Below are 57,671 nucleotides of genomic sequence, written 5' to 3'. Positions count from 1 at the left end.
ACCAGTCAAACGGCGTTTACTTTTCAGGCGAATTATTTTACTAATTTGATTGACATTGGAAAATGGAAGCTGAGACAGTTCATCAAACCCCAACTGACCATTGGAATCAATCGCCAGAATTCTATTGGAGACCAATTGACCATCAACGAAGAGTATGGAATTCAAGGTTTCAAGAGTGCAATTTATGGCAATCAAAAAATGATGTTGACCTTTCAAACCCAAACGTATTCGCCTTGGAATGTTTTTGGTTTCCGATTAAATCCGTTTTTCAATTATACCATTGCCATGCTCGGAAACGAGACAACGGGATTGAATGAAAGCAAAGCTTATTCAAAAATTGGTCTCGGATTGCTTATTACCAATGATTATTTGGTATTTCGTACTTTCCAGATTTCGCTGGCTTATTATCCAACGATTCCGGGCAATGGCAACAATGTTTTAAAAACAAATGCATTCGATACTTCGGATTTTGGGTTCCAGGATTTTGGGTTGGACAAACCAAGAACCGTTATTTACAAATGAAAAAAAAACACCTAAAAAGACAATTTTTTGGGTAGTTTTATAGTTTGTTTTGAAACGTAAATTTGTTTTAGAAAGCAAAATCGGCATAATTTTTGAACTTTATTAATGCATAATTTTTTTAACTTAAAACCCAAATAAGATGAAAAACTTAAAATTAATTACTGCGGGAATGTTTCTTTTTGTATCAAGCTTGATGCATTCACAGGTTTCAGTTAATGTAAACATAGGAGTTCCTCCACCATGGGGTCCGGTTGGATATGCCAATGTAGGTTTCTATTATTTGCCTGATGTTCAGGCTTATTATGATATTCGAGCTACCCAATTTATTTATTTTAGCGGTGGAAAATGGGTGCGATCAAGATATTTACCTGGGCCATACAGAAATTATGATTTGTATGGTGGTTATAAGGTAGTTTTGCATGATTATCATGGTTCACATCCTTATTATTATTTCAATACCCATAAAGTAAAATATCATAAAGGATATAAAGGAAGTCCACAAAAAAACATTGGAAAAAATCCTAAGCATTATGATAATTATGATAACAACCAAGGAAACCAAGGTAATGGACACAAAGGAGGAAAAGAGCACCACGATAATGGAAAGCATAAAGGCAAACATTAATTCCTGAAATTTAGTTATGACAAAGAGAGAGTTTCAATTTGGGCTCTCTCTTTTTAATATCCGCTAAAGGGAATATTTTCATGATACAATTATTCATTTAACTTTTAGTTCAATAGTTTTGGTAAACTGTCATTGTGTATTTCATTCAACCCAATTTTATGGGAAAATTTTGAAATAACAAAGGTATAATTACTACATTTGGGCTAATTGCCAATTAAATTCCAGAAAAATGCAGAAAGTTTTGATTTCATCTCTTGTTATTTTCCTTCTTTCTTTCCAAACAATAAATGCCCAACAACCCCAAAAACCAAATTCGGTAGAAATTTACAATCAAATCCAAAAACTTAATTTTTTGGGTTCGGTGCTTTATATTGCGGCACATCCCGATGACGAAAACACCCGATTGATATCTTATTTATCGAATGAAACAAAGGCAAGAACGGGCTATTTATCACTAACTAGAGGTGATGGTGGACAAAACTTGATTGGTCCGCAACTCAGGGAATTACTTGGGGTTATCAGAACCCAAGAATTGATTGAAGCTCGAAAAATAGATGGTGGTGAACAGTTTTTCACGCGTGCCAATGATTTTGGTTTTTCCAAAAATCCTTCGGAAACACTGGATATTTGGGACAAAGAAAAAGTGCTTTCGGATATTATTTTTACAATTAGAAAGTTCCAACCCGATGTCATCATTAACCGTTTTGACCATAGAAGTTCGGGAAATACGCACGGTCATCATAGTGCCTCGGCCATGTTGAGCGTCGAAAGTTTTGCCAAAGCCAATGATCCAACCCTATTTCCAGAACAATTGAAGTTGGTTGAACCTTGGCAAACCAAACTGCAGTTTTTCAATCCATCGTGGTGGTTTTACGGAAGCAAGGAAAAATTTGCCGCTGCCGATAAATCTAATTTTGTCACTATGGAAACGGGGGTTTATTATCCATCTTTAGGGAAATCAAACCAGGAAATAGCAGCATTGAGTAGAAGTTGCCATCAATCGCAAGGCTTTGGCACAACTGCTGTTCGTTATAAAGAGACCGAATATTTGGAACAAATAAATGGCGATGTTTTAAAAGATAAAACTTCTATTTTTGAAGGAATCGACACTTCCTGGAATCGAGTAAAAGGAGGGAAGCCCATTGGCGAATTGATGACAAAAATAATTTCTGAATTTGATTTCAAGAATCCTCCGGCGAGTATTCCAGATTTGGTAAAAGCCTATTCGATGATGCAAGTTTTGGACGAAAATCATTGGAAACAAATCAAATCCGAAGAGATAAAAAACACTATTGCAGCTTGTGCCGGTTTATATCTTGAGGCTAGGGCCAATATTCAAGAAATTACTCCTGAAAGTCGATTGTTAATTAATGTTGAAGCCATAAACAGAAGCCCAATGACAATGCAATTGACGAGCCTGACCGTTTTGCCGAACCAAAAAGTAATACCACAAAATTTGGCATTAAAAAATAATGTTTTACAAAATATCCCGCTTGATTTGCAATTGCCGTCCACGATTGAGTACACGCAACCCTATTGGTTGAAAGACAAAGGAACGGAAGGAATCTATGCTGTTGCCGATCAAAAAAACATTGGAATTCCGGACATCATTCGAGAAGTGAAAGTGGTTTTCAACGTTCAAATCAATGGAGTTGAAATCCCTTTCGAACGAACCGTGATTTACAAATACAATGACAAGGTTAAAGGGGAAGTCTATAATTATTTAGACATTGTTCCCGAAGTGACCACCAGTATTTTAGACAAAGTGTCGCTTTTCAAGACGACTAAAAAGAAATACATTGCCGTAAAAATAAAGGCAGGAAAAGATGCAGTGAAAGGCGATTTACAACTCGAATTGCCCAAAAGTTGGATTGTTTTGCCAAAATCCATTCCTTTTAATTTGGACAGAAAAGGTATGGAGCAAACAGTTTATTTTGAAGTCACGCCACCCAAATTGCAAGAGGAAGCTGTCGCCAAAAGTATTGCCATTATTGACGGCAAACGCTATGACAAAGAACAAATCATCATCGATTTTAGCCATATTACAAAGCAACAGGTCTTGCAATCGGCCGAAGCCAAGTTTATTCGACTGGATTTGAAAACAGAGGAGAGAAAAATCGCTTATATTATGGGAGCCGGAGATGATGTTCCCAATAGTTTAAGACAAATGGGATATAAAGTCACCCTACTTGATCCAGAAGAAATATCTCCCGAAAAATTAGAAAGTTTTGATGTTGTGATGACTGGAATCCGAGCTTTCAACACGGTTGAAGCATTGGTCAACAAATTAAATATTCTTTATGATTTTGTAAAATCGGGAAAAACAATGATTGTACAATACAATACTCCCGATCTTGTTTTTAGTATAACCCCCTTTTCAATGAATATTTCCCAGGACAGAGTCACTGATGAAAATGCCGAAGTTCGGTTTCTGGCGCCCAATCATCCCGTTCTAAATTCGCCAAATACCATTACTGCCAAAGATTTTCAAGGATGGAAACAGGAGCAAGGTTTGTATTATCCCGATTCATTCGACAAAGATTTTACACCAATATTATCTTCCAACGACAAAGGCGAGTCTCCAAAAAAAGGAGCTTTATTAATCGCTCCTTACGGAAAAGGACACTATATTTATACCGGATTGAGTTTTTTCAGGGAATTGCCGGAAGGGGTTTCGGGAGCTTATAAATTATTGGCAAACATGATTTCTTTGCAGACACCCGTGACAATTCCATCTGAAAAAGGAAAACTTTAAAAATCAAATTATGGAAACCAACAAAGTCAAAACTTGGAAGAAAAGCTACACTTGGGTTCTTGTGATCAATGCTGCTTATATTTTGGTTTTTTATTTATTAATGGAATTATATTCTTGAAACTATGCAGTTATTCGATTGGATTGTCCTGGTTGTAACCTTGCTATTTATAGTGATTTATGGCGTATGGAAAACAAAGGGCAGCAAGAATGTGGAAGATTATATTCTGGGCAGCAACGAAACGCCATGGTACACCGTGGGGCTTTCGGTTATGGCGACACAAGCCAGTGCCATTACTTTTCTTTCGACTCCTGGACAAGCCTATCATGACGGAATGGGTTTTTTGCAATTCTACTTTGGATTGCCTATTGCCATGGTGGTCATTTGTTTAACTTTCATTCCTTTATATCATAAATACAAGGTTTTTACGGCTTATGAATACCTCGAAAAAAGATTTGATTTAAGAACTCGTTCACTTGCCGCTATTTTATTTTTGGTGCAAAGAGGGTTGGGGACAGGTTTGACTATTTATGCACCTGCAATAATTTTGTCGGCATTGTTGGGTTGGAACCTGACAGCAATGAATATATTAATTGGTGTCCTGGTAATTATTTATACTTTTTCGGGTGGAACCAAAGCCGTGAATGTAACCCAAAAACAGCAAATGTTCGTGATTATGTCTGGAATGATTATCACTTTTTTCTTGATTTTGTATTATTTGCCCAACGACATGACTTTTACTAGTGCACTGCATATTGCTGGTGCCAACAACAAAATGGATATAGTCGATTTTTCGATTGATTTTGAAGAAAAATATACGTTTTGGAGCGGAATCACGGGAGGTTTTTTTCTGGCCTTGGCTTATTTTGGAACGGATCAATCCCAAGTGGGACGTTATTTGTCTGGAAAATCAGTTCGGGAAAGTCAAATGGGATTAATAATGAACGGACTTCTCAAAGTGCCGATGCAATTTTTCATACTGCTAACCGGGGTCATGGTTTTTGTGTTTTTCCAATTCAATCCAGTTCCCTTGAATTTTAATCCCAACAATAAAACGATTATTGAAAAATCCCAATACAAAAATCAATATCACGCTTTGGAGCAGAAATTATCGGCTCTTTCCGAAGACAAGAAAGTGATTAATTTGTTGTATATCGATCAGCTCAACCAGGATTACGACAATCCCATTCTTCGAAAAGAATTGGTTGGGTTGTCCAGCAGGGAAAAGGATTTAAGGGATCGTGCCAAAGAAATCATTTTTAAAGCGGACAGCAACAGCGAAACAAATGACAAGGATTACGTGTTTTTCCACTTCATATTGAATTATTTGCCCAAAGGCTTGATTGGTTTGCTGCTGGCGGTAATAATTTCGGCAGCGATGTCTTCTACGGCCTCTGGACTTAATGCATTGGCATCGACAACGGCAATCGATATTTACAAACGCAATATAAAGGAAGAGAAATCAGAAAGACATTATGTGAATGCCTCCAAATTTTTTACCCTTTTTTGGGGAATTGTGGCCATACTTTTTGCCAGTATTGGAACCCTGTTCGAAAACTTGATCCAATTGGTCAATATTGTGGGGTCTATTTTCTATGGAACTGTTTTGGGAATTTTCTTGGTTGGTTTTTATATAAGACACGTTCAGGCCAGAGCTATTTTTTACAGTGCCGTCATCAGCCAGATTACCATTTTTATAATCTATTACTACGCCATATTCATTTATCCAAGCGGCGAAGAGAAACTGGGTTATTTGTGGCTCAATTTTATTGGAGCAATGCTTGCCATAATCTTGTCCATGATTATGCAGGCAACAATTTTTAGAGAAAAACTAGAAACTGTATAAATAATTAAGAATCAATTCTCTATTGTTTTAAAGTGTAAGATTTTTATTTTAACTTTATTTTTTTTTCATTTCTAAGATTTGCTTTTTGGGATAATGTGGTCAAAAATAGTAGGTGATTTTTTGTTTTTTATAAAAATCACTATCCAATTTTGCAGATTCAGCAGATTTTCCATAATTCGAATATTTCAAGAAATTAATTTTCAAAATAAGGGAGTGATTAATCTGCTGTTTTTTGTTTTTTTTATTATTATTTTTTATTATTTTTGGTAAGTAAATGTTTCAGATTAATCCATTTACACCAAATGGCAATATTTCTGTATTGTAATAAAAGGTTTGCGATTCCAAGATAATTAATTAGAAAAGAACTAAATAAGTGTCATTTATTCAAAGTATGATAAATATCATATTCTATTCTTCAAATAACAAATAATTTTATATCATAAAAATAACATAAGATTAAGTTAAGAATAAGTTAAGGAAATCAATAAATTAAACTCTCGAAATTATGAAAACAGTCAAACAAACTATGTTAGTTGTTTTAGGACTTCTTTTTTTCTCCTTGCAGGGATGTACGCATGACGAATATATTCCAGTACCTGGACCACCGGGTGAAAATGGTACAGACGGTGTCTCTGGAACAGCTTCTTGTGAAACATGTCACTCCGTTGCTCATAAACAACCTATTATTGATGCTTATAACTTGTCGACACATTTTCTGGGAGGACATGTTTATGGTGGTATTACTCCTAGTGGTTCCGATCAACGTAATTCAGTTTATGCTGATGGTTCTTTGAACAGCAATAGGGCATTTTGCTCTCAATGCCACTCTCAAGAAGGGTATATAGATACAAAAAAATATGGTCAACCAAATCCTATGGGATATGATATGGTTAAACAGATTGGTTGTGAAGGTTGTCATGGTACAGTTCACAGATCTTTGAATTTTGCTGTTGACGGAAATGATTTTGGTTTAAGAAATATTGCCGCCGTACCACAAAAAATCAACCCGGGATTCTTTTTAAATGCTTCGCCAACAGACGGGGTTAGTTCAGCCAACACTTGTATTGGATGTCACCAAGCAAGACCTGATTCAAATGGATATTACAAAAGACCGGTTATTGAAGCTGGTGAAAAAGATGCTTCAGGAAACGTTGTAATTACCAATAGCCCAACAGGTCCTTTATACAGATACTGGTCGCAAAGAAAATTGGCCGATAAAGTAGGTCCTTATCCAGCAGGAACTACCTTTTACAAAATTTACTCCAATACAGGTACCAGTGTTCACGCATCTGAACAAGGAGATTTGTGGATGGGAATCAATGGTATTGACATAGAAGGAACCACAACACGTTTGCCTGCAGCAAAAACAGCTGCGCACTACAAATCGGCTTCTTGTGTAAAGTGTCATATGGATACACCTAAACCGGGGACTACAAATACAGGTTCACATACCTTTAAACTTTCTTTTCAAACTTGTGTGACTTGCCATTCAAGTCCTGAAACTTTATTGACCACTTTCCATGCTAAATTTGATGCAGAAATTGCAAAATTGGTGGCAGCATTCGCGGCAAAACCTACTTATTTTACTGTTTCTGGAACTGGTGTGAGTGCTAGTGTGAGTATTAAAGCTTATGACAGTACTACAGGATTGCCGTTCCCTACGACTCCTGGTTCAGGAAACACAACTCCTGGAGTTTGGTACCAATCAAGAACAGATTTTCCTCTTAAATATTCTCAGGCGTATTGGAATTACAAATTAGTGATAGGGGACGAAGGTAAAGGTGTTCACAACCCACTTTACGTAATGGCTTTAATTCAAAACTCTATCGAAGCATTAAAATAAAAAATAACTTACCTCTGGGCAGAGAGTCCCAGAGGTATTTATTTAATTGTTGAAGGATTGGGATTTTATATGTCTTTCTTTGACAAAGTACTATATTGCTCGCGAAAATTTGAATCTCTTGACAATGAAAATTGTTGAATAAGACAATATAGCAATTATTCAAATAAAAAATAAAAGATGAAAAAAACAATTCAATATGTAATAATGCTGACAGTGGGTTTGATGGCTACATCCTGTTACTATGATACAATGCCGCCAGAACCTGTTGTTCCACTTCCGGACGTAGTTTCTTACTCAGAAGATGTTCAGCCATTATGGAATGAGTCTTGTATCGGTTGTCATAAATCGGGAGGGACAGCGCCAGACTTGACTGCTGCAAATTCGTATAGTGCATTGACTGCAAACAACAAATATGTTGTTCCAGGAAACGCTGCGGGAAGTAAACTGCATAAATCTCTAATGGGTGATGGTGCCGCTTTAATGCCTCCTGGAGGAAAATGGAGTGATTCAAAAATCGCAATTGTGGATAAGTGGATTAATGACGGGGCGCTTAACAATTAACTATAAATAAGAAATCATGAAATTAAAAAAAATAATATTTATAGCCCTGTTTACTTTGCCAATGATGATGTTGGCACAAGAACAAAAAGATACCATTGCCGCCGTACAAAAAGATAGCATACCAGCAGTTCAAGAAGACAGCGTTCCGGCTGTAAAAGAAATAGAGTATGAACGTGCCGCTTTTGAAAGCACTTCATTGATTGAAAGCCAAACGAATCGAGTGTATTCGAAAGGAACCATCGAAATGATCATGAATCACCGTTTTGGTCTTGTGAATGGAACCAATGACATGATTGGAATCTGGGCACCTGCAAATATTCGTATCGCATTAAATTATTCCATTACAGATCGTATTACTGTTGGTTTTGGAACTACAAAAGACGTTAGATTGCAAGATTTCAGTCTTAAGGCTGCTTTGTTAAAACAAACCGTTGACGGCAAAATGCCGATAAGTGTTACTTATTATGGGAATTGGTCCATTAGCGCTTTACCAAAAGAGAATTTTTATCATTTGACAGATCGTTGGTCATTTTACAACCAATTGATAATTGCAAAAAAAATCAACAAGGTGTATTCATTGCAATTAGGACCAAGTTATTCACATTATAATGTAGTTGATGCTTCCATGAATAATGATTTATTTGCTCTTCAATTGGGAGGTCGTGCAAAAGTCACTTCCACCATGTCTGTACTTTTGGACGTAAATCAACCGATTACCTCTCAAAATGATGCTCCTAAACCAGGATTTTCAGTTGGAACCGAGTTTTCTACTGTTGGGCATACATTTCAAATTTTCATAAGTAATTATAGGGGAATCGTGAACCAACAAAGCAATATGTTCAATCAATTCGAATTCTTTGAAGGCGAATTTGCCATTGGATTTAACATATCCAGAACTTGGTAGTATGTTGAGAAAATTATCATTTGTATAACCACCCTGGCGGTTGATAAAATATAAAAGAGGATTCTCATTCATAAATTAGGATGAGTTAATCCTCTTTTATATTTTTATATTCATTTTTATTGCATTATTTGCCGAATTTTAACTAAATTCAACCTTTGAATTCGATTAGTGGGTAGTTTTAACTATAGTATGATAATTATCATTAGTATTCGGAAATTTAATATTGAAATTTGCACCATGATTTAAACGAAAGACATAAACCAAAATATATTCTAATTGCAATGAATTTTTAGCAACTAAATTGATGAAAAATGGAAAACGAAAACAATAATTCAAGTCGTCGAAATTTCCTGAGACTCGGTGCTCTAGGTGGAATAGCTTTGGCAGGGACAGCAATTGCTAAAGCTGTTACAGATGAAGCTCCAAAGGAAACAGGCAAAAAAGTAAAAGTGCTTACAGCCGATGGTAAACTTGTGGAAGTGGATAGTTCACATGTCGAGCATCATGCCATGAACGACAATTATACAAGTGAAGAAATTCGTCAAGGAGTTAAAGGGAAAAAATTTATCCGCGTTATCGATTTAGGCAAATGTGCCAATGAAAGAAAATGTATTGAAGGATGTCAAACGGCACATAATTATATAGCTCCGGTAGAGTATATCAAGGTGAAAAAGATGCAAAACTCGGAGCTTGAATCACCGTATTGGTTTCCTACGATGTGCTACCATTGCGATAATCCTCCGTGTACAAAAGTATGTCCGGTAGATGCCACATTCAAACGTGAAGACGGAATTGTTGCCATGGATTATGACCGTTGTATTGGATGTAAATTCTGTATGGCTGCTTGTCCTTATTCAGCCCGAACTTTCAACTTTGGAAAACCGGAACAACTGAAATTTACCGAAGAACATGGAAACGATACTTCAGATCCAAACCATTGTAGAACTCCTTATGCGCAAGAAGGAACTGTTGCAAAATGTGATTTCTGTACAGATCGCTCCGAGAAGGGTTTATTGCCTGCATGTGTTGTGGAATGTCCAAATGGAGCCATACTTCATGGAGATGAATTGGAAGATGTGGTTACTAACGGTGAGGACACTTTTAGATTGAAAAAATTATTGCAAGACAGGGGAGCTTACCGCCAATTTGAAGAATTGGGAACAAAACCTCGTGTGTATTACTTGCCTCCAGTAGCACGTAATTTCCCGTTTGAAGATGCAACCGAAGCTCATAATACAAAAGATTAATCTTTTTAAAAGTATAAATTATGTCTATAGATAAAGCAGAATCAGTTAAATACGAAACCTTTACCCAGGAAGAGTATATGATTATGAAAGACGATTTGCTGCGGCCAATAGAAAAAATTGGTATAGGGGCAAAGATTTGGATTGGATTCCTGACAGCCGTTTTCTTGGCTGGAGTGTTTGCTTATTATTTGCAGGAAACTAGGGGTAAATATGTTACCACAGGATTGAGGGATTATACAACCTGGGGTGTTTACATATCTAACTTTTTGTTTTTGGTAGCCTTGAGTTTGTCCTCCGTTTTTATGTCGGCAATACTAAGATTGACAAATTTTCAATGGTATCGTCCTCTTTCAAGAATAGCCGATGTTATATCGTTGTCCAGTATTACCATGGCTGGAATATGTATCATGATTTCAATGGGGCGTGCTGATAGACTTCATCATTTGTTTATTTATGGGCGTATTCAATCACCCATAATTTGGGATATAATTGTTGTGGCCACCTATTTTGTTGCCTGTGTTTTAGTGCTTTTTATAGCATTGATTCCTTCTTTGTCCACTTGTAAAAATCATTTGCACAACCTTCCAAAATGGCAATTGAAGATGTATGATATTCTCTCTTTTGGATGGGAAGGAAATGCGGAACAATGGAAAGTATTAAAAAAGACGGTGCTCATTTTGACTGTATTGATAATTCCGTTGGGAATTGCCTTGAGAACAGTTAGTGCTTGGCTTTTCTCGACAACATTGAGACCAGAATGGGACAGTACTAATTTTGGAGCGTATTTTGTATCAGGTTCTGCTCTTATAACCGTTGCAACGATGGTTATCGCTGTATATGCATTCAGAAAAATTTATAATTTAGAGAATTATTTAACGGAAATGCACTTTGATAAATTGGGTCAGGCCATGGTATTGATGGGGTTTATCTACGCTTATTTTAATATCAATGAATATCTTGTTCCTGCCTATAAAATGTCAGGCTTGCATGAAAATCATTTATTGGATTTATTTGTAGGTGAAGAAGCATTGTTTTATTGGTCGGTGGTGTTTTTTGGAATAGCGGTGCCTAGCATTTTGCCATTGTTTAGAAAAATGAGAAAGCCATTGCCTCTTAGTATTATAGCACTTGCAGTTTTAATAGCAGGCTGGTTCAAATTTTATTTAATCGTAATTCCTGGTCAAGCTCATCCGTTATTGCCTATACAAGATGTTCCTGAAACATGGAAACATTATACGCCAAGCCTGATTGAATTGACTATTGTTGCTGCAACAATTGCAGGAACATTGCTTCTTGTTACCGTATTTTCTAAATTTTTTCCCATCATTTCAGTATGGGAAGTTGCAGAAGGTAAATTAGAGGGGAAAGAAGAAATAATTAATTATAAATAATTCAGAGATGAAAAATTGTAACTGGTTTATGGTAACCTGCTTTATGTTGTTGTTTTCAATGGCAACTTCATTTGCACAGGATAAAGAAGCAAAAATCACTTTGACTTTTGAAAAAGTTGATTCTTTGAATGTTTGTAAAGCATTGGTGGTTTCAGACGGTGTTCCCGTAAAGGATGTAAGTGTAAAATTATCGGTGAAACGCTTGTACAGCAATTTGCCTGTGGGCGATGCAATTGCCACAGATTCAACTGGTGTGGCTACTTTTGAAGTTCCCCAGGATATTCCATCTCGTAATGGAAAATTATTTATATTTGCTAATATATCGGATGACGAAGTTTACATGAATGCCGAAGCAAGCGGTGAAGTAAATTGGGGTACGGTAGTTGTTAGTGATAACTCAAATGTAAAGGAACGTTCAATATCAGCTGGGAGAAATGCAGCTCCAATCTATTTTATTGTATCCTCTTTATTAGTTATTGGCTTAGTATGGGGATTTTTGATATACGCAGTATTACAAGTATTTAAAATTAAACGCTTAGGAAGCGCAAATTAAAATTAACAATTAAATCAAACATTAAAACAACAATTAAATTATGAAAAACATGAAAAAAATCCTTTTTGGGCTAGCTGTTTTAGCAGCCTTGTCGTTCACTCAAAACACTAATGCACAAGCAAAACCTAAAGGAAAAGAATGGAAAGTTCCTGCTGCAGATGCTGCGAAAAAAAGCACTGTAAAAGCTGGTGATGCATCGGCTATTGCTGCTGGAAAAGAAATTTGGGCAAGAGATTGTAAATCTTGTCACGGGGTTAAAGGTCTTGGAGATGGATCAAAAGCAGCAAAAATTGATATTTCTTGCGGTGATTTCTCATCAAAAGAATTTCAATCATTGTCTGATGGAGCAATTTTCTACAAAACAAAAATTGGTAGAAAACCAATGCCTTCATTTAAAGAAAAGTTAAGTGATGCAGAACTTTGGCAAGTAACTGCTTATATGAGAACTTTTAAAAAATAGTTTTTTTAAGCTTTTAATAAAAAAAGGGTTTGAAGTTTTTTCAAACCCTTTTTTTGTATCATAATTTGAGAGTCTTATTAGTAATGAAATCATGCTGTTTTAGATTTTATGGATTACTATATTGTATTTCATAAAGCAGTTGAGAAAAGGACTCCTCAAGCATCTTGGCTTTGACCTCGAAGTACTCGATGTTGGCAAAAAAAATGCTAAGTATCTTAAAATGCAATCTGGATTTCTCTCAACTTCTAAACAATAAAAAATCCTGTTTGCCAAGACAAACAGGATTCTATTGTAATTTTTAAAGATATTTTATTTCTTGCTCCACTCGGCAATACTGTCTTTGTTCATCTTTACATAATCTTGGTTTTTAGCGGCCTCAGCAGCTACAAGAGATAGTTTGGCTGTTTCGATTGCTCCTTTTGTATCGCCTTGCTTGGCTTGAATCAACGATTTTAATCTATAGTAAAAAAACGGTTTGTCTTGATTTATGTCCAAGGCTTTGTCAACATAGGTCAAGGCTTTTGTCAAATCTCCGTTGGATTGGTAAAAATATTGGGCGGCAGAAAAATAATCTCCGGCACTAGGTCCGGCCAAGGTTTTTTCAATACTTCCCATTGCCGTTTTCTGTGTTGGAACATCAAATTTTAGGGCAACAAATGTGTTTTCCCAAGATATTTCCAAGTGGGCAAAATTATTGTCCAGATTGTTGATTCCGATGGTGAAACTTTCTACAAATTTCTCTAAATGCTCCGATTTAACAGTTGTTTTTAAAGCTACTTTTGTTTCGTCCCATGTTTCTGGATTTCCCCAATTATCAGTGGCAGTGTAGAAAATTATTTCCCAGTTGTCCGCTCTCGGAGTGGTATATAAAGCATATTTTCCTTTTGGCAATGTCTTGCCGTCTATAACGACATCATCGCTAAAGGAGATAGTTGTGTTTTCGTTGGCACCAGTTCTCCATAATTTACCGAAAGGCACTAAATTATTGAATACATTCCTGCCTTTTGCGCTTGGTCTGGAATAAACAATTTCAACATTGGTTAAACCAACAACTTGGCTCAATGTTGATTTTGGACTTGCTTGAGGTGCTTTTACTTGTGCTTCAATGGCGTAATTGGCAATCATCATGGCCAATACAAATAGTATTTTTTTCATGGTTTAAAATTTAGATTCGTTCAAAATTACAAATTCAAGTATTCAAAAACGTTAATTAAACCTTAATTTGGAATTAGTATTTCGAAATCAAATCAAAACTCAATTCGTCAAAATGATTTATCACCACGTCTGCCAAAGACAAATCCTGTAGTTTCGAATTTTCGCTGTTGTAACCCACGCAAAAAATGCCGGCCGCTTTTGCAGCTCTGATACCGTTGGTGCTGTCTTCTATGATGATGCAATTTTCTTTTGGCGCAACAGACAAAGTTGCGGCATGTTCAAAGATGGCTGGATGTGGTTTTGAATGGGGGAAATCTTCTCCACTCACGATATGGGTAAAATATTGATGCAAATTAAACCGTTTGAAAACGCGGTCAATGGTTACTTTTGCCGCCGAGGAAGCGAGTATCAATTGCATGCCGTTTCCGTGTAAATCCTGTATTAATTTTTCGACGCCTTCTATTAAGTATAAATCTTCTTTGTTGTCGAAAGCATCATTGAAAATAGTTCTTTTTCTTTGGATTAAATCTTCCACTTCATCATCAATCGGGAATAATTCTTTTAGTTTTTGGAAGGTGTTTCGAGTTGAATTTCCCATAAAGGAAGTAAACATGTCTTTGGAAACATCAATTTTCAATTCGGTAAAATGTTGAAAATAAGCATAGCTGTGAACGGGTTCCGTATCCACGATTACGCCATCCATGTCAAATATTACGGTTTGTGTCATTATGATTTATTATTTTTAGTGTTTATTTTTCAGTGCCCCCTGCGACTGAAATTATTTAATCCAGTTTTCCATCAAAGTGGGTTGTCCATTTTTCATGCACTCGCATCACTTGTTCGATTACGTCACGAGCGGCGCCTTTTCCTCCATTTTTGTGTGAAATATAACGGGAAATGGATTTGATTTCAGGACTTGCATCTTGTGGGCAAGTAGGCAATCCTACAAGTTTCATCACGTGATAATCTGGAATGTCGTCGCCCATATACAATACTTGTTCCGGTTTTATGTCGTAAAGTTCGATATACTCTTTAAAAGTTTCCACTTTGTCGGGACTTCCTAAATGGATGTCGGTAATCCCCAAATTTCTCAACCGTACCCGAACGCCTTCGTTGCTTCCGCCGGAAATGATGCAAACATTGTAACCGCTTTCTACGGCTGCTTTCATCGCATAACCATCGCGAATATTCATCGTTCGCAAGATTTCACCTTCATTGGTCACGAAAACGGAACTGTCGGTCAGTACGCCATCGACATCAAAGACAAAAGTGGTGATGTCGTTCATTATCTCTTTATAACTTCTTGCCATTGTTTTGTATGGATTGTGTTAGTATTTTATAAATGTTTTTTTGATTTTCGTCCTTTAAAAAATCCAAATGGGCAGCGATGGTTTTCTGGTCGTTGCGGATGGCGGGTCCAGTTTGCGCATCTTTTGGAGAAAGGGTCATGACCTTGTTTGCCGTTTCTTGAATCAAGGGTTTCAGGACATCGAAAGGCACATCGTTTTCGATGCAAATTTCATTGCCCATTTGATACAGTTGATTCACGAAATTATTCACGAAAACTGCTGCAACATGCAAAGATTTTCGCTGTCCGGAATTTATTTTATAGACTTTTTGGGAAATTAGTTCGGCTACTTTTTTCAAGAATTCAAAATCGGTTTCCTTTTCACTTTCCAGACAAATGGGAATTTTGCTAAAATCGACTTCGGCTTTTTTTGAAAAAGTTTGTAGAGGGTAAAAAATTCCGTTTCTATTCTTTTTATCCAAAGCTTCTAAAGAAACACTACCGGAAGTGTGCACTACCAGTCTGTTTTCGAAAGGCAATTGTGAAGAAACAGCAGCAATGGCATCGTCGGAAACGGCAATGACATATAAATCAGCGTCCTTTAAATCATTGAAATTATCGGTAATTTTAGGAGAATCGAGTAGGTGGGCGACTGCTTCTTTTTGTCTTGAAAACACTTGAACCACTTCGATTTTTTTGTTTTTGTCGAAAGCTTTAATCAAATGTTGGGCAACATTTCCAGAACCAATAATAATCACTTTAATCATATGCCAAAATTAACGAAAAAAATAAAAACTAATGCATTGTGGTACAATTGAATTTTAAAAATAAATTATGGTTAAGTTTTGGTTTGTAAAATTCAAAAACCCTTATTTTTGGATTTAATTAACAATTTTGAGAATCTGAAACTCAACAATTATAAGTACTTTTGTAACACTTTAATAAAACGTAATTTCTTACAGATGAATAATAAATTAACATCCTTTTTATTTTCCACTCGATTAATGGCCATCCTTTTCCTGACTTTTGCAATTGCAATGGCTGCGGGAACTTTTATTGAAAGCAAATACAATACTGATACAGCCCGCATTTTGGTCTATAATGCTTGGTGGTTTGAAGGGATTATGTTGGTTTTTATGATCAATTTTATAGGAAACATCCAACGCTACAACTTGTTAAGAAAAGAAAAATGGGCAACACTGATGCTGCATTTGTCTTTTGTTTTCATCATTGTCGGGGCATTTATTACCCGTTATATCAGTTATGAAGGAATGATGCCTATTCGAGAAGGTAATACCGAAAACGTGTTTTATTCCGACAAGATGTACCTTACTCTTTTTGTGGATGGCGAATACCAAGGCGAAACAAGACGTCGAGTTTTCGAAAAACCATTGTTGCTTTCGCCTGTTACCAACAACAATTTCTCCATTTCGGAGAACTTTGCCGATACCAAATTTGAAGTAAATTACGAAAACTTCATTATGGGAGCTAAAGAAGTCATCAAACCGGATGCTAAAGGCAGTCTTTATTTAAAATTGGTCGAAGCTGGTGAAGGTGGTCGTGAAGAACATTTCTTGAAAGAGGGAGAAGTTCAAAACATTCACAACACGCTTTTTTCATATAATAAGTTCACGGCTGGTGCGATAAATATTACCATAAAAGGAGACACTTCCACGATTCAAACCCCTTTTGAAGGACAGTTTATGCGAATGGCGGACAAATTGCAGGGTAAAGTAACCAAAGACAGTGTGCAAACCTTGATGATGCGTTCGTTGTATTCCATAGGCGAAATGCGCTTCGTTTTTCCGGAACCTGCAGTAAAAGGGACGATTGGTTATGATTCTAAAAATGATTACAAGGCCAAGAACGGTAACGATGCTTTAATCGTGAAATTGAACGCCGAAGGACAAGAGAAAACGTTGACCTTGATAGGCACGAAAGGAAGAACAGGAGAATCGAAATCCGTGAAAATAGGAAAACTGGATTATACTTTTACCTACGGAAACAAAGTATATACATTGCCTTTCAGTATAAAACTGAATGATTTTATAGCCGAGAAATATCCTGGAACCGAAAAAAGTTTTTCATCTTTCGAAAGCCAAGTTACGCTTCGAGATAAAAGCGAGGTTTTTGATGCCAGAATTTACATGAACAATATCTTGGATCATGGAGGTTATCGTTTTTTTCAATCGTCTTTCGATCCAGATGAAATGGGAACTGTCTTGTCTGTAAACCACGATTATTGGGGAACTTTGATTACTTATATTGGTTATTTTATGTTGTTTTTCGCCATGGTGTCGATCTTGTTTACCAAACATTCCCGTTTTGCTGATTTGAAACGAAAATTGGAAGTAGTGAAAACCAAAAAGGCAAATTTACTGCCGTTATTGCTTTTGTTTTTGAGTTTTGGTGCTTTCGCCCAAAATCACAATGGACGTTTTTTAAATCAAAACCAATTGGATTCCATAATTGAAAAACGAAAAGTATCTGAAGCTCACGCAGCCAAATTTGGAAGGATAATTATTCAGGATGCTGGAGGTAGAATGAAACCCATCAACACTTTCTCTTCCGAATTATTGCGAAAAGTGAGCCATGAGAATACGTATAAAGGGATGAATTCCGATCAAGTGTTTTTGTCGATGACACAAGGCGGAAACATTTGGGTTCAAATTCCAATGATTTATATCAAGTCAGGAAATGACAGTATTCGCAAGATTATTGGAATTGATGCCGATAAAAAATACGCTGCTTTTATTGACTTTTTTGACAATAGCGGAAATTACAAATTGTCGCCTTATTTGGAAGGAGCATACAAAACTGCTAATCCAAACCAATTTGAAAAGGATTTTATCGAAGCCGATAAAAAAGTCAATTTAATGGAAGCTGCCTTGAGCGGAAGCATCTTGAAAATTTTCCCTATTCCGAATGACGCCAACAATAAATGGGTTTCTTATCCAGAGCTGGAACATGCCGGTTTAAAAGGAATGGCGGGAACTTATACCCAAAATATTCTTCACATGTATTTTACCGCCTTGGAGCAAGCATCAGTTTCCGGTGATTACAAACAAGCGGATGGATTATTGGAAAGCATTAACGGTTACCAGAAAAAATATGGTAGCAAAGTGAGGCCAAGCGAAGAAAAAATCACTTCGGAAATACTTTATAATGAATATGACGTGTTCCAAAAACTTCCTTATTGGTACATATATTCAGCAATGTTGATGCTCTTTTTTACCATCCTGAAAATATTCAAGGAAAGAAAATCATTGAATATTTTGGTCAACACTATGCATGTTATTATCGGCTTGCTTTTTGGTTTGCACACGATTGGTTTGATAGCCCGATGGTACATTTCGGGTCACGCGCCTTGGAGCAACGCTTATGAATCGATAATTTACGTGGCTTGGGCTACCATGTTTTTTGGTTTGGTTTTCGACCGAAAATCAAAATTGACCGTGGCTTCCTCTGCCTTTGTGGCTGCCATGATTTTGACCGCGGCTTACATGAACTGGATTGATCCTGAAATTGGTAATTTACAGCCAGTCTTGAATTCGTATTGGTTAATGATTCACGTGGCGATAATCGTGGCGAGTTACGGGCCATTTGCCTTGGGAATGATTTTGGGAGTGGTTTCCTTGTTGTTGATTTTGTTTACCAATGAAAAAAACAAAGCCAAGATGGAATTGAATATCAAGGAAATATCATATATCAACGAAATGGCGTTAACTGTTGGTTTGATTATGCTGACTATCGGGAATTTCCTTGGTGGACAATGGGCCAACGAAAGTTGGGGACGTTACTGGGGTTGGGATCCAAAAGAAACATGGGCATTGATCAGCATTATGGTGTATGCTTTCGTGATTCACTCGCGTTTCGTGCCTTCACTTAGGGGAAAATGGGTATTTAACCTGATGAGTATCTTTGCTTTCGTATCGATTTTGTTCACTTATTTTGGAGTTAATTTCCATTTGGTCGGCTTGCATTCTTATGCCAGCGGAGAGGCAAAATCGTTGAGCTGGATATGGCAATCACTTGGTGCAATCACCTTATTTGGAGCGATTACCTATCCAAAATACAGGAAATATTACAAGAAGTAAAATAACCAAATCAAACAAAAAAGGTTCAACATTGAGTTGAACCTTTTTGTTTAGTATCAGGACTGGACATTATCGTATTGGAAACCCAATAGTTTGAGAATATTGAACTTTCTAATATTATAAAAACTTTAGGAATCGTTCTAGTATTAAAAAAAAACATTTTAACTATTTTTATAAAAAAATTAAACCAATGAAAAAGCTATTTAGTATTGCTTGTGGAATTTTCCTTATGTGGACAATCCAAAGTCAAGGTCAAAACGATAATACAACTATGAAAAAACAGACTATTTACCAGTTTAAAGTGGAGGATTTGTCAGGGGAAACATTTGATTTTGCTTCCTTGAAAGGAAAGAAAATAATGATTGTAAACACTGCTTCCAAATGTGGATTGACTCCACAATACAAGGAATTGGAAGCATTGTATAAAGAATATGCTGCAAAGGGTTTCGTGATTGTGGGCTTTCCTGCCAATAATTTTGCCTCGCAAGAGCCGGGAACCAATGCGGAAATTGCCACTTTTTGCCAATTGAATTACGGAGTGACTTTTCCGATGATGGGCAAGATTTCGGTAAAAGGGGATGACATAAATGAAGTATATAAATTCCTTACCCAAAAAGCCAAAAACGGACTGGAAGATTCAGAAGTAAAATGGAATTTCCAGAAATATCTTTTGAATGAAAAAGGAGAATTGGTAAAAGTAATCTCTCCGAAAACCCTGCCTAACGATCCTGAAATAGTGAATTGGATTAAAGGGTAGTATTATTCTTTTTACCATATAAACCATATAAGGCATATAAGTTTCATACAAGAGAAATACCTTAAATGAAACTTATATGCCTTATATGGTTTATAATTATTTCTCGTTTTTGAAAATGGCCGCCACTGCAGCTTCATAATTTCGGATACTCTGCGCTTTCTTTATCTGTTTCAATACTTTATGCGGATTTGAAAAGGTGGTCGAAAAGTATTCCCATAAATGATACATTTTTAGCAATATATGGGTTTGTCCGGATAAGGATTCACTGTATATGGCATATAAAGTATCGTGAAATGCACTGAACAGTTCCATTTTGTTTTTAGGATATTCCGGGGTGTTGTTTCTTATCATGCTGGGCAAAAAAGGATCAGAAATTAATCCTCTTCCAATCATCCAGTGGTCAATGCTTGAGAAACGTTCCTGCATCTCGTGAAATTTGGCCACAGAACTAATGTCGCCGTTATAATACAGTTTGTGTTTGGTGTTGTCGATGCAGTGTTGAAATGCGTCCAAATGTACACCGCCTTTATACAATTGCTTGCCGATACGGGCGTGAATGGCGATATTCTTGATGGGATAGGTATCCAAAATTGGTAAAACATCCAGAATTTCTTCGGTGGTATCATAACCCAAACGCATTTTCATCGACACGATAATATCAGTTTCAGAATGGGCTCTATCGAGAATGTGGTTGATTTGTTCGGTGTTTTTAATCAAACCGGAACCCATCCCGGATTTGGTGACCATTGGATACGGACAGCCCAAGTTCCAGTTTAATTCTTTATATCCCAGTTCCCGAACGTATTTTGCCACAAACAAAAATTCGTCGGCATCGTTTGTTATCACTTGAGGAATCACTTCTAAACCAGCATTGTTCTCGGGAAGCAAATCACGTTCGTAAGATGCTTTTATAACCAATTTTCCGTTCAATCGTATGTAGGGAGAATAAAAAGTGTCTATCCCTCCAAAAAGCTTGTTTTGGGCATTTCGAAAACGAAAATCGGTAAATCCTTGTAAAGGTGAAGAAAGAAGGGTAAAGCTCATATTATTTGTAAAGGTGCAAATATAGGATTCTTTTACACACTTATTATTTATATGAAGGAATTACGTTTTTTTACAGAATCACTTCTATTTCAAAATCAGTTGCATAAAAACCAAATCCAGCCAATGGTCAAATTTGTATCCGACTTCGCGAATGGTGCCAGCAACTTCAAAACCGAATTTTTTGTGAAAAGCGATACTTGCCTTATTTTTTGCATCGATGGCTCCAATCATGTTGTGGAAACCTTGTTCTTTGGCTAATTTGATGAGTTCTGCCAATAATAGTTTGCCAACTCCATTTCCAATAAATTCTTCCGCAACATAAACAGAATGTTCCACCGTGTATTGATAGCCTATTTTCTCCCTAAATTGACCGTAAGTAGCATATCCAATCGCTCCGTTTTCAATCTCTGCCACAATTACAGGCCAGTTTCGTGCCTGTTTTTCTTCAAACCATAATTTTTGGGTTTCAAAATCGTGTGGTTCATAATCATAATTGGACGTGCCGTGAAGTATTTCGTGATTAACGATTTCCAATATTGTGTCAATATCTGCAAAAATTGCCGGTCTTATCTTGATTTCCATACCAAATCTATTTTGCTCAAAATTAAGAAAAATGAACCATATACTTAGGGAAAAAGGGGAGCAACTTTGTATCTTTGCTTGAATTGAGGTTTCCAACAACTTTAAACTTTTAAACCTTAAACTTTAAACTAAAATTTAATGATTTATCCCAAAATACCTTTAGCACAAAGCATCATCCAGATTTGTCTTGCTAAAGGAATCAAAAACATCGTCATTTCTCCAGGTTCGAGAAATGCTCCTTTAACCATAGGTTTTGTTAGCAATCCCGAATTCAATTGTTACAGCATTGCCGACGAGCGTTGCGCCGCTTTTTTTGCCCTTGGAATTGCCCAACAAATCCAGAAACCCGTTGCGGTCGTTTGTACCTCTGGTTCTGCTTTGTTGAATTATTATCCCGCTTTTTCCGAAGCGTTCTACAGCCAGATTCCCCTAATCGTGATTTCTGCGGACAGGCCTCAAAGCAAGATTGACATTGGCGACGGCCAAACCATTCGCCAGAAAAGCGTATTCAAGAACCATTCGCTGTACAATGCCAATTTAACGGAGGAAGTTTCGGTTGAAAACGACTTGAAAATCAACAAGGCCATCAACAAGGCTTTTACCAAAAAAGGTCCCGTTCACATTAATGTACCTTTTGAAGAGCCTTTGTACCAAACGGTTTTCAAATTGGATGTTGACGTGACGATTTCGGCTTACAAAAAAAGTCTTCCTAAAATCTCGATTGACGAAATCATTGAATTTACCAATATTTGGAACAAATCCAAAAAGAAATTAATCCTCATAGGAGAAAATAAACCCAATGAAATTGACGCTGAAATTATTGAGGCCTTGGCCAAAGATCATTCGGTGGTCGTGATGACGGAAACGACTTCGAACTTGCAGCATCCTTCCTTTTTGAATAATATTGACACCATAATTACGCCTTTTACAAAGAAGGAATTCAAAAATTTCCAACCGGATATCTTGGTGACTTTTGGAGGAATGGTGGTTTCCAAAAGGATAAAAGCATTTTTGAGGGAATACAAACCAGCCCATCATTGGCACGTCGATACCTTGAGGGCGTATGACACTTTTGGTGCTTTGACCAAACATTTCAAGCTTAATCCCAATCCGTTTTTTAATCAATTTTTGCCGTTTACCATCCCGATTAAAAGTAATTATCATGCTAATTTCGAACAAATTTCAGCCTTGCGGGAAAAGAAACACCAAGAATATTTGGCCAAGACTCCTTTTTCGGATTTCAAGGCTTTCGAAAAAATAATTCCTTCCTTGCCGGAAAATTCAATGCTGCATTTAAGCAACAGTTCGGCCATTCGTTATGCCCAATTGTTCGCCATAAATCCTTCGATTACGGTTTATTGCAATCGTGGAACCAGCGGAATCGACGGCAGCACTTCTACGGCAATCGGAGCGGCTGTGGCCAATGAAAGACCGACGGTTTTGATAGCGGGAGACATCGGATTTTTGTACGACAGCAATGCCTTGTGGAACGAATACACGCCAAAAAACTTCAAGATTATCCTCATCAACAATGGAGGAGGAGGGATATTCAGGATTTTGCCCGGACACGAGGAAACGCCTGTTTTTAACAAATTTTTCGAGACTTCCCATTGCCTCACTGCCGAGCAATTGGCCAAGATGTACGGTTTTGAATACAGCATTGCCAGCGATGAAACAAGTCTGGAAAATGGGTTAAAAACGTTGTACAGCCAAAACGAAAAACCTGGCATTCTGGAAATTTTCACCCCTACATTGGAAAATAGCAAAATCTTGTTGCAGTATTTTAAAGAGTTGACATAAATTTTAAATAGTATTCTGCTGAATAGTTGGTTTAGGTTTGATTTTACGTAACCCTGCTACGAAACAGAAAATAATTCCATAAAACCTCGTGGCTCTGTCCCGAGGTTTTTTTATTGCGATTGACCTATTTCTATTAATTTGACAAATAATTTATTTAAAGTTTTTTGTTGGCATAGTTGTTGATTTGTTAATTTTATAGCTTATAAATTAACAAGATTTTTATACGTCTTCATATCTTTTGCCATTGTTTAACATAAATTTGAATTTTATGCTTGAAGCCTTTAATAGAATTAAAATTTGCAGTTTGCTTATTGTGCTATCATTTGGTTTTTCGCAAGCACAAAACCAAAAAGCAATTCCTGATGTAGAGAAAATATACCTTCATACGGACAATTCAAGGTATTTTATTGGTGATAATTTGTATTACAAAGCCTATGACGTACGTGCCTCCAATAACTTGCTTTTTGACAACAGCAATATTTTATACGTGGAATTGATTTCGCCCGATTCCAAGATAATTGCCCGAAACAAGACCAACATAGAAATGGGGTTGGGGCATGGCGATTTTCAATTGACCGATTCTCTTGGCGTGAAACCGGGAGTTTACCAGTTACGGGCTTACACCAATTGGAACAGGAATTTTGGCGAAGATTTTGTATTCAAAAAGGATATTGAAATAATAAATGTTTTTGAATCCGGTTCCAAAATCGACAAAGCACAAAATAGTGCCACTGCTGCGGAAAACATAATTGCTGAAATAAAAAATCCAACCAGCTATAGAATTGACTTCTTTCCCGAAGGCGGTTCTCTATTGGAAAATGTGGCCAGTGTTGTGGGCTTCAAGGCCATTGACAATAATGGAAAACCGATAGACATTAAAGGCGAAATTTACGATTCCGATGCAGATGACGAATTGGTGACTTCTTTTTCAAGTCAGCATGACGGTATGGGAAAATTCCAGATGATACCAATGGAAGGGAAAAATTATTACGCAAAAATCAAGACTCCGGATGGGAAACTACTGCATCAAGAACTTCCAAAATCCGCCAAGAAAGGCTATTTGTTGAGTTTTAGAATTTTTAAAGGCAAAAACATTTTAAGCATTTGCACAAACAACGCCACCTTGGCCCAGAATCCCGATGGGGTACTCACGCTTGTTTGCAAAGCAAAAGGGATTTCCTATCTGGAAACGAAACAAACCTTAAGGGTAACAGAATTGTCTTTTGAATTGCCAAAGGAAATTTTCCCCGAAGGCATAAGCCAAATTACCATATTAGACAGCGATAATAAACCACAAAGCGAGCGCTTGGTATATTTTGAAAAAGAGCACGATTTAGGGGTTCAACTGACAACCGATAAAGCGAGTTATCAGCCCAATGAAAAAGCCACGATAAACTTGAGTTCAAAATCGAAAGAGGGCATAGCCAAATCAGGAAGTTTTTCATTAAGTGTAACTGATACTAATGGAGTGGACGAAAAGGATTTGGACACGACCATTAGTTCTTATTTCTTGATGGAATCCGACATCAGGGGCAAGGTGCATAATCCGGGTTACTATTTTGATACTGCCAATTCAAAACGACTGGAACATTTGGAGAACCTGCTTTTGACCCAGGGTTGGCGGGATTTTGTATGGAAAACAATCCCGGAAGTGGATGATAAATTAGGGTATAAAGTAGAAAAAGGCATCACGATAACCGGTAGGGTAAAACAACTTTTTGGAAGAAAACCATTGATAAATACTAACATGACCTTGGCTTTGATGGGGAATAAGAAACATGGTATTTTTAATGCGACCACGGATTCCATGGGGCGTTTTAAATATGAAAACCTGCTATTTTCCGGAAAAACCAAAATGTATTTAAACACCAGGGACGAAAAAGGAAAGTTTAAGGGAGAAATAGTGTTGGATTCCATCGAACAACCTCCAATGGCTGTTTTTAATCAAAAAGAATCCATTAGTTTGCCTGAATCCACAAACAAGTTTGTTGAAAATGTGTACAAAAAATTCACTTTCTTTGGAGTAAAGCCCGAAAATGTTTTGAAGGAAGTGGTAATTGTTGCCGAGAAGAAAAACCCTGCAATTACGCGAGTTCCTTATATAAATCCATCCTATACCTATAAAGCAGATAAAAATACAGCATCCTATTATAATGTCTTTGATGTTATTCAAGATTTTAGACATTTTGCTAAAAGTGGCATGGAAAGGATATATACTTTCACGGAAGGTGAATTTTTTGATGACCCTGCCGGAGGATATTTTATAGATGGAAATGAGACTACCTTTGCTGAAGTATATGCAATATCTCCCTATGAAATTGAGCAAATAGATTTCGTCGAAGTTGGCATAGAACCGGGTATTTACATTTTTACAAATCGATACAAAAACCTGGGTAAACCCAAAAAAGCCAATTTTCAATCGATTAAAAAAGAAATAGACGGCTTTTACACCGCACGGGTTTTTTACTCTCCAAATCCAGAACAAGCCGAGTTGGATAAAAAGGCAGCGACAAGAAACACGCTGTATTGGAATCCGGATATGTATCCAGACAAAACAGGCAATGCGAGCGTGAATTATTACAACACCAAGGTGGAAACCAAAGTGAAAGTAGCGTTGGAAGGCATTACCGCAACAGGGATTCCTGTAGTTAGAAAAACGTATTATACCATTAAAAACTAAGGTTTATTTGTGATGTTGATGGGGCTAAAACAAACCCAAATAGATTAATGATCATATGTAGTATTGTTTCTCTGTAGCATTTTTAAGTACCGATGTTAAATGTTTTTTTATTCCATTAATTTTATAAGGTTTTTACATACTTTTATACTTTTTTTATTGTTTAATATAATTTTGATTTTAAATGCTTGAATTTTTTAATGCGAATAAAAATTGCCGTTTATTTTGTTTTTTATGGATTGTTTTAACATCTGTTTTTTCGCAGGCACAAGACAAAAAAACGATTCCCGACATAGAGAAAACATACCTTCACACGGACAATTCAAAGTATTTTATAGGCGATGATTTGTTTTACAAAGCCTACAATGTACGTACCTCCAACAACTTGCTTTTTGACAACAGCAATATTTTATACGTGGAGTTGGTTTCGCCAGATTCTAGAGTAATTGCACGAAACAAGACCAATATAGAAATAGGTTTGGGTCATGGTGATTTTAAATTATTGGATTCTCTTGGCGTAAAACCGGGAGTTTACCAGTTAAGGGCTTACAGCAATTGGAATAGGAATTTTGGGGATGATTTTGTGTTCAAAAAAAATATTGAAATTATAGATGCTTTCGAATCCCATTCCAAAGCCAACAAAACACAAAATAGTGCCACTGTGGCGGCAAACATAATCACTGAAATTAAGAATCCAACCAGCTATAGGATTGATTTTTTTCCCGAAGGCGGTTCTCTTTTAGAAAATGTGGCCAGCATTGTAGGCTTCAAGGGTGTTGACAATAATGGAAATCCGATAGAAGTCAAAGGTGATGTTTACGATTCCGACAACGAATTGGTAACTTCTTTTTTGAGTCCGCATGATGGTATGGGGAAATTCCAGATGATACCCATTGAAGGGAAAAATTATTACGCAAAAATCAAGACCCCAGACGGGAAAGAATTGCGTCAAGAACTTCCAAAAGCAGCCAACCAGGGGTATTTGTTGAGTTATAGGGCGTTAAGAGGCAAAAGTTTTGTAACCATTACGACAAACGAAGCCACCTTGGCTAAAAATCCCAATGCGGCATTGACGGTTATTTGCAAAGCAAAAGGAATTCCCTATTTGGAAAGCACGCAAACATTAACGGAAAAAACATTGTCTTTTGAATTGCCAAAAGATAAAGCTCCCGAAGGGATAAGCCAAATCACCTTATTCGACGGCAATAATAAACCACAAAGCGAGCGATTGGTGTATCTTGAAAAAGAACAGGATTTAGATGTACAAGTAACGACTGACAAAGCGAGTTATCAACCAAATGAAAAAGCAACCATAAATGTTAGTTCAAAATCGAAAGCTGGCGTGGCCAAATCGGGAAGTTTTTCATTGAGTGTAACCGACATGAATGGAGTAGTGGAAGACAAAGACTTTGGCACAACCATTAGTTCTTATTTCTTGATGGAATCCGACATCAGGGGAAAAGTGCATAATCCGGGCTATTATTTTGATGCTGCCAATTTAAAACGACTGGATCACTTGGACGACTTGCTTTTGACGCAAGGTTGGAGAGATTTTATATGGAAAACAATACCAAAAATGGATGATAAACTGGGCTTTGAAGCAGAAAAAGGCATCACGATATCCGGTAGGCTGAAGCAACTTTTAGGTGAAAAACCAAAACCAAATACTAACGTGACATTGGCTTTAATGAATAAAAAGCACATGAATATTTTTAATGCGACCACAGATTCCATTGGTCGTTTTAAATTTGAAAACATCATGTTTTCCGGAAAAACCGATTTGTTTATAAATTCCAGAAATGAAAAAGGAAAGTTTAGAGGCGAAATAATAATAAATCCTGAGCATCCTCCAGTACTTGTTTCTTTCAAAAAAGAACCTATTATTTGGAATGAAACCACACGCACAATAGTTGACAATGTCTTTAAAAAATTTACGGCTTTTGGCGTAGTGCCAGAAAATATTTTGGATGAAGTGGCCATTGTTGCCAAAAAGAAAAAACAATCAAAATCTTATTTTGGAATTCCAGAAAGTAGTTATATCGCAGAAGGAAATGAAGATGCAGCCTTATATACCGATATTTTTGACCTTATGGTTCAAAAAATACCAGGCATCATTCCTTTTGATGATTCCGTTAGTTTTATGCGTCATAATTCACCACCGCTTTTTGTGTTAAATGGTGTTTCGCTTGTGGCAGGTGATTTGGAACAGATAAGGTCTATTCGACCTGAAGATGTCGAAAAAATTGAAGTTATAAAAGGCATGCAGGCAACAATGTTTTTTGGGGATGAGGCTTCTAGTGGTTTTATTGCCATTTATACCAAACCAAATACGGGCAATAAACCTAAAAGCGGATCTTTTAGTTCCATTAGAACAGAAATTGACGGTTTTTATACGGCGCGTGTTTTTTATTCGCCAACTCCAGAACAAGCCGAGTTGGATAATAAAGCAGCTGTGAGAAACACGCTGTATTGGAATCCAGAAGTGTTTCCAGACAAAACTGGAATTGCCACCTCAAGTTATTACAATACCAAGGTGGAAACCAAAGTAAAAGTTGCCTTGGAAGGCATTACCACAGGAGGTATTCCAGTAGTTAAAAAAGTATATTATACGATTAAAAAATAAGTATATTTTATGGTATATCCATGAATGGGCGTACATTTTTTTTTAATTTCCAATTAATAAGTTAATTAACGAATGTTGGATGACATTCCGACATTTGTTGCCTAAATTTGGGGTAAAATTTATTATTATGGACGTTGAAATATTGGCCCGAATACAATTTGCCTTTACCATTGCTTTCCATTACATCTATCCGCCGCTGAGTATAGGTATTGGGTTGATAATGGTCATTTTTGAGGGACTTTACCTTAAAACGGGAAACAAGGATTACGAAATTTTGACCCGCTTTTGGATTAAGATATTCGCCTTGACTTTTGGTATTGGCGTGGCCACCGGAATTATAATGGAATTTGAATTTGGAACCAATTGGGCGGTATATTCTCGTTATGTGGGGGATATTTTCGGTAGCGCATTGGCAGCAGAGGGATTGTTTGCTTTTGGTTTGGAAAGCACTTTTCTGGGCATACTGCTTTTTGGATGGAATCGGGTAAAGCCTTGGGTTCATTTTGTCTCCACTTTGGGAGTATTTCTGGGTTCAATGTTCTCGGCAGTTTGGATTGTGGTGGCAAATTCTTGGCAACAAACTCCCGCAGGATATCATATCGTTGGAACAGGATTACACGCCCGAGCTGAAGTAACCGATTTTTGGGCAATGGTTTTCAATCCATCCAGCGTGGATCGAATCATCCACACTTGGCAAGGCGCTATTTTGGCGGGAGCGTTTTTGGTTTTGAGTGTGCATGCTTATTACATCAGAAAAGGACGTTACGTCGAAATATCCCAAAAAGCCTTCAAAATTTCCTTGGTGGTGGCTACCATTTTTTCACTTGCCCAATTGCTTTCAGGACACAGTACAGCCGATGGCGTTGCAGTGAACCAACCGGCAAAATTGGCCACTATGGAAGGGCATTTCCAGAAAAATTCCCCTGCCGATTTGTATCTTTTGGGTTGGGTGGACAAGGAAAAACAAACGGTTACCGGGATTGGTATTCCGGGTGGATTATCTTTTTTGGTACATCAAGATTTTCAAGCTCCAATAAAAGGATTGAATGACTTTCCGGTCGAGGACAGGCCGAGTCAAATCAATGCCGTTTTCCAGTTTTACCACATCATGGTTGCCATTGGAATGGCCTTGATTGGATTGACGGTCTATGCCAGTTTTTTGTGGTGGCGAGGCAAATTATTCGAAACCAAATGGCTTTTGTGGATTTTTTCCTTCTCGGTGATTTTACCTCAAATCGCCAATCAAGTGGGCTGGTTTACGGCCGAAATGGGAAGACAGCCTTGGGTAGTTTACGGCCTGTTGCGAACAAATAAAGCTTTTTCCCAAGAAGTGTCATCCAACCAAATAGTGTTCTCATTGGTCTTGTTTACCGTGGTTTATTCGCTCTTGTTGGTGTTGTTTTTATACTCGGTCAATAAAAAAATAAAACACGGACCCTTTGATGAATTGGAAAAATCGTCAGAAATAAATTTTTTATAATCCAGGCTTATGGAAACTTTTTTGGGAATAGATTATCCTACATTGTGGTATTTGGTAATCGGATTGTTGTTTTCGGGTTACGCTATTTTGGAAGGCTTTGATTTTGGGGCAGGTGCGTGGCATTTGTTTTTCAGGAAAGACCTGAGCCGAAGAATTGCCATCAACGCCATTGGTCCCATTTGGGACGCGAACCAAGTCTGGTTGGTTATTGGCGGCGGAGCATTATTTGCTGGATTTCCCGTGATGTACGCCACGATGTTGTCGGCTATGTACATTCCGTTTATGTTGTTCTTGATGTTCAATGTATTGAGAGCGGCGGCAATAAAATTTAGAAGTGCCGAAGAAATGGCTTGGTGGAGAACCGGTTGGGATATTGTTTACAGTGTTTCCTGTATCATGATTGCTTTTTTACTGGGTGTTGTCTTGGGGAATATTTTGCAGGGTTTCGCCTTGGGACCTAATTTCACATATCACGGAGGCATCTTTTTTTCATTTTTGAGTCCTTATGCCATTATGGTTGGTTTAACCACGCTTTCCATTTTTATGACCCAGGGAGCCATCTTTCTGTTGTTGAAAACAGAAGGTAGGCTGCACGATCGACTGACTTTTTTGCTTCAAAAAGGGATGATATTTTTCATCATCAGTTTCGGGATTACAACACTTTATACCTTGGTATTTATACCCGAAGTTACGGCCAATTTTAGGGAAAACCCACATTATTTTGTGGTGCCGGTTTTATCTTTTTTGGCTGTGGCCAATGTACCTCGTTTGGTTTCCAAAAAAAGATACATGTTGGCATTGGTGTTTTCGTCCTTGACAATGGCGTTTTTGCTTATTCTCGTGGCTTTGCAATTGTATCCAACGCTTTTAATTTCCACCATCGATCCCAAGTATAATGTAACGATTTACAATGCCGCTTCCTCCCAAAAATCATTGGGAATCATGCTGACTATCGTGCTGATAGGTGCACCATTATTAGCTGCCTATTTTTTCTTTTTATACCGAACATTCAACGGAAAAGTGCAACTGGACGATACGAGTTACTAAATTTGTTTGGAAAGTAACAATGATGAAACGAAAGTAGATATTGACCAAAATAAATCTTTCCCGAGGTTGCTATTTTCAAACTTCGTACCTTTGCACCTTAGAAAATACAAGAAAATGATTGAAATAGGAAAATACAACACGCTCACCATATTACGTGACACCAAAGTAGGATTGTTTTTGGGAAATCCAGAAAAAGATCCCGAAGGAATTCACGACATACTGTTGCCCAATAAATATGTTCCCAACGAATGGGAAATAGGAGAAGAAATTATCGTTTTTGTTTATTTGGACCACGAAGAACGCCCTGTTGCCACCACCTTGGAACCGTATATTTTATTGAATGAATTTGCACTTTTGCGCGTGAATTATGTCAATCAAGTTGGGGCTTTTATGGATTGGGGAATGGAAAAAGACATTCTGGTTCCGTTCAAAGAGCAAGCCCGTCCAATGGAAAAAGGAAAACGCTATTTGGTTTACCTTTACATGGACGAAAAAACCAAGCGTTTGGTGGCATCCAGCAAAACCAACCAGTTTTTGAAAAACGACCATCTAACAGTCGAAAAAGGAGAAGAAGTGGACTTGATTGTTTCCCATATTACTGAATTGGGAATCAACGTCATCATCAACGAGCAACACAAAGGCCTTTTGTACAAAGATGAAGTCTATGACGATTCCATTCGAACGGGAGATAGATTGCGAGGCTACATCAAAACTATTCGTCCCGACAATAAAATAGATGTTGCCCTCCAAATTCAGGGCTATCAAAACATCGAACCCAATGCAGACAAGATTCTGGACGAGCTTCGTGCAAGTCGTGGCTTTTTGCGATTGACGGATAATTCCCATCCTGAAGACATCAAGACTGTCTTGAAAATGAGCAAAAAAACCTTCAAGAAAGCCATTGGAGCTTTGTATAAAGAAAAACTGATCGAGATCAAGGAAGACGGAATCTATTTGGTTAAAGAGTAAAATAGAAACAAAAATAAACCGCAAATTCGCAAATTTTATTTATCAGAAATAATAAATAATTTGCGAATTTGCGGTAAATAGTTTTAAATGATATTTAAAAGCTAGCAGAGAAATTTACACCCCAAATTGTTTTATTGGCACTGCTATCAAACCCAACGGGAGTAATATTCATTTGGGTTTTGACCTTTGATTGATAACCGAATCCATCCAAAATAGTGTTGAAAGGATCTATCAAAAACAGGGACGTTATTCCTAAAAACCTTGATTTCAATACTTTTTTGTCGTGTTTAATAATGGATTTTTTGGCATAAAAGAAACCTTCACCCATTACGGAGCCTATAACTGGAGTCACGATAAGGTCTTGAATTGAGGGTATTTCCGCAAAAGCTTCGATACCGTATTCCCAAAAGAAAGTGGACATAATGGCCGAATAACCAAAAGATTCCAAAATAGTAAAGCCGCTACTTCTGGCGGTCATATAATAAACTGCACCACAATAAGGATGTGTGATATAGTTTAATACCCAATTGTCTTCATCCCAAACGGGACCCGCTTTTACGTTTTCTTTCCATTTCCAGAAAATACCTTTCTCTTTCATCTCCTCTTTGTCCCAATTAGTGGTACTTTCAGGCATAGCCCAAAGCACTCCAAAAGCAACTATGGTTGCTCCTACATAAATGCTGGAGTTGTAGGCTAATCGGGTATAATCTTTATATGGGGGTGGATAAACAAGAGAATCTTTTTTTTGGATCGGTACAGCAGGGTCGATTGTTATTTTAACCGTGTCCTCGATAAAACCTTCAATAGTGATGGTGCCCACTGTCGAAGTACTGTCGGCAATTATTGGGGTAATTAGAGGTTCTGAAATATTGCTTTTGGTTTGTTGTGCAAACGAAGCGGTGGAAATAATCAGTATTAAAAAGGAGCAAAGAAAAGTATTTGTTCTAATCATAACTTTTAGTTGAAATTTAAAACTACATTTTTGTAATGGAGAATACATTTATAATTAAGGGTAAAAACCACTAGTGATAAATTTCAATATATTGGTTTTTTTAAATAGTTGGAGGCAAATGTAGGGATATATATATATTTATGGAAACATTTGTTGAAAAAAACAACTACTGATTTAATTTCGGTTTTAATGGGAAAATGTAAAAAATGGTCTATTTTTACGCTAGTAATTTAAAACGAATAGAATGGATTGGATAACCGTAAAAGAATACGAAGATATAACCTATAAAAAGTGCAATGGTGTTGCCAGAATAGCTTTCAACAGGCCTAATGTGAGGAATGCTTTCCGTCCGAAAACAACTTCCGAACTATACAATGCTTTTTACGATGCACAAGAAGACATATCGATAGGAGTGGTTTTGCTTTCAGCAGAAGGTCCTTCCAGCAAAGATGGAATTTATTCTTTTTGTAGTGGAGGCGATCAAAATGCCCGTGGTCATCAAGGTTATGTGGGCGATGATGGACAACATCGTTTGAATATTCTGGAAGTGCAACGATTAATACGCTTTATGCCAAAAGTGGTCATTGCCGTGGTTCCGGGATGGGCCGTTGGTGGTGGACACAGCCTGCACGTAGTTTGCGACATGACATTGGCCAGCAAGGAACACGCCATTTTCAAACAAACCGATGCCGACGTGACCAGTTTTGACGGAGGCTATGGTTCAGCTTATTTGGCCAAAATGGTGGGACAGAAAAAAGCCCGCGAGATTTTCTTTCTTGGAAGAAATTATTCTGCCCAAGAAGCTTTTGAAATGGGAATGGTCAATGCCGTGATTCCCCACGCCGAGTTGGAAGATACCGCTTATGAATGGGCACAGGAAATTTTGCAAAAATCGCCAACATCCATCAAAATGTTGAAATTCGCTATGAATCTCACCGATGACGGAATGGTGGGACAACAAGTTTTTGCCGGAGAAGCTACAAGATTAGCCTATATGACTGAAGAAGCCAAAGAAGGCAGAAATGCTTTCCTTGAAAAAAGAAAACCGAATTTCGAAAAAAAATGGTTACCGTAAAATAGTAGGCAGTTTTCAGTTTTTAGTGTTCAGTTTGAGCAATAAAATAGTTTAAAAAACAATATTAATAAAAACTTTGCGCCTTCGCGCCTTCGTGGCAAAAAAAGGCCTTATATAGAAACATAAAATGAAACATTGGATTGAAGCCGCACGATTAAGAACCTTGCCCTTGTCGGTATCTGGAATAATTGTGGGAAGTATGTACGCACTTAGACCTACCGAGGATATTGAAACGCCGACGGATGTTTTCAGTTGGAGAATATTTGCCCTGGCTATGTTGACCACCCTCGGATTGCAAATATTGTCCAATTTTGCCAATGATTATGGCGATGGAATGAAAGGAACCGACAATGCCGATAGAGTGGGGCCGCAACGCGCCATTCAAAGCGGGGTGATCTCTCCTGCAGCCATGAAGAGGGCCATTATCCTGACTTCCGGATTGACTTTGATTTCCGCAATGTTGTTGATTTATTTTGCCTTTAGTGATACCAATATTGGCTATTCCATATTTTTCTTGGTCTTGGGAATCCTGGCCATTGCTTCGGCAATTCGTTACACGGTGGGGAATACGGCTTATGGATACAGGGGTTTTGGCGACTTGTTTGTCTTTGTGTTCTTCGGATTGGTAAGCACGCTTGGAGTCAATTTTTTATATTCCAAAGAAGTGGAATTGCTGTTGATTTTACCTGCAACCGCCATCGGATTATTGAGCGTTGGGGTTTTGAACCTGAACAATATGAGGGACGAAGCTTCCGACAAGAAGTCGAACAAAAACACCATCGTGGTTAAAATTGGCGGAGCCAAAGCCAAAAAATACCATTACTTTTTGATTGTTTCTGCAATGATTTCAGTGTTGATTTTTGCTGTTTTGAGCGAATATCGTCTGGATCAATACTTGTTTGTATTGGCTTACATCCCTTTAACCAAACATTTAATTACTGTTTCTAAAAACCAAGAGCCAAGAGCATTAGATCCAGAATTAAAAAAACTGGCGTTAAGCACTTTTGCACTTTCAATACTATTGGCTTTGTGCATGGTTTCGCTTATTCAAGATGTTATAGTAAATCTCCTTTTTGGAGGTAGATAAAACCTAACTTTTAATTTATGTTAAAATGAAAATAACATTTTACGGACATTCCTCTTTGGGAATTGAAGTGGGTGGCAAGCGTATTTTGGTCGATCCATATATTTCTGCCAATCCAAACGCTTCGCACATCAATATCAATGAATTGGAAGCTGATTATATTCTGCTGACCCACGCCCATGGCGACCATGTTGCCGATGTCGAATACATTGCCGGCAGGACAAAGGCGATTATCGTGTCCAATTTTGAAGTGGCCACACATTACGGTAATAAAGGCTTCGAATACCATCCGTTGAACCATGGTGGAAGTTGGGATTTTGATTTCGGAAAAGTAAAATACGTTAACGCGGTGCATTCCAGTTCCTTTCCCGATGGAAGTTACGGCGGCAATCCCGGTGGTTTTGTCATCGAGGGCGAACATAAAAATATCTACATTTCCGGCGACACCGCCCTGACGATGGACATGAAACTCATCCCGATGCGAACCAAACTCGATTTGGCCATCCTGTCCATTGGAGGCAATTTCACGATGGATGTCGAAGATGCCATCGTGGCTTCGGATTTTGTCGAATGCGACAAGATATTGGGCGTTCATTACGATACTTTTGGCTACATCGTCATTAATCACGAAGAATCCATCCGCAAGTTTTTCGACAAAGGAAAAGATTTGATGCTGCTTAAAATTGGCGAAAGCATCGAATTGTAATGTCATTGCGAGGAACGTGGCAATCTCAGGAGCTATTTCCTGCTATTCGTTACAATCTTTTTCCACGCAAAAAAGCGTGAAAAAAGGATTTCCACTGCTATCAGGGCTAGTACTCATCAATACCTAACAAAATGAATTTTAAAAAAATATTTTTGGTGCTATTCATTGGCATTTCATCCACTTCCATTTTTGCCCAGAAAGATGGTTATTGGGACAAGGAAAGAGCTTTCAAGAAAGAAATCGTTGTTTCGGCACGAGAAAGAATCGTCATAAAAACCGAAGACTTGCCCGTGGGAACCACCGAAGTCGTGTTCAGGATCACGCTTTTGGATGAAAACCAACAAATGGCCGGAAGTTTGGTTTCAATATTAAAATCCATTCCCGACCCAACGGGAATCAGTCAAGGCTCGGCTGGTGCCGTTTTTTTGATGTCCAAAATCTCGGGAGACGACAAATGCAAGTACGCCATCTTTTCGAATGCTGCTGCTGCTGCCGAATATAAAAAAAGTGGCGACACAGACAATGCCTGTTTGGAACAGGAAGAAGCCGTGAGCAAGGACGCCAAGCGTCTTTCGATAGATAAATCCTTGTGTTTGTTGCCGAATTCCAATGCGATGTGGTTTGGTTTCGAAAGCAAAAATTGGGTGATGAAACAAAAAATAGTTCTCGAAGTCGTGCCTTGGGTTAACTACAGGCTCAGTAGTGGCTGGACTTTGGAAAACCGAAAGCTCATCATCAACCAATGCAAAACATCCGATTTGGCCAAGAAAATCATCAATTCCGACGACTTCTATGTTTGCGTGTTGAATAAAATACAAAACGAATACAAGTTCCAGGAATTCCAAAAATTGCTGCCAATAGAAAAATCGAAAGCCTACAAAGATTACGGAAATGCTTGTTTCAACGAAATAGGTGCTTCTGAAAAGATTTATTTGGATTTGCGCAACCAAGCAGCGGATTTGGCAAAACAAGGCAAATACGGCGAAGCAATTGATAAATTAAGTATTATTGTGGTTAACGGAAAACCGACCGCCAATGATTATTACAATTTGGGAAAGGCCTACATCTTGACCAAACAATATGCAAAAGCAATCAAATTTCTCAAGGAAGGCGAGAAGCTCGACGATTCGGAATTGTTGATACAATTGAATCTGGCACATGCTTATTTGTTGAACAAGGATTTCAGGTCAGCCAAACCCATTTACAAAAAATACCAATCCCAAAACGTGAACGACAGCATCAGTTGGACACAGAAAGTAAAACAGGATTTCGAAACCTTCAAAACGGCAGGATTGCCAAGTGGCGATTTTGACAGGGTTTTGAGGTTGTTTGAGGATTAGGAGTTGATATAGTTGAGTTTTTTTGATTTATAATTGTTGAAATTATTTATTCTAATGATAGAACATTACAAATAGATTTTTTGTTTTTAATTTTGTTGTTTTATGGCAAGAATTCCAAACCAAATTTTAATGAAAAATTTTGAAATCAATGTAAATAATGATTTTCTAAAGATTTATTAATATTGTTCCAAAATCCTAATGTAAAAATTACTGAATAATATGAAATTAAGATACCAATTATTTCCGCGTTCTTTTGGAATAACTGACCAAGTTAGAGAAGCTATTTTGTGCTTCGAGAAAAATCATATTTTAATTGACTCTCATAAGTTTAATTATAGTAGTAATGAAGTTTTAGAAATCGTTCGTCTTGATTTAGAGTCTATAAGGTTTACTATTGAGAAAAGTAAAAGTAAGGACGATAAAATTAGAGTTCCTGTGCTTTTTGGTTTAAATAGTAAAATAGATAAGTTTTTTGATGCTGATGGGATTAGTGAAGATTTGAAAATTGTTTTAGAAGTTGAAGCTGGAAGGGCGTATAGGAATAATCAATTTTTAAAAGATGTTTTTCAAGCTTGTATGATGCCTTCTGTTGAATATTTGATATTAGCCGTTAGAAATACTTACGCTGGAACAGATGATTTTGAAAGTATTTTTGCGTTTTTAGAAACTCTATATATTAATGGAAGATTACAACTTCCGCTGAAAGGAATTGTTTTAATTGGGTACTAATATTTATGAAAATGACAAAATACAAATGTGATACTTGTGAAGACAAAGGTTGGATAGAAACAACAGTTTATTGCTCAGCTAAAGTAGAAGACGGAACTGATCAAATTGAAAAATGTGATAATTGTAATATTTTTGTAGATGATAATACAGCAAAAAACTATGTGTTAAATTATCTTGATAATAGAAAAAGTAATTTTAATTAATTTACAAAAAAAGTAGGATTAGATTCGGGATTTAGAAAATTTCAATCACTTGCTTTTGATAAAGTGCAATTACCAATAAATCACACATTGCGCCCAAACATTGAAAACATAGATTTAGCAAATCAATCAAGAGGAATAATTTAGTTAATTTTTGAGTTGACAACTATTTACAACTTCTTTATTTTGAAAGCAACCTACCACAAATACATTCTTGATTTCAAACGACCTTCGGGGACGTCGCGAGGCGTTATGACCGAGAAAGAAACCTGGTTTATCGTTTTGGAAAAAGACGGTAAAAAAGGAATAGGCGAGTGCGGCATCTTGAGAGGATTAAGCGCAGACGACCGACCGGATTATGAAGAAAAATTACGATGGACTTGCGACAATATTCACTTGGGTGAAAACCAACTTTGGGAAGCTTTAATGGAGTTTCCTTCGATACAGTTTGGAGTGGAAATGGCGTTCCGATCTTTGGCCAGCGAAACTTCTTTTTTGCTCTTCCCTTCAGACTTCACAAATGGCGAAAAAAGCATAGAAATAAACGGTTTGGTTTGGATGGGAAAAGAGTCGTTTATGAAGGAACAAATCGAGGAAAAACTGGCGGCTGGTTTTCGTTGTGTCAAACTCAAAATAGGCGCCATAGATTTCGACCAAGAACTGCAATTGTTGCGTTATATTCGGGAATATTTCACTCCTGAACAAGTCGAAATCCGGGTAGATGCCAATGGTGCTTTTGATGTATCTTTAGCTTTAGATAAGTTAAATCAATTATCTGGTTTTGAATTACATAGTATTGAGCAACCTATCCAAAAAAACAACACTGACAGTATGGCAGAGCTGTGTAAAATCACTCCAATTCCCATTGCTTTGGACGAAGAGCTGATAGGTGTATTTTCATTAGAGGAAAAAGAAGCTTTATTGCAAAAAATCAAGCCTCAATACATCATTTTGAAGCCTAGTTTTATAGGTGGTTTTCGAGGCACGAAAGAGTGGATTTCACTCGCCGAAAAGTACAAAATCGGTTGGTGGATTACCTCGGCTTTGGAGTCGAATATTGGACTGAATGCCATCGCGCAATGGACTTTTTTGCAACACAATTTGATGCCGCAAGGTCTTGGAACGGGAGCCTTGTATACCAATAATTTTGACTGTCCTTTAGCTGTTTTGCAAGGGAAATTGTGGTATAAAAAAGAAGCCGATTGGGACTTTGATTTTGACTTGCCATAGTATTATTTTTTCTTCTTTTTCTCTTTTTCACCCATTAGCAAAGAGACTATTTTAAGGCTTTCAGATCGGTCGGCAATTAGTTTCACGATGCTTATAAAAGGGATGAATAAAATCATTCCCACGGCTCCCCATAAAATGCCTCCCACAATAATCATGATGAGGACGACCAACGTGTTTATTTTTAAACGACCTCCAACGGCAAACGGGAAAATAATATAGGCTTCCAGAATTTGTACCACACTGAAAACTACAATTACACCTATTGGATACCAAATGGAATTATAGGTTATCCAGGAAATCATGATGGGTAAAAGCGATGAAACAATAATTCCCACATAAGGAATAAAAGTGAGGATGGATGCCATGAAACCAAACAGGAAAGGATGTGGTATGCCTATGAGCAGAAGTCCAAGGCTATTCAAAATCCCCACTATGAGATAAACCAAAAGCATTCCCTTGATGAAATTATGATAAGCATGGATGGTTTCGACCAAGATTTCGTGTATGATTTGTTTTTTTTCCGGCGGGAAAACCTGATAAAGTGCATTTACTAGCAACTGTCTGTAATAAAGAATAAGCACCGAATAAACGGGGATTATTAGCAGATAGAAAAGAGATTCAGAAATGGAAGACAGCGTGATTTTAAGCAATGAAATGGCTTCGGTTCCCGAGTTGTTGATTACATTTTCAAGAAATACCGTTTGTTTTTCGATGCTGAAGTCCAATTGTTCTGCAAAAAAGAGACTTAGTTGGTTTGCCGCTTCCAATAATTTTATTTTGAAATTTTCCCATTCATTCGAAAATTCCACAATTTGCATAAAAAGAAGGTACACAAGTAATGCGAAAAATAACATCAAACCAAAAATGGAAATAAAAATGGCGATATTCTGGCTGATTCCTTTTTTTTCCATCCATTTGCATACTGGATACATAATGAAGCTGATGAGCATGGCAAAACTTAAAGGAATTAAAAGTGTTTTTCCAAAGTAAAGCAGAATACAAGCCAATACGATGAACAGAAGAATTTCATTGACGGAAAACTTCTTGTTCGAATTAATTTGAACCGGTGTTTCAGGAATAGGCATTATTAGAATTTTTAACTGTTATACTTTTTGTAATAGTTGTTAATCTTCTTTAAAACTTCAAGCCACAAAAGGGCAGGCCAATTTTCCTTTTTTAATTACTTTTCGAAATATTTTTTAATTAATTCACCCAATGCGGCTATATTTACGGGTTTCGATATATAATTGGTGCATCCTGCAGCAATCGCTTCGTCTCTGTCGCTCTGCATTCCATTGGCAGTTTGGGCTATGATAATCAGGTTTTTGTTGAATTTCCTGATTTGTTTCGTGGCTTCATAACCGCCCATTTCCGGCATGTTGATGTCCATCATTACCAAATCAATATCTGGATTGTTGCGGCAAGCTTCAATGGCCTCAAGTCCGGTACCCACTTTCAAAATTTCTTTGCTAAAAGGTTTTACGGCAATAGTGATCAGTAATTTTGATATTGGATCATCCTCTACAATCAACACTTTTAAGTCTTTAATTTCGTTTTCGGTATTTTCTTGAACAACCGTTTTTGGGGTAATAGTTTTGTCTTTTGATTTTAATTTGGAATCAAAGTTTAGGGTGAAATAAAAACAACTTCCTTTTCCTTCCTTGCTTTCTACCCAAATTTTGCCACCCAGCATTTCAACATAGGCTTTTGAAATGGCCAATCCCAGTCCTGAACCTTCGTGAGAGCGGGAAATGGTGTCGTTGGCTTGCCTGAATCTTTCAAAAATTATTTTTTGTTGGGAACCTGAAATCCCCAAGCCGGTATCTTTTACAAAGAACTCCAGGTAATCCCCTTTTTTGGCATAACCAAATTCTATCGAACCGGAATCTGTAAATTTAAGCGCGTTTTTGACAAGGTTGGTCAGTATGGCATACACTTTCTCGCGATCGGTGTTTATGACGGCTTCGTCTGAAGGCAATGCGTTTTTAATAATGAGTTGAACTCTTTTTTGTGCTGCCTCTGGCTTGAAAAAGTTGTACAGGTATTCTATTTGATCGTTTATGTTCGTTTCTGAAAGGGTAATATCAATTTGTCCAGATTCGACTTTTGAGATACTGATGATATCGTTGATGATATTGAGCATTCTAATGCCACTTTTTTCAATGATTCCAACATATTCTTGTTGTTCCTCGCTCGACAAGTTTGGTGATTTCAACAGTTCCGTGAAGCCGAGAATGCCATTCATTGGCGTACGTATTTCGTGACTCATATTGGCCAAGAAGGCCAGTTTTAGACGATCGCTTTCTTCTGCTTTTTCCTTGGCATGGATTAATTCTTCTTCGGCTTTTTTGCGGTCGGTAATGTCTTCTTTGATGGCTATATAATGGGTTGTTTTGCCATGTGTATTTATGATTGGGGAAATGGATGCGGATTCCCAATATAACTCTCCATTTTTAGTGACATTATGAAATTCGCCATGCCATTCTTTGCCAGCCGTAAGCGTTTGCCATAATTCTTTGTATTCATTCGGTGAGGTATGGCTGGATTTTAATATGCGTGGATTTTTTCCTGTAATTTCATCAATAGTGTATCCTGTTGTTTCAGTAAATTTTGGATTTGCATATTCTATGTTGCCTTCGGTATCTGTAATGATGATCGAAACTGGGCTTTGCTCCACGGCTTGTGAAAGTTGCCTGATTTTTTCTTGCGTGCTTTTGCGTTCCGTAATATCATGGATAATTACTTGAACAGCCTCTTGTTGTTCATAAAAAGTAGGTATTCCTTTTAACTCAACATAAATAGGGTTCCCGTGCAAGTCAATAAATTTTTCTTCAACAATATCTGATGCATTGCTGTCTCGAATTACTTCTATCATTCTTTGAATAACACTCTCCATACTGTCGGGATGTATGAATTGCAAAACAGGTTTGCCTATTATTTCGTCCTTGCTTGAGGCTCCAATCATGCGGACTCCTTCCTCGTTTACAAAAACAATTTTATTTTCGATGTAAATAACAACGGCATCTGGAGAATTCTCTACCAGGCTTCGGTATTTTTCTTCACTTTCACGCAGGGCTTCTTCCGTTTTTTTCTGCTTGCTAATATCAAACATCACGCCCTGCAACCACCGTGGTTTTCCTTCTTGAACGACCACGTTTACAATGTCTCTAAGCCAAACCACTTGTCCGTTGTTTGCAATAAAACGATAGGTAAAATCGTGTGATAGCATTTGTTTTGTTTGGGAAGTGCAATATTCAATGGTTTTGTCCTTGTCGTCTGGATGCAACTGATTTTTCCAGAATCCGTCCTTATACCATTCTTCAACCGAAAATCCAAGAAGTCGTTCTGCTTGTTTGCTTACAAAAGAGAAATTGAATGTTGTGGCATCGGCCTCCCATACAATTCCGTCGGTGGAATCCAATAGATTTCGAATTTTTTCTTCGCTTTCGCGCAAAGAATCTTCAGTGTATTTTTGTTTGCTGACGTCTTGAATTGTTCCGATTAATTGTTGGGGTTCATTCAGTTCGTTGTATATTATTTTCCCAGTTCCGTGTACCCATCGTTCCTCTTTGTCATTTATTCTAATGATTTTATAATCTTTGTCAAAATCCTTTTTCTTGGAAATGATCTCATCGTTGAAATAGTCAATCATTGTTTTTTGCCATTCAGGATGAATAATTGTTTCCCATCCTTCAATCGATTTTTCATAATTGCCATCAATGCCAAAAATGGAGTCAAGAACTGCTGAACTTGTCCATTTTCCGGTACTTAAATCTAGGGAATAGGATCCAAGATTTGCAATAATCTGGGTTTGTTGTAAGAAAGCATCGTTTGCAATCAACTTTTCTTCTATGTTTTTACGTTCCGTAATATCGGAAATAACACCAATGGCATTGGTGACTTCGTCGTTTTCATCCGTGATTGCCGACACCGATATTTTGCCCCAAAAAAAGGATTTGTCCTTTCTCTGGTAGCGTTTTTCCATTTGGTATTTGTTGATCTTGCCTTCTATTATTTCATTTAGAAGTTGTCGGCTCTTTTCAATATCATCGGGATGCGTAATGTCTAAATTAGTCAATTTACCGAATTCTTCTCTTGTGTAGCCAAGTGTGTCGCAACACCAATCGTTGAAAAGTAAAAAACGGCCATTTTTATCAACCATTTGAATTCCTGAATTGGCTACATTAAAAATTCCTTGCAACTTTTCTTGGTTTTCCCTTAATGCTTCTTCCGTTTTTTTGGGTATTGCAATATGGTTTGTCCTGTTTTTGGAGAAACAAGTTATTCCAATAATTTCATTGTTTATTACAATTGGATTAAAGAAATTTTCAAAATAAGTAATGCCAAAATCGTCAAGTTTGCTTTTGTTTGAATAGGATTCTCCCTTTAAGGCACGGTCAAAATTTTTCTTGGCAATGTTTAAATCATTTTCTAAAGTAATACAGTCCAGTATGTTCATTTCTAGTTGAATATCTAAATTGTAAATAGATTTCATTCTATCTGAATGAGCTTTGTTGAAATATAAATACCTGTAATTTTCATCGATAGAAAAAACAATGAGGTTTTCCTGGTTTTCGATGATAGATTGCAAAAGGGAATGCGATTTTTTGAGTTCCTCTTCCATTTTTATGTTTTTGCTAATGTCAATTGCAGATACGAAATGTTCCCCGTCTTCTATGGTTTTAGATGTTTTGTCACTCATAAATGCTCTATGCTTTTGAATTATGTCGTTTTAATAATGTCGCGATTTAGGATTTTTCAAAATTATTATCCTTTATAATCGGCTTGCTTTTTATTGAAAATCTTGACAAAATACTAAATAATTTTATGGTTTTGCCGAAAAGATTTAATTGTAATGATTTAAGATTTCAGGTATTGGAAATAATACTCAAATTTAAGCAAATAATTAGACTAATTACAGGTAAAAGACCCGATATCCTTCTGTTTATTGATGGATTTTTATCTATTTTTTTTGTAATATTAAATTACTTGCCTTTTGCAGTGAATTATTGATTCCCTTTGAGTTGCATTGTTTTATTTTTCGTATTTGTTTAGCGATGAAAGGGCTTGCTTTTGGATTCTTTTTTGCATAAATCCAGTCCAACCCAAAAGTATTCCTTTCAATCCAAAAGCCTGTTTGGACCATTTCCAAATGTCGAAATCATCGGTGTGTTTTATGATTAAGCCTTCTTTAAACTGGAATTGGGCATAAATTGAATTGACCACTTTTCTATTGGTTTTACTAAAATTGTAGGTGGCTACCCAACGTGCAGAACCCTTGTAGTCGTCCGCCTTTATTTCCGAGAAGTCTATTTTTATGTTTCCTTTGCTTTTTTCAAGCAGCATTTTCCACATTTTACAAACATCTTTGCCTTTTAGCAGTCCAAATACGGGATCACTAAATTTAATGTTGGGATGATAACATTCACACATTTGAGTGGCGTCGCCATTGGAAAAAGCAGTGTAGAATTTAATGATGGTGTCTTCGTTTGTGGTCATTTCAAAAAAAGTTAGAGGTAAAAATAATATATTTTTTTCAGCTTTTGTGAGAAATGTATTTTTTTTTTTTGTAGTCTATTTTTGTAAAAAGATAATAATCTGTTTGGTTTCAATGAAATGCATTGTGCAATATTGAAAACTAAAAATTGTCTAATGAATTTTCAATAATAAATTGGGATTGGGACAGTTACCCAAATAATATTCCAAGTCTTTTTTGCTGCAAACACCCGGATAATCTCCTAAATAATCCTTTATTTCTTTGATTATTTGAAAATGTAAATGAGGTGAATACCCACCATTTACAGTTGCATCTCCCAGAGTCGCAATTTTTTGCCCTTTCTTGAAAATGCTGCCAATCTCAATGTTTTCAATGCTTTCAAGGGATAAATGGCCGTAAAGAGTATAGAAAATTTGACTTTCGAAGGAGTGTTTCAGGATGATGGTTGGTCCATAATTTCCTTTCCCGGCATTAAAGTCAAAACCATGTACTGTTCCGTCTAGTGCAGCCAATATTGATGTTCCGGATTTTATCCACAAATCCATCCCGATATGGATGTTACGTTCTTCTTTTTCGTCATCATTAAAAATCAGACTGGATTTGTATAAATTCCGTTCTTCATTGTATCCTCCAAAAGCTACTTTTGCCTTGTTTTTTTGAAGGTGATTCTCGATAAAGTCTTCAAATATCTTGGAATCGGTGATGTCAATTTTTGATAAATCGGGATTTGAAATTGATAAATTCAAAGGCGTGTATTGTGAATTCGGAATGGAATCGTCAATGACCTTTACGTTTTCAAGTTGCAGAAAAAGGGCTTCTAAAGTAGGCATAACAGCTGTTTAGCAAATGAAGTTTATTCTATTGTCATTGATTTCAACTTTGTTCGATATGCTTCGAGTGCCATTGATTTGGAAATAAAACCATGGTATTTTCCGTTTTTGAGTACTGGCAAAAAAGCAACCTTGGCTTTTTCGAATTTATTCATCACGGTTCCCATATTGTCGGATGGATAAATAATGTCAACAGGTGTTTTCATTATTTCTTTCACTAAAGTGAATTTTACCCGATATTGATTGAAAATTATTTCCCTGATATCGTTGAAATGAACGATGCCCAACATATTGTTTTCCTTGTCGACCACGGCGAAAATCACTTGATTGGAATGCGAAATCAAGTCCACCAATTTACTCAAGTTTTCATCGGGTGAAATGGTCAAATAATCGGTTTGAATGATGGAATTGGTATCTAAAGTAGAAAGAATATTAGTGTCTTTGTTGCTGGTAAATGCGTGTCCTTTTCTAGCCAAACCTTTTACGTCCAGCGAGTGTTTTTCAAAACGTTTTGAAACCGCAAAACTACAGGAAGCGACTATCATGAGCGGTATCATCAAATCATACCCCCCCGTTATTTCGGCAATAAGAAAGATTCCAGTCAATGGTGCGTGAAACAAACCGCTTAGAATTCCCGCCATTCCCACCATGGTAAAATTACTGACAGGCAACTTGGTAAGACCGGTTAGGTTTAGCAATGTGGAAAAGAAAAAACCAGCGTAAGAACCTAAAAATAGGGAAGGAGCAAAGTTACCTCCATTTCCACCACTTCCCAAAGTTAGTCCAGAGGCAAATACTTTGAGCATCATTGACGAACCGATAAATATCAAGAGTGCCCATTTATTGTCTCTAAAATCGTCAAAAAGTGTGTTTTCAAGCAATTGTCCAGGGTCGTTTTGAGACAAGGTTTTAATGCTTTCATAGCCTTCTCCAAAAAGTGTTGGGAAAATAAAAATCAATAATGCCAAAAGAGAAGCTCCAATAAATGCTTTTTTATAAGGTGAAAATTTAAGATGATGAAAGATATATTCCACTCTTTGAAAATTCCTCGAATAATAAACCGAAATGAGTCCAGTAAGCATTCCAAGTATCACATAGTACGGAATATTGTGGTAATCAAAGGTTTGTTGTTGTTTGAACGTCAATAAAATTGATTCGTCCAATGCAATTTTCGAAACCAAGGCTCCAGTTGCAGCGGCAATCATGATAGGGGTAAAAGCAGAAATGCTCACGTCTACAAGCAATACTTCGATTGCAAATAAAACACCGGCAATTGGGGCGTTGAAAGCCGCGGCAATTCCGGCGGCAACACCACAGCCAATAAGTAGTGTTCGGTCTTTATAACCTAATTTATAGCGTTGACCATAATTGGAACCAAAAGCAGCTCCAGTAATCACGATGGGACTTTCCAGTCCTGCCGATCCTCCTAAACCCACCGTAAGCGAACTCGTGACGATTTGCGCATACATTTGTTTTTTGGGAATGATGCTCGCTTTTTTGGCAACGGCATACAAAATCTGGGAAGTTCCTTTTTCTATCGAGCCTCCAAGGAATCTTTTGACAACAAAAACGGTGAGCATGATACCGATTACAGGCAGCATTCCCTTGATGAATCCGTATTTGAAGATACTTGTAATACTGGTCACATAGGCGGCGAAAGTAAAAATCTTGTGGGCAAACGTCTTTAGAAGTATCACTGCAAAAGCAGACGATATACCTACCAAAACACTGGACAAGAAAATAAACTGTTTGTTCGTGATTTTGCTTTGAGACCAAGCAATCAGATTTTCAAGTTTGTAAAGGTATTTTTTGAACATTTTACTTTCTTTAGAGTGTCACAAATTTAACCTATTTGAAAATAACGGGATGTTTTTTAAAGCTTCTTTTTGGCTTAAATTTTTTAAATTGGTGTGGATCACATAGTTCTTTACCGCTTCAGGATTTGTTTTGGCGTATTCTCGCAATGCCCAACCAATGGCTTTTTGAATGAAGAATTCGTTGGAAGTTTTATGTTTTTCGCATTCCGATTTCAATAAGTCGAAATTGGTTTTTTGTTTGTAATCCAATTGAAAAAGAATCGCACTTCGGTTGAGCCACATATTGTCGGAATTCGAAAAAAGTTCAATAACATTTTCGGTTTCCAATGGATGTTCAAGTAAATAGTGTCCCAAAATATATTTGGCAATCGTGTCCACGCTGTCCCACCAAGAGTTGGTGACAATGATTTTTTCAATGAGTTGGATGTCTTCTTTTCTGTAATTTTTTTTGAGTTCTTTTATCAAGATTTCAATGCCGCAATACTGTAATTCTCTTTGTGGTTTCGCGAAAAGCTCCCAGGCAATTGCTCTTGGGTTTAGGGTAACTTCTTGTTGGTTTTCCTTCCAGATGGTTTTAAAAATCAATCTTCGGTCTGCTGTTTTTATTCCAAAAAAAGGAAAATGATTTCGCATGTATTTTGCCATTGCGGAAGCATTTTCAGAATCGCTGTTTTTTTGAAAAGCTGTTTCTAATGATTGGATGAAAGGCATAAATTTATAAAGTTTGTATTTTTTGGTTTGAATGTATTTTTATTTCTTCGAAAAAAGCAGTGAATTCAGTTTCGAATTCAGTATAATAAGTGTTTAATTCAGCAATAGCGAATCGCATATTCGAATCGCGTTTCATTCGATTGTCCATTTTTGCCAAAACATTTTCTATGCCTTCGATGGTTTGATAGCTTAACAGCCAGTTTTGGGCAATTAAATAAGGCAGCATTTTTTGGGTTTTCTCATTCAGAAAATTATGATTGTCCCTTAAAGATTGGTAAAAACGTTCCGTGAAATCTTCCAATTTTTCATCCGAATAGTTTTCCCAGTTTTTTGCCAAAAAATGGTCGTAAAAAATATCCACGATAATGCCGGAATAATGATGGTAATTGGCGTGAAGTCGTTTGGTACTTTGGCGAAAAACAGGATGTGCATCCGTAAAAGTGTCTATTTCTCGGTGCAGAATGATTCCTTTTTGAATTTCCATTGGAAAAGCGTCAAAATGTTTCCCGTGGATGCCGTCGGCCATAAAATTGCCGATTTTCATCAAATCATTGTCTCCAGAAAGGTATATGTGGGCTAAAAAATTCATTTGACCAAATTAGGGATTTTTAATGACTATTTTAAACGACCAATTATTATATTTGTCGTTCGTAAATCTAAAATCTAATATCGTAAATAAAAATGACTTTAATAAAATCTATTTCAGGAATTCGAGGAACTATTGGCGGAAAAGTAGGGGACAACCTGACTCCGGTAGATGCAGTGAAATTTGCTTCGGCTTATGGAACCTGGTTAAAAAATACAAACGGCAAAGACAACAAGAATCTAAAAGTTGTTGTGGGGCGTGATGCCAGAATTTCTGGCCCAATGATTCATAATTTGGTGGTAAATACTTTGGTTGGTTTGGGTATTGACGTGATTGATTTGGGGCTTTCCACAACGCCAACGGTTGAAGTTGCCGTTCCTTTGGAAAGTGCCGACGGAGGAATTATCCTTACCGCTTCCCACAATCCAAAACAATGGAATGCCTTGAAACTATTGAATGAAAAAGGAGAATTCCTGAATGGTATCGAAGGAGAAAAAATTCTTCAAATTGCCGAAGCGGAAGCATTTGATTTTTCGGATGTGGATAATTTGGGTGAAATTATTGAAAACGGGGCTTATATGGACATTCACATCGATGAAGTATTGAACTTGCCTTTGGTGGATATCGAAGCGGTTAAAGCAGCTAAATTCAAGGTTGTGGTTGATGGTGTTAATTCATCGGGAGGAATCATTATTCCAAAGTTATTGGAATTAATGGGGGTTGAAGTAGTGAAATTATACTGCGAACCTAACGGACATTTCCCTCACAATCCAGAGCCTTTGAAAGAACATTTAACGGACATTTCAGAATTGGTTGTCGAAGAAAAAGCGCATTTAGGAATTGTTGTGGACCCGGATGTAGATCGTTTGGCTTTCATTTGCGAAGACGGAGAAATGTTTGGCGAAGAATATACTTTGGTGGCCTGCGCTGATTATGTGTTGAGCAAAACGCCGGGAAATACGGTTTCGAATATGTCTTCTTCCCGTGCTTTGCGTGATGTGACCAATTCTCATAACGGAAGTTACCAAGCCAGCGCAGTAGGCGAGGTGAATGTGGTGGAATTGATGAAGAAAAACAATGCCATCATTGGTGGAGAAGGAAACGGTGGAATCATTTATCCTGAATTGCATTACGGTCGTGATAGTTTGGTGGGTGTGGCGCTGTTCTTGACCCATTTGGCTTATAAAAAAATAAGTGTTTCTGCTTTGAGAGCTTCCTATCCGGAATATTTTATGAGCAAAAACAAAATCGAATTGACGCCACAAATTGATGTGGATGCTATTTTGGTTGCCATGACCGAGAAATACAAAAACGAAGACATCACGACTATTGACGGTGTGAAAATTGACTTTGCAGAGAATTGGGTTCACCTTAGGAAATCGAATACCGAACCTATTATCCGTATCTATACTGAAGCTGCTTCACAAGAAAAAGCCGATGCTTTGGCATTGCGAATTATAGACGAAATAAAAGCAATTGCTGGAATTTAAAAGTTCTGGTTTTAAATTTAAAAATCCTTTCAGAGAGCAATCTCTGAAAGGATTTTTTTTATTAATAAAAAGGGCTTGGTGTTTAATTTTTTTTTGTAGATATAATAAAAAATCCGGAACAGGACAGGACAGGATAGTCTCTATTTGGTATATAACTAAATTAGCGATAACTAGCATTAACTAATAACCAAATTACAGCTAATTTTATGAAAAAAAATACTTCAACATTTAAGCATCTGCTTAAATTTTTTACGATTTGCGGGTTGATGATTCCTTTTGGGGAATTGGAAGCCCAAACATTGGCATTCCCGGAAGCTACAGGTTTTGGTAGATACACCACTGGAGCAAGGGGTGTGGCTAATCCCCAAATTTATTTGGTAACCAATTTGAATGATAGTGGACCAGGATCTTTTAGAGACGCTGTTAGTCAAGAAGGTCGATTTGTAATATTTAAAGTTGGAGGAATTATTAATACCTTATCTCAAATAGTGATAGCTAAAAACACGACCATTGCTGGGCAAACTGCAACCGGAGAAGGAATTGTACTTTTAGGTTCGAAAGTTACTTTTACAGGAGCAAGCAATACCATATCTCGCTATATTCGAATTCGTTTTGGAGCAACTACTCAAAACCAAGACGCTTCAGGAATATCTAACGGAGCCAATATGATTTTAGATCATATGTCATTTTCTTGGGGTACAGACGAAGTGTTTTCTATCAGTGATGATGGCAAGGGTACGCCTATTAATAATATAACCGTTCAAAATAGTATTATTGGTCAAGGAATGCATCGCCACAATCACTCTGCGGGTGGTTTAGTACAACCAGCAGGAAGTGTTAGTTTAATCGGAAATTTATATATCTGCAATAAAACGCGAAACAATAAAATAAAAGGTATTAATGAGTTTGTAAACAACGTGGTTTACAATTGGGGTAATTATGGAAACACGTATGGTCATACCGAATCTGGTGATGCCTATATTATGGGAGGTGATTCTGTCGGTACTTCAGATGTAAATATTATCAATAATTATTTTATTGGAGGTCCTAATACAAGTACCAGTATTTCAAGTCCTTTCAACAGAGGAAATGCAGGTTTTAAGTTATATGGGCCAGGGAATTATTTTGATAATAACAAAAATGGAATTTTGGATGGTAATTTAGTTCCTCAGGATTTAACAGGGTTTCCTGTAGAGGATATGTCTTCCATTCTGGCAACACCTTATGATTATCCAATGAAAAATCCAACACTCACGGCTCAAGATGCTTTTGATAAAGTTGTTGCAAGCGTAGGAGCATCTTATCCAGCACGTGATCAGGTTGATAAATTAATGGTTTCTGATTTGGCCTCTAAAGGAACAACAGCAACTTATCTTTATGTTCAATCGGATTTGACAAAAGCTCCATATAATTTCTCTAATGGTGGAGCAGGACATGTTTATGGTGCTCCAGCACCTTTGGATACAGATAATGATGGAATGCCAGATGCTTGGGAAGATGCCAATGGGTTGAATAAAAATGTTGCCGATGCCTTGGCGGTAAGCACCACCAATGCGCCTTATTTGAATATTGAAGTTTACATCAATGGACTGGTAAATGTAACGCCACCGGATTTTTTCATTCCACCATCTAATGTGAATTTTACCAATGTTGCCTCAACAGAGGTGCCGGCGGAAAGTTCCTTGACCGTGAATTGGAACGATAATGCTTCCAATGAAACCAATTATGTATTGGAACGTTCCACCGATGGGACCAATTTTACGGAAATTGCCACATTGGGGGCAAACGTTACCAGCTACAACCAAACTGCCTTGACGCCGAATACCCTTTATTATTACAGAGTTAAAGCCGTTAAAGGCACGGAATCATCTGTTTACAGCGAGGTAGCTTCGTTGACCACGCCTCCAATTCCATCGGTGCCAACCAAGGCAACGACACCTAATCCAAGTTCAGGATTTACTTTTGTTCAGTTGAATGGTGGTAATTTAACTGTGAAATGGTTGGGTAGTGCAAACACGACAACCTATGCGGTTTATTTTGGCACTGATCCTTTAAACTTGAGCAAGTTGGCAGATGTGGCTTATGTTGCCGCTCCATCGTATCTGCTTACAGGTTTAAGTCCGGCAATAACTTATTATTGGAGGATAGATGCCACTAATGCCAAAGGGACAATGACTGGCGATGTGTGGAATTTTCGTGCCTTGACTCCAGAACTTGTGGGGCATTGGCCATTCAAGGAAATGGCAGGCGAGGGGCAACAAATCGCGGATAATACAAGTTATGCCAATAATGGACAGTTGGATGCGGCTTTCGACAATAGTACGGTGAGGGTAGCTGGAAAAGCCGATAAAGCAATAGATTTTGCAACATTGACGCCCAACAAGCTCATGGTGAGCATTCCAAGCCAAGATCAAATTTTGTTTGACAATAATTCTTTTACTGTTTCATTTTGGATGAAGGCAGATGCCAGTTTATTGCCGGCAACCAGTCCAGTGGCGTTAAGTTCTTACATATTGTGCAAAGGATCGATGACAAAAAATGCCACAACAGGTGCGACGGGTAGGAGGTTTAATGTAGAGATTAAAAGCAATCAATTGCGATTTGCGATAGATGATGATAAAAACAAAACAGAACTTAATTCAACACAAGTAGCAACTAGATATTATAATGGAGCTTGGGTCAATGTGGTTATTGTGAGAGATGTTACCGGAGCCAAATTAAGAATATACACTGATGGTGTTTTAACTGGCGAGAGAGCCGATGCAACAGGAACATCAGTGGGTATTGGAGAGCCAACCGATTTGGTAATTGGCAATATCGGGGCACTTGAATTGTACGCCAATACTACCCCGGCACCTTACAAAGGATTGTTCGACGAACTTAAAATGTTTAATTACGCATTAACCGCACCAGAAGTTACGGCTTTGTACAACCAAGCCGTTTTGAGCAATGAAAAATTCAGTCAAAATAACCTTGGCGGCACGGTATATCCCAATCCGGTAAAAGACCAAATTTTCATCAATATTCCAGGGCGAAAATTGTCCCAAGCGACAGCTACCTTAAGTGACATAATGGGAAGAATTGTACTTAGAGAAAAGATTGTTTCTGATGCAAATGGCCTTTTTACTTTAAATATTGCCGACAAAAAAGTATCCGGCATTTATGTGTTGAATGTTACCGGAGAAGATTTCAACAGTAATTTTAAAGTTGTGGCTGAATAAAACAATCTTTTTGCCATTGCAAAATCCTTTCAGAGAGTACTCTTTGAAAGGATTTTTTTTTTTTGGATTGACAATGGCGGTTATTTATTTATGTAGCTATTTAGGACTATGAAGGGCAGAATAAAAAAAAACATAAGTAATATTAGGAATCCAAGTTTTGTCAATTCCAAAAACCGACTTAGATTTTACTCTAAAGCGGTTTTTTGTATTTATAAACTGGGTCAAAATCAAAAATATTCAAATAAAAATTACAAACCGAATGATGTTTTTAATAAACTGGGCGACGAATTGGTTTAGAGCATTAAAAATTAACCCGGAAACTTATATTTGGCGTCAATCCCAGTGATTTGTTGTCCACTTGAACCGCATCATTGGAATCGTTTGGATTGACTTTGTAATAACGATTGATGACATTGTCTTGATTTGTAACATTGATTACGCCCGCAGTCAAGGATGCTTTGACAAATTGGGAAAGATTGAAATTATAATTTAAAGAAGCATCCAACCGCATAAAATTGTCCAGATTTTCACTGTTCGGAGAATCGTAATTTACCATGGTGGTATTTCCGTTTTGTATCGTTTCATCGCCTTCAACCGGTTTTGTGTAAGGCAGGCCGTTTCTCCAAATACCGCCGACAGCTATTTTTAGATTTTTGTATATGTTGTAATTCAATCCCAGTCCCATTGAATGTCTTATGTCGACATTGTTGGGAAAAGTAGCAGGGGTGAAGGCATCAAATTCATAATTATTGGTACTGAAGGTATAACTTACCCAAGCACTGTATTGACGGGCTGTTTTATTAGCCAAAAATTCCAATCCTTTGGCAGTATAGCTTCCATGTGCATTTTTAAACTGAAAGTTGTTGTAGAAACCCTGGTTGGAAGCCGTAATTCCATCAACAATTTTATAAAACCCAGTAGCCTCAATATTGAGTTGGCTTTGATTGAATTCCACACCAAAAGAACCTTGTTTGCTCGTCGCTATAGGGATTTCATTATCGGTAACCAAAACCCAACGTCTTTTTTCCACACCTAAAAAATCATCTTCAAAATCCACGATTTGGGTAGTGGATTGGTTTTTGAATTCGCCTTCCAATTTCAAGGCAAACTGATTTGATAATTTTTGCCTGATGTTGATTCTTGGTTCCACCAAAAACTTTTCAAATTTTTGAAAATAATTCAAACGCAATCCAACTCTCAAATAGGTGTTTTTTTTATTGTATTCCACCTCCGAAAACAAGGCGTGATTCAACAAAACATCTTTTTTGGTGCTTGAATAAAACGGGGCACTAACGGTGGTTTGGTTCAGCATTCCGGTTTCATTAAATTGGTAACCCAACAAGAAATTTAAGTTGTCGCTGGATTTGTAATGGGCGTTTAGTTTTGTTCCCGTTTCCAGAACCTCATTGGCTTCAGTCAAGCGCTGGTCGGTTTCCACCCTGTAATCGCTGGCATCAATATTGTATTGCGAAAAGTAAGTAATGAAATTGGTGCTTAATTTTGGATTCCATTGCGCTTTCCAATTTCCTCCGTATCCCATATTTTTCTGTGACAAATTGCTGGTTTTAGATTCGGTTTCGTTTGAGTTTGTGAGACGTTCCGAATAATCCAAAGCGTTATTGATGCCTATGATGTTCGCTCTAAATTGATGCTTTTCATTCAAATCAAAAAGTAATTTGGCGGTATAGTCATAAAAGTAAAAATCGGAAGAGGTGTCATTCTGTTCACTATCCGCATTGATTTCCGTGTCTTGAAAACTTCGTTCAAAATATTTGGTGTACGTTGGAGATTCAAACAAATCGGTAATGGAGCGACGTCCTGAAACATGAAGCTCCAATTTTTTGGTTATTGGGATTTCTAAAAAGGCATCGGCGCTAATCAAGTTTATTCCTCCTCCTCCAGAGAAAACATTGTTGACAACATCCTTGGTTTGCATGTTTATGGTACTGGAAACGCCGTCGCTATATTCAGCACTTGTTCCGTTTTTACTGACGACAACTTTGTTGGTAAGATTGGGATTGTAAGCAGATATAAGCCCAAAGAAATGACCGGAATGATACATTTTGATATTATCCCAAAGCACTAAATTCTGGTCGTTGGTTCCACCGCGAACATTGATATTGGCAATACTTTCATTGGCACTTTCTACACCGGGAAGCGCTTGTATGGACTGCAAAATGTCGGGGTCTATCAATCCGGGAAGAATGCCGAATTTTTTTGTGTTCAAAACCGTGCTTCCATCCAGGTATTTTTGTAATCCGGAAGTCAAATAAGTTTTAATTAAAACCTGGTTCAACTCTTCATTTTTTGTGGAAAGGACAATTTCCTTGCAATTGTTTTGTGCCGAAAACAACTCGTTTGCCGTGAATTGTCTGGATTCAAAACCCAAATAGGAAATGGTAAGTGTTGCATTAATTGGAATATTTTGGAACTGAAATTTTCCCTTTTCATCCGTGACGGTACTTTTTCCAATACCGTTTACAATAACCGAACCTCCTATTAGTGGCGATTTTTTTTCATCTGAGAAAACAATTCCACAAACCGATATTGTTTTGTTTATAACCGAAACGGTGACATATCGATTGTCCAGGGCTTTGAAATTCAGGAGTGTTTTCGAGTTCAGATAATCAATGGTTTCCTGTAACGAAAAGGAAGTATTTGGTTTTTCTATTGCAATATTGGCGACATCTTCAACTGCATACGAAAACTTGACGTTGAATTGTTTTTCGATGGAAACGATAATCTCGGTTAAAGGAACTTTTTTGGCTGTATTTTGTCCATGACAAATACATCCGATACAGAGCAACAAAGAAATCAGCCATTTATTTAGCATCATAATTGTAAAAAATAATGGTTTTGCCTTGAATCCTGTAACTTAATTTTAGAGGTATTGTAACGGCTTGAAGCGCTATTTTTTCATTGGTATGCGTAAAACTTCCCGTGAACAGTTTTGAGGTGTCCACGCCTTCAAGCTTGATTTTTATGTCGTATTGACGTTCCAATTCCGCAATCACCTGGTCTAGTGGAATGCTGTTAAAACTAGATTCCTTTTGGATCCAAGAAGGGTTTTTGGCATCGAAATCTTCCAGATTTTCGATAGTGCCGTTTATCACTCGGAAGGTTTTTCCGGGAGGTAATTTGACGGTTTCATTGTTGTACGTTACGCTCACCAAACCTTCGTAACAATTGACTTCAAAATAGTTTTTGCGTTCTTTTACATTAAACTGTGTTCCTAAAACTTTGACGATTCCGGTAGCGGTGTTTACGCTGAAAGTTTGTCCTTTTTGTACCTTGAAATAGGCTTCCCCTTCTAATGTTAAAGCTCTTTTGTCAGCCCATTTTTTTTCGTTGAAACTTAATTTGGATGCAGCGTTTAATATCACTTCGGAATTATCCGGTAGTGTAATTGTTTTTGTTTGTGCTATTTGGGTTTCAAAAGATTTGATGTTGTTAAAAAACAAGAAATAGGAAGAGGTTAACATGATGGCCAAAACTGCGGCAACTCTATAGAATGTCTTGAAGTTTAAAGTCCTGATTTTTGTTTTCTTTTTGGAATGGTTTCTGGCCTTGAAGGCTTCCAAAGCAGCTTGGGCATCCACTTTTGGAGTTTCCAATTGTGATGCATAATGGGCAATCTTTTCAAGTGTATCAAAATCTTCGGATTGTTTTAAATCTTCCATTTCTTGGCTTGAAAGCTCATTATTCAACCATTTTAATATCTCTTTCTCGTTTTTCATTATACGACTTCTATGTTAATAAGACAACCAACTTTAAGATTACCCTACAGTTTAATGACTAATTAAATATTTTCTATTTGGGCTCTTAATATTTGCAGGGCTCCCGACATTCTTTTTTCCACTGTTTTTTGCGAAATGTCGAGTAACTCGGCTATTTCCCGGTACTTTTTTCCATCTATCCTGTTCAACAAAAACACTTCTCGTTGTGGTTCGCTTAAAGAGGCTATGGCTTTTGCCAGTTT

Annotated in this window: 45 protein-coding genes (2 of these 45 cut by a window edge); 28 read left to right on the top strand and 17 right to left on the bottom strand. The window is 37.2% G+C overall.

Going from position 1 to position 57,671, the window contains the following annotated elements; all coding sequences use genetic code 11:
- From BUC16_RS14895 to BUC16_RS14845, 11 genes are all read left to right on the top strand, one after another.
- A protein-coding gene (locus BUC16_RS14895; protein WP_073371597.1) for a BamA/TamA family outer membrane protein crosses the window boundary here: on the top strand, positions 1-522 show its 3' end. It extends 1,299 nt beyond the left edge of the window; 522 of the gene's 1,821 nt are visible here — the last part of the coding sequence; its start codon lies beyond the left edge, outside the window; the stop codon is at positions 520-522.
- Positions 523-661: 139 nt separating this feature from the next.
- Positions 662-1,147, top strand: coding sequence for a hypothetical protein (locus BUC16_RS14890; protein WP_073371596.1), 486 nt, complete (start codon positions 662-664; stop codon positions 1,145-1,147).
- A 229-nt stretch (positions 1,148-1,376) separates the two neighbouring features.
- Positions 1,377-3,902, top strand: coding sequence for a PIG-L family deacetylase (locus BUC16_RS14885; RefSeq protein ID WP_073371595.1), 2,526 nt, complete (start codon positions 1,377-1,379; stop codon positions 3,900-3,902).
- A gap of 122 nt (positions 3,903-4,024) precedes the next feature.
- A complete protein-coding gene (locus BUC16_RS14880; protein ID WP_073371594.1) occupies positions 4,025-5,746 on the top strand; it encodes a sodium:solute symporter family protein in 1,722 nt (573 codons plus the stop codon).
- Positions 5,747-6,251: 505 nt separating this feature from the next.
- Positions 6,252-7,589, top strand: coding sequence for a multiheme c-type cytochrome (locus BUC16_RS14875; RefSeq protein ID WP_073371593.1), 1,338 nt, complete (start codon positions 6,252-6,254; stop codon positions 7,587-7,589).
- Positions 7,590-7,766: 177 nt separating this feature from the next.
- Complete coding sequence (locus tag BUC16_RS14870; RefSeq protein ID WP_073371592.1) at positions 7,767-8,150, top strand: cytochrome c; 384 nt, start codon at positions 7,767-7,769, stop codon at positions 8,148-8,150.
- 16 nt (positions 8,151-8,166) lie between these two features.
- Positions 8,167-9,054 (top strand): DUF5777 family beta-barrel protein, encoded by an 888-nt coding sequence (locus BUC16_RS14865; RefSeq protein ID WP_244534373.1) that lies wholly within the window; start codon positions 8,167-8,169, stop codon positions 9,052-9,054.
- Positions 9,055-9,365: 311 nt separating this feature from the next.
- Positions 9,366-10,301, top strand: coding sequence for a 4Fe-4S dicluster domain-containing protein (locus tag BUC16_RS14860; RefSeq protein WP_073371591.1), 936 nt, complete (start codon positions 9,366-9,368; stop codon positions 10,299-10,301).
- A 20-nt stretch (positions 10,302-10,321) separates the two neighbouring features.
- Positions 10,322-11,692, top strand: coding sequence for an NrfD/PsrC family molybdoenzyme membrane anchor subunit (nrfD, locus tag BUC16_RS14855; protein ID WP_084546276.1), 1,371 nt, complete (start codon positions 10,322-10,324; stop codon positions 11,690-11,692).
- A gap of 7 nt (positions 11,693-11,699) precedes the next feature.
- Positions 11,700-12,245, top strand: a complete 546-nt coding sequence (locus BUC16_RS14850) for a hypothetical protein (protein ID WP_141226170.1) — start codon at positions 11,700-11,702, stop codon at positions 12,243-12,245.
- 49 nt (positions 12,246-12,294) lie between these two features.
- The gene (locus BUC16_RS14845) at positions 12,295-12,705 is read left to right on the top strand and encodes a c-type cytochrome (RefSeq protein ID WP_073371626.1); all 411 of its coding nucleotides are present in this window, start codon (positions 12,295-12,297) and stop codon (positions 12,703-12,705) included.
- Positions 12,706-13,014: 309 nt separating this feature from the next.
- Here BUC16_RS14845 and BUC16_RS14840 read toward each other — a convergent pair whose 3' ends face one another.
- The 4 genes from BUC16_RS14840 to BUC16_RS14825 all read right to left on the bottom strand — a co-directional run bounded on the left by BUC16_RS14840 (position 13,015) and on the right by BUC16_RS14825 (position 15,915).
- Positions 13,015-13,860 carry a DUF2911 domain-containing protein gene (locus BUC16_RS14840; RefSeq protein ID WP_073371589.1) on the bottom strand — a complete coding sequence of 282 codons (846 nt, stop codon included), beginning with the start codon at positions 13,858-13,860 and terminating at the stop codon, positions 13,015-13,017.
- Between the two features lie 73 nt (positions 13,861-13,933).
- Positions 13,934-14,587, bottom strand: a complete 654-nt coding sequence (locus BUC16_RS14835) for an HAD family hydrolase (RefSeq protein ID WP_073371588.1) — start codon at positions 14,585-14,587, stop codon at positions 13,934-13,936.
- Between the two features lie 55 nt (positions 14,588-14,642).
- Positions 14,643-15,170: a KdsC family phosphatase gene (locus BUC16_RS14830; RefSeq protein WP_073371587.1), complete on the bottom strand. Its 528-nt coding sequence runs from the start codon at positions 15,168-15,170 to the stop codon at positions 14,643-14,645.
- Positions 15,154-15,915: a Rossmann-like and DUF2520 domain-containing protein gene (locus tag BUC16_RS14825; protein WP_073371586.1), complete on the bottom strand. Its 762-nt coding sequence runs from the start codon at positions 15,913-15,915 to the stop codon at positions 15,154-15,156. The genes BUC16_RS14830 and BUC16_RS14825 overlap by 17 nt, the downstream gene beginning before the upstream one ends.
- 195 nt (positions 15,916-16,110) lie before the next feature.
- Between BUC16_RS14825 and BUC16_RS14820 the strand changes: the two genes are divergently transcribed.
- Entirely contained in the window at positions 16,111-19,245 is a 3,135-nt protein-coding gene (locus BUC16_RS14820; protein ID WP_073371585.1) for a cytochrome c biogenesis protein CcsA, read from the top strand.
- Between the two features lie 229 nt (positions 19,246-19,474).
- Positions 19,475-20,002 (top strand): glutathione peroxidase, encoded by a 528-nt coding sequence (locus tag BUC16_RS14815; protein ID WP_244534374.1) that lies wholly within the window; start codon positions 19,475-19,477, stop codon positions 20,000-20,002.
- A gap of 96 nt (positions 20,003-20,098) precedes the next feature.
- Here BUC16_RS14815 and BUC16_RS14810 read toward each other — a convergent pair whose 3' ends face one another.
- Together BUC16_RS14810 and BUC16_RS14805 are read right to left on the bottom strand one after the other, a co-directional pair.
- The gene (locus tag BUC16_RS14810) at positions 20,099-21,046 is read right to left on the bottom strand and encodes a tRNA dihydrouridine synthase (protein WP_073371583.1); all 948 of its coding nucleotides are present in this window, start codon (positions 21,044-21,046) and stop codon (positions 20,099-20,101) included.
- Positions 21,047-21,130: 84 nt separating this feature from the next.
- Entirely contained in the window at positions 21,131-21,628 is a 498-nt protein-coding gene (locus tag BUC16_RS14805; RefSeq protein ID WP_073371582.1) for a GNAT family N-acetyltransferase, read from the bottom strand.
- A gap of 138 nt (positions 21,629-21,766) precedes the next feature.
- On the opposite strand from BUC16_RS14805, the gene menD reads away from it, so the two are divergent.
- The 6 genes from menD (at position 21,767) to BUC16_RS14775 (ending at position 32,224) form a co-directional block, all read left to right on the top strand.
- Positions 21,767-23,428 (top strand): 2-succinyl-5-enolpyruvyl-6-hydroxy-3-cyclohexene-1-carboxylic-acid synthase, encoded by a 1,662-nt coding sequence (menD, locus tag BUC16_RS14800; RefSeq protein WP_073371581.1) that lies wholly within the window; start codon positions 21,767-21,769, stop codon positions 23,426-23,428.
- A 268-nt stretch (positions 23,429-23,696) separates the two neighbouring features.
- Positions 23,697-26,108, top strand: coding sequence for a hypothetical protein (locus tag BUC16_RS14795; protein ID WP_073371580.1), 2,412 nt, complete (start codon positions 23,697-23,699; stop codon positions 26,106-26,108).
- A 181-nt stretch (positions 26,109-26,289) separates the two neighbouring features.
- A complete protein-coding gene (locus tag BUC16_RS14790; RefSeq protein ID WP_073371579.1) occupies positions 26,290-28,728 on the top strand; it encodes a Plug domain-containing protein in 2,439 nt (812 codons plus the stop codon).
- A 127-nt stretch (positions 28,729-28,855) separates the two neighbouring features.
- Entirely contained in the window at positions 28,856-30,208 is a 1,353-nt protein-coding gene (locus tag BUC16_RS14785; RefSeq protein WP_073371625.1) for a cytochrome ubiquinol oxidase subunit I, read from the top strand.
- 9 nt (positions 30,209-30,217) lie between these two features.
- Positions 30,218-31,255, top strand: coding sequence for a cytochrome d ubiquinol oxidase subunit II (gene cydB, locus BUC16_RS14780; protein ID WP_073371578.1), 1,038 nt, complete (start codon positions 30,218-30,220; stop codon positions 31,253-31,255).
- Positions 31,256-31,369: 114 nt separating this feature from the next.
- Entirely contained in the window at positions 31,370-32,224 is an 855-nt protein-coding gene (locus BUC16_RS14775; protein WP_073371577.1) for a CvfB family protein, read from the top strand.
- A gap of 94 nt (positions 32,225-32,318) precedes the next feature.
- Here BUC16_RS14775 and BUC16_RS14770 read toward each other — a convergent pair whose 3' ends face one another.
- Complete coding sequence (locus BUC16_RS14770; protein ID WP_170860883.1) at positions 32,319-33,176, bottom strand: DUF3943 domain-containing protein; 858 nt, start codon at positions 33,174-33,176, stop codon at positions 32,319-32,321.
- 244 nt (positions 33,177-33,420) lie between these two features.
- Here BUC16_RS14770 and BUC16_RS14765 point away from each other — a divergent pair, with 244 nt between their 5' ends.
- The 7 genes from BUC16_RS14765 (at position 33,421) to BUC16_RS14735 (ending at position 39,540) form a co-directional block, all read left to right on the top strand.
- On the top strand, positions 33,421-34,251 hold the full coding sequence (locus BUC16_RS14765) for a 1,4-dihydroxy-2-naphthoyl-CoA synthase (RefSeq protein ID WP_073371575.1): 831 nt from the start codon (positions 33,421-33,423) through the stop codon (positions 34,249-34,251).
- 127 nt (positions 34,252-34,378) lie between these two features.
- Complete coding sequence (menA, locus tag BUC16_RS14760) at positions 34,379-35,338, top strand: 1,4-dihydroxy-2-naphthoate octaprenyltransferase (RefSeq protein WP_073371574.1); 960 nt, start codon at positions 34,379-34,381, stop codon at positions 35,336-35,338.
- Between the two features lie 25 nt (positions 35,339-35,363).
- Positions 35,364-36,041 (top strand): metal-dependent hydrolase, encoded by a 678-nt coding sequence (locus BUC16_RS14755; protein ID WP_073371573.1) that lies wholly within the window; start codon positions 35,364-35,366, stop codon positions 36,039-36,041.
- Positions 36,042-36,172: 131 nt separating this feature from the next.
- Positions 36,173-37,381, top strand: coding sequence for a tetratricopeptide repeat protein (locus BUC16_RS14750; protein WP_073371572.1), 1,209 nt, complete (start codon positions 36,173-36,175; stop codon positions 37,379-37,381).
- A gap of 219 nt (positions 37,382-37,600) precedes the next feature.
- Positions 37,601-38,110 carry a hypothetical protein gene (locus BUC16_RS14745; RefSeq protein ID WP_073371571.1) on the top strand — a complete coding sequence of 170 codons (510 nt, stop codon included), beginning with the start codon at positions 37,601-37,603 and terminating at the stop codon, positions 38,108-38,110.
- Between the two features lie 11 nt (positions 38,111-38,121).
- Complete coding sequence (locus BUC16_RS14740; protein WP_141226169.1) at positions 38,122-38,313, top strand: hypothetical protein; 192 nt, start codon at positions 38,122-38,124, stop codon at positions 38,311-38,313.
- A 183-nt stretch (positions 38,314-38,496) separates the two neighbouring features.
- On the top strand, positions 38,497-39,540 hold the full coding sequence (locus tag BUC16_RS14735; protein WP_073371569.1) for an o-succinylbenzoate synthase: 1,044 nt from the start codon (positions 38,497-38,499) through the stop codon (positions 39,538-39,540).
- 2 nt (positions 39,541-39,542) lie between these two features.
- On the opposite strand, the gene BUC16_RS14730 is transcribed toward BUC16_RS14735, so the two are convergent.
- From BUC16_RS14730 to BUC16_RS14695, 7 genes are all read right to left on the bottom strand, one after another.
- Positions 39,543-40,625 (bottom strand): AI-2E family transporter, encoded by a 1,083-nt coding sequence (locus BUC16_RS14730; RefSeq protein WP_073371568.1) that lies wholly within the window; start codon positions 40,623-40,625, stop codon positions 39,543-39,545.
- A gap of 95 nt (positions 40,626-40,720) precedes the next feature.
- Positions 40,721-44,242 (bottom strand): PAS domain S-box protein, encoded by a 3,522-nt coding sequence (locus BUC16_RS14725; protein ID WP_073371567.1) that lies wholly within the window; start codon positions 44,240-44,242, stop codon positions 40,721-40,723.
- A gap of 332 nt (positions 44,243-44,574) precedes the next feature.
- Positions 44,575-45,039 carry a nuclear transport factor 2 family protein gene (locus BUC16_RS14715; protein ID WP_073371565.1) on the bottom strand — a complete coding sequence of 155 codons (465 nt, stop codon included), beginning with the start codon at positions 45,037-45,039 and terminating at the stop codon, positions 44,575-44,577.
- A gap of 150 nt (positions 45,040-45,189) precedes the next feature.
- Complete coding sequence (locus tag BUC16_RS14710) at positions 45,190-45,867, bottom strand: peptidoglycan DD-metalloendopeptidase family protein (protein WP_073371564.1); 678 nt, start codon at positions 45,865-45,867, stop codon at positions 45,190-45,192.
- Between the two features lie 23 nt (positions 45,868-45,890).
- Entirely contained in the window at positions 45,891-47,684 is a 1,794-nt protein-coding gene (locus BUC16_RS14705) for a chloride channel protein (RefSeq protein ID WP_073371563.1), read from the bottom strand.
- Positions 47,685-47,702: 18 nt separating this feature from the next.
- Complete coding sequence (locus BUC16_RS14700) at positions 47,703-48,395, bottom strand: DNA alkylation repair protein (RefSeq protein WP_073371562.1); 693 nt, start codon at positions 48,393-48,395, stop codon at positions 47,703-47,705.
- A 4-nt stretch (positions 48,396-48,399) separates the two neighbouring features.
- The gene (locus BUC16_RS14695) at positions 48,400-48,984 is read right to left on the bottom strand and encodes an acyl carrier protein phosphodiesterase (RefSeq protein ID WP_073371561.1); all 585 of its coding nucleotides are present in this window, start codon (positions 48,982-48,984) and stop codon (positions 48,400-48,402) included.
- 92 nt (positions 48,985-49,076) lie between these two features.
- Here BUC16_RS14695 and glmM point away from each other — a divergent pair, with 92 nt between their 5' ends.
- Together glmM and BUC16_RS14685 are read left to right on the top strand one after the other, a co-directional pair.
- On the top strand, positions 49,077-50,471 hold the full coding sequence (gene glmM / locus BUC16_RS14690) for a phosphoglucosamine mutase (protein WP_073371560.1): 1,395 nt from the start codon (positions 49,077-49,079) through the stop codon (positions 50,469-50,471).
- Between the two features lie 206 nt (positions 50,472-50,677).
- Positions 50,678-53,692, top strand: a complete 3,015-nt coding sequence (locus tag BUC16_RS14685; RefSeq protein ID WP_073371559.1) for a LamG-like jellyroll fold domain-containing protein — start codon at positions 50,678-50,680, stop codon at positions 53,690-53,692.
- Between the two features lie 301 nt (positions 53,693-53,993).
- Here BUC16_RS14685 and BUC16_RS14675 read toward each other — a convergent pair whose 3' ends face one another.
- The 3 genes from BUC16_RS14675 to BUC16_RS14665 all read right to left on the bottom strand — a co-directional run.
- Positions 53,994-56,528 carry a TonB-dependent receptor gene (locus BUC16_RS14675; protein WP_073371557.1) on the bottom strand — a complete coding sequence of 845 codons (2,535 nt, stop codon included), beginning with the start codon at positions 56,526-56,528 and terminating at the stop codon, positions 53,994-53,996.
- Positions 56,515-57,429 carry a FecR family protein gene (locus BUC16_RS14670; RefSeq protein WP_073371556.1) on the bottom strand — a complete coding sequence of 305 codons (915 nt, stop codon included), beginning with the start codon at positions 57,427-57,429 and terminating at the stop codon, positions 56,515-56,517. Before BUC16_RS14670 ends, BUC16_RS14675 begins: the two co-directional genes overlap by 14 nt.
- A gap of 62 nt (positions 57,430-57,491) precedes the next feature.
- Positions 57,492-57,671: the final stretch of an RNA polymerase sigma factor gene (locus tag BUC16_RS14665; RefSeq protein ID WP_073371555.1), read on the bottom strand. It continues 336 nt past the right edge of the window; the window shows 180 of its 516 coding nt (coding positions 337-516); its start codon lies off the right edge, out of view — the gene reads right to left on this strand; it ends in the stop codon at positions 57,492-57,494.

Origin of the sequence: Flavobacterium fluvii, assembly GCF_900129545.1 — a bacterium.
GTDB lineage: Bacteria > Bacteroidota > Bacteroidia > Flavobacteriales > Flavobacteriaceae > Flavobacterium > Flavobacterium fluvii.
This window is presented reverse-complemented; position numbering and strand designations above follow the sequence as displayed.

Bases quoted from the DNA above. Each gene is read 5' to 3' on its own strand.
- BUC16_RS14890 (WP_073371596.1), top strand. From the start codon at position 662: ATGAAAAACTTAAAATTAATTACTGCGGGAATGTTTCTTTTTGTATCA.
- BUC16_RS14885 (WP_073371595.1), top strand. From the start codon at position 1,377: ATGCAGAAAGTTTTGATTTCATCTCTTGTTATTTTCCTTCTTTCTTTC.
- BUC16_RS14880 (WP_073371594.1), top strand. From the start codon at position 4,025: ATGCAGTTATTCGATTGGATTGTCCTGGTTGTAACCTTGCTATTTATA.
- BUC16_RS14875 (WP_073371593.1), top strand. From the start codon at position 6,252: ATGAAAACAGTCAAACAAACTATGTTAGTTGTTTTAGGACTTCTTTTT.
- BUC16_RS14870 (WP_073371592.1), top strand. From the start codon at position 7,767: ATGAAAAAAACAATTCAATATGTAATAATGCTGACAGTGGGTTTGATG.
- BUC16_RS14865 (WP_244534373.1), top strand. From the start codon at position 8,167: ATGAAATTAAAAAAAATAATATTTATAGCCCTGTTTACTTTGCCAATG.
- BUC16_RS14860 (WP_073371591.1), top strand. From the start codon at position 9,366: ATGGAAAACGAAAACAATAATTCAAGTCGTCGAAATTTCCTGAGACTC.
- nrfD (WP_084546276.1), top strand. From the start codon at position 10,322: ATGTCTATAGATAAAGCAGAATCAGTTAAATACGAAACCTTTACCCAG.
- BUC16_RS14850 (WP_141226170.1), top strand. From the start codon at position 11,700: ATGAAAAATTGTAACTGGTTTATGGTAACCTGCTTTATGTTGTTGTTT.
- BUC16_RS14845 (WP_073371626.1), top strand. From the start codon at position 12,295: ATGAAAAAAATCCTTTTTGGGCTAGCTGTTTTAGCAGCCTTGTCGTTC.
- BUC16_RS14840 (WP_073371589.1), bottom strand. From the start codon at position 13,860: ATGAAAAAAATACTATTTGTATTGGCCATGATGATTGCCAATTACGCC.
- BUC16_RS14835 (WP_073371588.1), bottom strand. From the start codon at position 14,587: ATGACACAAACCGTAATATTTGACATGGATGGCGTAATCGTGGATACG.
- BUC16_RS14830 (WP_073371587.1), bottom strand. From the start codon at position 15,170: ATGGCAAGAAGTTATAAAGAGATAATGAACGACATCACCACTTTTGTC.
- BUC16_RS14825 (WP_073371586.1), bottom strand. From the start codon at position 15,915: ATGATTAAAGTGATTATTATTGGTTCTGGAAATGTTGCCCAACATTTG.
- BUC16_RS14820 (WP_073371585.1), top strand. From the start codon at position 16,111: ATGAATAATAAATTAACATCCTTTTTATTTTCCACTCGATTAATGGCC.
- BUC16_RS14815 (WP_244534374.1), top strand. From the start codon at position 19,475: ATGTGGACAATCCAAAGTCAAGGTCAAAACGATAATACAACTATGAAA.
- BUC16_RS14810 (WP_073371583.1), bottom strand. From the start codon at position 21,046: ATGAGCTTTACCCTTCTTTCTTCACCTTTACAAGGATTTACCGATTTT.
- BUC16_RS14805 (WP_073371582.1), bottom strand. From the start codon at position 21,628: ATGGAAATCAAGATAAGACCGGCAATTTTTGCAGATATTGACACAATA.
- menD (WP_073371581.1), top strand. From the start codon at position 21,767: ATGATTTATCCCAAAATACCTTTAGCACAAAGCATCATCCAGATTTGT.
- BUC16_RS14795 (WP_073371580.1), top strand. From the start codon at position 23,697: ATGCTTGAAGCCTTTAATAGAATTAAAATTTGCAGTTTGCTTATTGTG.
- BUC16_RS14790 (WP_073371579.1), top strand. From the start codon at position 26,290: ATGCTTGAATTTTTTAATGCGAATAAAAATTGCCGTTTATTTTGTTTT.
- BUC16_RS14785 (WP_073371625.1), top strand. From the start codon at position 28,856: ATGGACGTTGAAATATTGGCCCGAATACAATTTGCCTTTACCATTGCT.
- cydB (WP_073371578.1), top strand. From the start codon at position 30,218: ATGGAAACTTTTTTGGGAATAGATTATCCTACATTGTGGTATTTGGTA.
- BUC16_RS14775 (WP_073371577.1), top strand. From the start codon at position 31,370: ATGATTGAAATAGGAAAATACAACACGCTCACCATATTACGTGACACC.
- BUC16_RS14770 (WP_170860883.1), bottom strand. From the start codon at position 33,176: ATGATTAGAACAAATACTTTTCTTTGCTCCTTTTTAATACTGATTATT.
- BUC16_RS14765 (WP_073371575.1), top strand. From the start codon at position 33,421: ATGGATTGGATAACCGTAAAAGAATACGAAGATATAACCTATAAAAAG.
- menA (WP_073371574.1), top strand. From the start codon at position 34,379: ATGAAACATTGGATTGAAGCCGCACGATTAAGAACCTTGCCCTTGTCG.
- BUC16_RS14755 (WP_073371573.1), top strand. From the start codon at position 35,364: ATGAAAATAACATTTTACGGACATTCCTCTTTGGGAATTGAAGTGGGT.
- BUC16_RS14750 (WP_073371572.1), top strand. From the start codon at position 36,173: ATGAATTTTAAAAAAATATTTTTGGTGCTATTCATTGGCATTTCATCC.
- BUC16_RS14745 (WP_073371571.1), top strand. From the start codon at position 37,601: ATGAAATTAAGATACCAATTATTTCCGCGTTCTTTTGGAATAACTGAC.
- BUC16_RS14740 (WP_141226169.1), top strand. From the start codon at position 38,122: ATGACAAAATACAAATGTGATACTTGTGAAGACAAAGGTTGGATAGAA.
- BUC16_RS14730 (WP_073371568.1), bottom strand. From the start codon at position 40,625: ATGCCTATTCCTGAAACACCGGTTCAAATTAATTCGAACAAGAAGTTT.
- BUC16_RS14725 (WP_073371567.1), bottom strand. From the start codon at position 44,242: ATGAGTGACAAAACATCTAAAACCATAGAAGACGGGGAACATTTCGTA.
- BUC16_RS14715 (WP_073371565.1), bottom strand. From the start codon at position 45,039: ATGACCACAAACGAAGACACCATCATTAAATTCTACACTGCTTTTTCC.
- BUC16_RS14710 (WP_073371564.1), bottom strand. From the start codon at position 45,867: ATGCCTACTTTAGAAGCCCTTTTTCTGCAACTTGAAAACGTAAAGGTC.
- BUC16_RS14705 (WP_073371563.1), bottom strand. From the start codon at position 47,684: ATGTTCAAAAAATACCTTTACAAACTTGAAAATCTGATTGCTTGGTCT.
- BUC16_RS14700 (WP_073371562.1), bottom strand. From the start codon at position 48,395: ATGCCTTTCATCCAATCATTAGAAACAGCTTTTCAAAAAAACAGCGAT.
- BUC16_RS14695 (WP_073371561.1), bottom strand. From the start codon at position 48,984: ATGAATTTTTTAGCCCACATATACCTTTCTGGAGACAATGATTTGATG.
- glmM (WP_073371560.1), top strand. From the start codon at position 49,077: ATGACTTTAATAAAATCTATTTCAGGAATTCGAGGAACTATTGGCGGA.
- BUC16_RS14685 (WP_073371559.1), top strand. From the start codon at position 50,678: ATGAAAAAAAATACTTCAACATTTAAGCATCTGCTTAAATTTTTTACG.
- BUC16_RS14675 (WP_073371557.1), bottom strand. From the start codon at position 56,528: ATGATGCTAAATAAATGGCTGATTTCTTTGTTGCTCTGTATCGGATGT.
- BUC16_RS14670 (WP_073371556.1), bottom strand. From the start codon at position 57,429: ATGAAAAACGAGAAAGAGATATTAAAATGGTTGAATAATGAGCTTTCA.